The organism is Shewanella sp. UCD-KL21 (assembly GCF_001957135.1).
Classification (GTDB): Bacteria; Pseudomonadota; Gammaproteobacteria; order Enterobacterales; family Shewanellaceae; genus Shewanella.
On record NZ_MPHK01000002.1, the window covers coordinates 288,356 to 346,026 of the forward strand.

General features: G+C 42.9%; 38 protein-coding genes (2 of these 38 running past the window's edge). 22 read left to right on the plus strand and 16 right to left on the minus strand.

Annotated features, from left to right (window positions below; translation table 11 throughout):
* From BM739_RS03165 to BM739_RS03210, 10 genes are all read left to right on the plus strand, one after another.
* Window positions 1-1,446 carry the 3' portion of a VWA domain-containing protein gene (locus BM739_RS03165; RefSeq protein WP_076537175.1) on the plus strand. Its footprint begins 564 nt before the window's first position, so 1,446 of the gene's 2,010 nt are visible here — the last part of the coding sequence; its start codon lies off the left edge, out of view; it ends in the stop codon at window positions 1,444-1,446.
* Complete coding sequence (locus BM739_RS03170; protein WP_076537177.1) at window positions 1,440-3,062, plus strand: BatD family protein; 1,623 nt, start codon at window positions 1,440-1,442, stop codon at window positions 3,060-3,062. The genes BM739_RS03165 and BM739_RS03170 overlap by 7 nt, the downstream gene beginning before the upstream one ends.
* Before the next feature lie 96 nt (window positions 3,063-3,158).
* On the plus strand, window positions 3,159-3,722 hold the full coding sequence (locus tag BM739_RS03175; protein ID WP_076537179.1) for a sigma-70 family RNA polymerase sigma factor: 564 nt from the start codon (window positions 3,159-3,161) through the stop codon (window positions 3,720-3,722).
* Entirely contained in the window at window positions 3,715-4,419 is a 705-nt protein-coding gene (locus BM739_RS03180) for a DUF3379 domain-containing protein (RefSeq protein ID WP_076537181.1), read from the plus strand. The genes BM739_RS03175 and BM739_RS03180 overlap by 8 nt, the downstream gene beginning before the upstream one ends.
* 197 nt (window positions 4,420-4,616) lie before the next feature.
* Window positions 4,617-6,068 carry a sodium/proline symporter PutP gene (gene putP / locus BM739_RS03185; protein ID WP_076537183.1) on the plus strand — a complete coding sequence of 484 codons (1,452 nt, stop codon included), beginning with the start codon at window positions 4,617-4,619 and terminating at the stop codon, window positions 6,066-6,068.
* A gap of 404 nt (window positions 6,069-6,472) precedes the next feature.
* The gene (locus BM739_RS03190) at window positions 6,473-7,744 is read left to right on the plus strand and encodes an OmpP1/FadL family transporter (protein WP_076537185.1); all 1,272 of its coding nucleotides are present in this window, start codon (window positions 6,473-6,475) and stop codon (window positions 7,742-7,744) included.
* Between the two features lie 215 nt (window positions 7,745-7,959).
* Entirely contained in the window at window positions 7,960-9,033 is a 1,074-nt protein-coding gene (locus BM739_RS03195; RefSeq protein WP_076537187.1) for an efflux RND transporter periplasmic adaptor subunit, read from the plus strand.
* A 3-nt stretch (window positions 9,034-9,036) separates the two neighbouring features.
* Window positions 9,037-12,300, plus strand: a complete 3,264-nt coding sequence (locus tag BM739_RS03200; protein WP_076537189.1) for an efflux RND transporter permease subunit — start codon at window positions 9,037-9,039, stop codon at window positions 12,298-12,300.
* 22 nt (window positions 12,301-12,322) lie between these two features.
* Window positions 12,323-12,532, plus strand: coding sequence for a DUF2892 domain-containing protein (locus tag BM739_RS03205; protein ID WP_076537191.1), 210 nt, complete (start codon window positions 12,323-12,325; stop codon window positions 12,530-12,532).
* 95 nt (window positions 12,533-12,627) lie between these two features.
* Window positions 12,628-12,963 (plus strand): rhodanese-like domain-containing protein, encoded by a 336-nt coding sequence (locus tag BM739_RS03210; protein WP_083698051.1) that lies wholly within the window; start codon window positions 12,628-12,630, stop codon window positions 12,961-12,963.
* Between the two features lie 104 nt (window positions 12,964-13,067).
* Here BM739_RS03210 and purU read toward each other — a convergent pair whose 3' ends face one another.
* From purU to BM739_RS03240, 5 genes are all read right to left on the minus strand, one after another.
* Window positions 13,068-13,940, minus strand: coding sequence for a formyltetrahydrofolate deformylase (gene purU / locus BM739_RS03215; RefSeq protein WP_076537195.1), 873 nt, complete (start codon window positions 13,938-13,940; stop codon window positions 13,068-13,070).
* 200 nt (window positions 13,941-14,140) lie between these two features.
* The gene (locus tag BM739_RS03220) at window positions 14,141-15,613 is read right to left on the minus strand and encodes a PTS transporter subunit EIIC (protein ID WP_076537197.1); all 1,473 of its coding nucleotides are present in this window, start codon (window positions 15,611-15,613) and stop codon (window positions 14,141-14,143) included.
* Complete coding sequence (locus BM739_RS03225) at window positions 15,565-16,029, minus strand: flavodoxin (RefSeq protein ID WP_076537199.1); 465 nt, start codon at window positions 16,027-16,029, stop codon at window positions 15,565-15,567. The genes BM739_RS03220 and BM739_RS03225 overlap by 49 nt, the downstream gene beginning before the upstream one ends.
* Before the next feature lie 439 nt (window positions 16,030-16,468).
* Window positions 16,469-17,314 (minus strand): tRNA pseudouridine(65) synthase TruC, encoded by an 846-nt coding sequence (gene truC, locus BM739_RS03235; RefSeq protein WP_076537203.1) that lies wholly within the window; start codon window positions 17,312-17,314, stop codon window positions 16,469-16,471.
* 1 nt (window position 17,315) lies between these two features.
* Window positions 17,316-17,633: a YqcC family protein gene (locus BM739_RS03240; protein WP_076537205.1), complete on the minus strand. Its 318-nt coding sequence runs from the start codon at window positions 17,631-17,633 to the stop codon at window positions 17,316-17,318.
* Window positions 17,634-17,752: 119 nt separating this feature from the next.
* Here BM739_RS03240 and BM739_RS03245 point away from each other — a divergent pair, with 119 nt between their 5' ends.
* Entirely contained in the window at window positions 17,753-18,781 is a 1,029-nt protein-coding gene (locus BM739_RS03245) for a DUF3549 family protein (protein WP_076537207.1), read from the plus strand.
* Window positions 18,778-19,164 carry a DUF3301 domain-containing protein gene (locus BM739_RS03250; protein ID WP_076537209.1) on the plus strand — a complete coding sequence of 129 codons (387 nt, stop codon included), beginning with the start codon at window positions 18,778-18,780 and terminating at the stop codon, window positions 19,162-19,164. The genes BM739_RS03245 and BM739_RS03250 overlap by 4 nt, the downstream gene beginning before the upstream one ends.
* Window positions 19,165-20,761: 1,597 nt before the next feature.
* Here the strand turns inward: BM739_RS03250 and BM739_RS03255 are convergent.
* Both BM739_RS03255 and BM739_RS03260 read right to left on the minus strand, forming a co-directional pair.
* On the minus strand, window positions 20,762-21,076 hold the full coding sequence (locus BM739_RS03255) for a DUF962 domain-containing protein (protein WP_076537211.1): 315 nt from the start codon (window positions 21,074-21,076) through the stop codon (window positions 20,762-20,764).
* Window positions 21,077-21,079: 3 nt separating this feature from the next.
* Window positions 21,080-21,715: a GNAT family N-acetyltransferase gene (locus tag BM739_RS03260; RefSeq protein ID WP_076537345.1), complete on the minus strand. Its 636-nt coding sequence runs from the start codon at window positions 21,713-21,715 to the stop codon at window positions 21,080-21,082.
* A gap of 165 nt (window positions 21,716-21,880) precedes the next feature.
* Between BM739_RS03260 and BM739_RS03265 the strand changes: the two genes are divergently transcribed.
* The gene (locus BM739_RS03265) at window positions 21,881-22,111 is read left to right on the plus strand and encodes a DUF2789 domain-containing protein (protein ID WP_076537213.1); all 231 of its coding nucleotides are present in this window, start codon (window positions 21,881-21,883) and stop codon (window positions 22,109-22,111) included.
* On the opposite strand, the gene BM739_RS03270 is transcribed toward BM739_RS03265, so the two are convergent.
* Window positions 22,108-22,494 carry a DUF3192 domain-containing protein gene (locus tag BM739_RS03270; protein WP_139326807.1) on the minus strand — a complete coding sequence of 129 codons (387 nt, stop codon included), beginning with the start codon at window positions 22,492-22,494 and terminating at the stop codon, window positions 22,108-22,110. The genes BM739_RS03265 and BM739_RS03270 overlap by 4 nt on opposite strands.
* 191 nt (window positions 22,495-22,685) lie before the next feature.
* On the opposite strand from BM739_RS03270, the gene BM739_RS03275 reads away from it, so the two are divergent.
* Both BM739_RS03275 and BM739_RS03280 read left to right on the plus strand, forming a co-directional pair.
* Complete coding sequence (locus BM739_RS03275) at window positions 22,686-23,018, plus strand: hypothetical protein (protein ID WP_076537217.1); 333 nt, start codon at window positions 22,686-22,688, stop codon at window positions 23,016-23,018.
* Between the two features lie 44 nt (window positions 23,019-23,062).
* Window positions 23,063-23,836, plus strand: a complete 774-nt coding sequence (locus tag BM739_RS03280) for a Zn-ribbon-containing protein (RefSeq protein WP_076537219.1) — start codon at window positions 23,063-23,065, stop codon at window positions 23,834-23,836.
* Window positions 23,837-23,976: 140 nt separating this feature from the next.
* On the opposite strand, the gene BM739_RS03285 is transcribed toward BM739_RS03280, so the two are convergent.
* The 4 genes from BM739_RS03285 to syd form a co-directional block, all read right to left on the minus strand.
* Window positions 23,977-25,485, minus strand: a complete 1,509-nt coding sequence (locus tag BM739_RS03285; protein WP_076537221.1) for an efflux transporter outer membrane subunit — start codon at window positions 25,483-25,485, stop codon at window positions 23,977-23,979.
* Entirely contained in the window at window positions 25,478-28,612 is a 3,135-nt protein-coding gene (locus tag BM739_RS03290) for an efflux RND transporter permease subunit (protein ID WP_076537224.1), read from the minus strand. Before BM739_RS03290 ends, BM739_RS03285 begins: the two co-directional genes overlap by 8 nt.
* Entirely contained in the window at window positions 28,613-29,839 is a 1,227-nt protein-coding gene (locus BM739_RS03295; RefSeq protein ID WP_076537226.1) for an efflux RND transporter periplasmic adaptor subunit, read from the minus strand.
* A 668-nt stretch (window positions 29,840-30,507) separates the two neighbouring features.
* Window positions 30,508-31,158, minus strand: a complete 651-nt coding sequence (gene syd / locus BM739_RS03300) for a SecY-interacting protein (RefSeq protein WP_076537227.1) — start codon at window positions 31,156-31,158, stop codon at window positions 30,508-30,510.
* 121 nt (window positions 31,159-31,279) lie between these two features.
* Here syd and queF point away from each other — a divergent pair, with 121 nt between their 5' ends.
* The gene (gene queF, locus BM739_RS03305) at window positions 31,280-32,134 is read left to right on the plus strand and encodes an NADPH-dependent 7-cyano-7-deazaguanine reductase QueF (RefSeq protein WP_076537229.1); all 855 of its coding nucleotides are present in this window, start codon (window positions 31,280-31,282) and stop codon (window positions 32,132-32,134) included.
* 106 nt (window positions 32,135-32,240) lie between these two features.
* Here queF and BM739_RS20420 read toward each other — a convergent pair whose 3' ends face one another.
* Window positions 32,241-32,912 (minus strand): 4'-phosphopantetheinyl transferase superfamily protein, encoded by a 672-nt coding sequence (locus BM739_RS20420; protein WP_139326811.1) that lies wholly within the window; start codon window positions 32,910-32,912, stop codon window positions 32,241-32,243.
* A gap of 288 nt (window positions 32,913-33,200) precedes the next feature.
* Window positions 33,201-35,231 (minus strand): elongation factor G, encoded by a 2,031-nt coding sequence (gene fusA, locus BM739_RS03315; RefSeq protein ID WP_076537232.1) that lies wholly within the window; start codon window positions 35,229-35,231, stop codon window positions 33,201-33,203.
* 519 nt (window positions 35,232-35,750) lie between these two features.
* Between fusA and BM739_RS03320 the strand changes: the two genes are divergently transcribed.
* From BM739_RS03320 to BM739_RS03345, 6 genes are read left to right on the plus strand one after another with little or no spacing between them, the layout of a single operon-like run.
* On the plus strand, window positions 35,751-36,608 hold the full coding sequence (locus BM739_RS03320) for a helix-turn-helix domain-containing protein (protein WP_076537234.1): 858 nt from the start codon (window positions 35,751-35,753) through the stop codon (window positions 36,606-36,608).
* Window positions 36,605-44,884, plus strand: a complete 8,280-nt coding sequence (locus BM739_RS03325) for a type I polyketide synthase (protein ID WP_076537236.1) — start codon at window positions 36,605-36,607, stop codon at window positions 44,882-44,884. Before BM739_RS03320 ends, BM739_RS03325 begins: the two co-directional genes overlap by 4 nt.
* On the plus strand, window positions 44,881-47,193 hold the full coding sequence (locus BM739_RS03330; protein WP_076537238.1) for a PfaB family protein: 2,313 nt from the start codon (window positions 44,881-44,883) through the stop codon (window positions 47,191-47,193). Before BM739_RS03325 ends, BM739_RS03330 begins: the two co-directional genes overlap by 4 nt.
* A complete protein-coding gene (locus BM739_RS03335; protein ID WP_303046084.1) occupies window positions 47,190-53,309 on the plus strand; it encodes a beta-ketoacyl synthase N-terminal-like domain-containing protein in 6,120 nt (2,039 codons plus the stop codon). The genes BM739_RS03330 and BM739_RS03335 overlap by 4 nt, the downstream gene beginning before the upstream one ends.
* A 9-nt stretch (window positions 53,310-53,318) precedes the next feature.
* Window positions 53,319-54,947 carry an eicosapentaenoate synthase subunit PfaD gene (gene pfaD, locus BM739_RS03340; protein WP_076537242.1) on the plus strand — a complete coding sequence of 543 codons (1,629 nt, stop codon included), beginning with the start codon at window positions 53,319-53,321 and terminating at the stop codon, window positions 54,945-54,947.
* Between the two features lie 47 nt (window positions 54,948-54,994).
* Window positions 54,995-55,252 (plus strand): hypothetical protein, encoded by a 258-nt coding sequence (locus BM739_RS03345; RefSeq protein ID WP_076537243.1) that lies wholly within the window; start codon window positions 54,995-54,997, stop codon window positions 55,250-55,252.
* Between the two features lie 184 nt (window positions 55,253-55,436).
* On the opposite strand, the gene BM739_RS03350 is transcribed toward BM739_RS03345, so the two are convergent.
* Window positions 55,437-56,324 (minus strand): hypothetical protein, encoded by an 888-nt coding sequence (locus BM739_RS03350; RefSeq protein WP_076537245.1) that lies wholly within the window; start codon window positions 56,322-56,324, stop codon window positions 55,437-55,439.
* A gap of 1,223 nt (window positions 56,325-57,547) precedes the next feature.
* Window positions 57,548-57,671, minus strand: the 3' portion of a protein-coding gene (locus BM739_RS03355; RefSeq protein ID WP_076537247.1) for an FAD-dependent oxidoreductase. The gene runs 1,580 nt beyond the window's last position; only the last 124 of its 1,704 coding nucleotides appear in the window; its start codon lies off the right edge, out of view; the stop codon is at window positions 57,548-57,550.

Here is a 57,671-nt window from a genome sequence, read left to right on the forward strand (position 1 = left end):
AGCGGTGATATTATTGTGATGACCGATGGAGTTAATGCAGCCCAATATGCGCAGGCAGCAAAAGCGCTGGATGGCAGTCGATACCGAGTATCGGTAATGGCATTTGGTAGCCAACAAGGCGCAGCAATACAGCTGCCAGATGGTCAGCTCATGCGCGATAATGCCGGTGAGATCGTGGTTGATAAAACTGACTTTTCATTGCTTGATAAATTGGTTACGCCCACTGGCGGCTTAATGTTACCAGCACGGGCAGACGGCGCTGCGCTGGGCCAACTCGAAGCATGGCTTGCCAATGATGGCAATGCAAAAGCCACCGAACTAGAAGGTGAAGCGTGGCAAGATTTAGGCCCTTATATTGCCCTCCTGTTGATTATTCCAGTGCTATTGAGTTTTAGGTTTACTGTATTGCCTATGGTGGGCGTTATGAGCCTAGGTTTATTATTGCAGCCTGCTCCAGCGTCAGCTAATAGCTGGGATGACTTATGGCAAACGGCCGATCAACAAGCGTCAGAGCAATTTAATCAGGCTCAATCAGCAGAAGACTTTTCTAAAGCTGCCGAGCAATTTGACCAACCTCAATGGCAAGCTAGCGCCCAGTATAAGGCTGGTGACTATGAAAATGCCTTAAGCGGTTTTGAGCAAGATGACTCTGCCCATGGTTTATATAATCAAGCCAATAGTTTACTGCAGCTCAATAAAATTGATGAGGCGATTGAGCGTTATAAGCAAGCATTAACTCAACAAGCAGATTTTCCTCAGGCAGAGAAAAACCTCGCTTTGGCTGAGCAAATGAAGCAGCAACAAGAGCAACAGTCGGATCAGGATCAGGATCAGCAAAGTGATGACAACCAATCATCTGACAACCAATCATCCGACAAGAAGTCAAATGATGAGCAGTCATCAAATGATCAATCTCAAGGAGAGCAATCTCAAAGTGATGATTCTAGCGCTGAGCAATCTCAACAGCAGCAGTCTCAAAATGACCCGTCACAAGAAAACCAGTCAGCAGAAGACCAATCTGCCAATGACTCTCAACAACAGCAGCAATCTAGTGACTCTCAACAAGATGACAGCCCCAATGAGACTGACGAGAGTTCATCAGGTTCATCTCAACAAAATGAGCAACAAGCCGCTGATAATGAAGCTGAAATGCAAGCCAACAGTCAAGATAACCAAGCTCAATCTGAGCCTGAAACTGTTGAGCAACAAGGCAAGACTGAGCAACAAGCTCAAGCTGCTGAAACATCAGAACAACAGCCAGAATCTGAGTCTGGCACACCAGTGGCGTCATCGGCTTTATCAGAAGAGCCGCTGCCAGCAGATTTAGAAAGAGCACTTCGCGCAGTCAGTGAAGATCCACAAGTATTAATTAGAAACAAAATGCTATTGGAATATCAAAAGCGTCGTCAAAACGGCCAACTTCCTAAGGATAAACAACAGTGGTAAACAGAATCATTTTAGCCCTAGTCGCTATTCTTTTTACAGGGCAAGCACTCGCGGTCACTAACATTCAAGCAACGGTGGACCGTAACCCCGTCATGCAAGGTGAGTATTTTGTATTAAACGTCACCGCAGATGATGATGTTAATGCAGGCTCATTAGACACCTCAATATTGCTAAAAGACTTTGTTGTCGGCCGCACTAGCGTGGGACGAAGCACGCAAATCGTTAACTTTAACTCCAGTAAAGAAACCCGCTGGCAAGTGTTATTATCGGCTAAAAATGCCGGTACTGTGACTATTCCAGCCTTTACTATGGAAGGGATTCAGTCTAATCCCATCCAGTTAACGGTTTTAGATGCTGGCTCCCAGCCTCAGCAAATGCGCAATTTGTTTGTGGAAGGCGAAGTTAGCACTCAAGAAGCTTATGTCGGCCAATTGATTACCTATAAAGTTAAGCTATTTTTAGCTGCTGAATTACAACGTGGTGTCATTAGCGCCCCTGAAATATCAGGTGCAGAGATCAAGCAGCTAGGCGAGGATCAAGACAGTGTTGAAGTGGTTGATGGCCGCCGTTTTCGCGTAATTGAACGTACCTATGCCATGATTGCCGATACCCCGGGCAAACTCGCCATCAAAGGCGCCAGTTTTTCAGGCGATATTTTAGTTGAAGCCCCACGACGTGGCGGCATGTTTGGCTTTAATGAAAGCCGTCCGATGCAAGCTGCTGCTGAAGACACCGACATCGTAATTAAACCCATACCTGACAGCTATCAAGGTGATTGGCTCGTCAGTGATTTATTAATCGCTAAAGAAGTGTGGCCTGAAGACAGCAGTGAATTTGAAGTGGGTAGCCCAATCACCCGCACCATTAATATCATCGCATCTAATGCTGACAGTAATAGCCTGCCTGACATTGAATTAGCTATGCCAAGCGCGCTGAAATCATACCCAGAAAAGCCCGTTAGACAAACTGTACTTAGAGACAACCATGTAGTGGCGCAGTACAGCCTTACTACGGCAATAGTACCCACAAAAGCCGGAACATTTACCCTACCTGAAATCACTATCCCGTGGTGGAACTCGCAGCTACGTCAGCAGCAATTTGCCACCATTCCAGCAAGAACAGTGACCATTGCAGCTAATCCAGAACAAGCGCCAACGCCAATAACACCAGAGGTGACACAGCCCAGCAACAATCCAGGATTTTGGCCATGGTTAACCCTGCTATTTGCCGCATTATGGCTTATTACTGTCGCCCTGTGGTTAAACGCCCGCAAGCAAAAGTCGCTAGCAGTTCCCTCAGAAAATGTTGATGTTCAGTCATCTCCGACTCAAGTGAGCATCAAAGACATTAGCAGCGCCTGTGATAAAAATGATGTATCTCAAGTCATTGCATTACTGCAGCAGCATTTTTCTACATTACTAAACAAACCAATGAACTTGTCTGATATCAGCAAATTATCAAGCCCGTTAGCTAAAGCAATGGATCAATTACAGCAAGCTAAATACAGCCAATCTTCAACATCTGTTGATAAAGCGGCTTTATTAACAGCCATTGAAAGCTACAGTCATAACTCAACAGCAAACGCCCCATCAGCGCTGAGTTCTTTAAATCCTTAACGGATAAACTGATGCAATAGCAAGCATAATTATACTTGCTATTCATCTGTAACCTTTTAAGCTATCGAGCATAATATTTTTAACAAAAAGATAAAAATGTTCGATAGCTTGCGAAATAAAAAGTCCGAACCCACGGTCATATCTGACATGTTAACTAAACAGCGACGATACGACAGCCTCGTCCGGGCACTTCACGCAGATATCTTCCGATATGCCTATTGGCTCATCGGCGATAAACATGTTGCTGAAGACGTCACCCAAGAAACTTTTTTACGTGCATGGCGTGCTCTTGACTCGCTAAAAGATGATAAAGCCGCAAAAGCATGGCTGATCACTATCTTACGTCGTGAGAATGCCCGCCGTTTCGAACGCAAACAATTTGACTACAGTGATGTAGAGCAAGAGTTGCTCGAAGATGACAAGTCATCCACCACAGAAGAACAAACTGAGCAATACTGGCTACGTAAACAAATCGGCTTATTAGAGATTGAATATCGAGAGCCATTACTATTGCAGCTCATTGGTGGTTTTAGTGGTGAAGAAATTGCTGATTTACTTGAGCTGAACAGAAACACCGTCATGACGCGATTATTTCGTGCCCGTAATCAATTAAAAGACGCTTTAGAGTCTCCTGAAGTTAGAGGTCAATCAAATGGATGATCTACAATTTCGTCGCCATGCCTATGACGACCCCAACAGCCAAGATGAAGATTTCTTAGCACAAATAGCTGCGTCTGAGTCTGATGCGAAATTAGTCAGTGAACTCAAAACATTAGACAGTAAGCTCTCCCATGCGCTGAATATTGATGTGCCCAATGATTTAGCTGATAAGTTATTATTGCGCCAACAACTGATTAAGCATCAGGAGCAAAAAAAGCATAGCCGTTATTTAATGGCCATGGCAGCCTCAGTGGCACTCGTCATCGGTCTAAGTTTCAGCATGTTAAAGTTTGCCCCGGTTGACCTAGCTGAACATGCGCTCGCTCATGTTTACCATGAACCCAAATCCTTGCTGGTTGATCAAAATGTTGGCTTTAAAGATGTTAACTTTAAACTGGCAGGTATTGGCGGGTTAGAAAACGCCAAATTCATTCAACAGCCCGGAAAAGTGTTTTATACCTCCTATTGTGATTTCCAAGGAGTTAAAAGTTTACACTTAGTAATGGAAGGCCAAAACGGTAAAGTCACCCTGTTTATTGTCCCAGCTGAAAATAGAATGGTCACCGAAGAAACTTTTGCAGATCAACACTATCAGGGCTTGGGCTTTCAAACAGCTGGGGCATTCATCATGTTAGTGGCAGAGCAAGCTAAGGATCTGCAGTTTGTTAAATCTGAAATAGAGCAAACCTTCATCTAGCTATAGTCACAAACTGTAACCGACACCTATCAATTAACCTGCACGTATCAATTAACCTGCATATATCAATTAACCAACAAACAGTCAATGTAAACTCATTGACTGTTTGTTATCACATCAAATTTACTTCCTAAATTGTGCACTAGCTCATACATCTGCTAGCATATGCGCCACAATAATAAAAATACGGAAGTATCATGACCATAGAAACCCCCATTCTAATCACTTTTATAGGCTACCTCGCGTTAATGATGGGGATTGGCTACTGGGCTTATCGTAAAACAGATACCGTTGACGACTATATTTTGGGTGGCCGAAAAATGGGCCCTGCTGTCACCGCCTTAAGTGTGGGTGCATCTGATATGTCAGGTTGGTTATTGCTTGGCTTACCCGGTGCAGTGTATTTAGGCGGCTTAGGTGAAGCTTGGATTGGTTTTGGACTGATATTCGGTGCTTGGCTTAACTGGCTTTTTGTCGCCAAACGTTTACGCATTTATACTGAACTGGCTGACAACTCGCTGACATTGCCTGACTTTTTTGAAAATCGCTTTCATGATAACCAAGGCGTATTAAAAATGGTTGCTGCGGTCACCATCTTAGTCTTTTTCACCTTTTATACCTCATCAGGTATGGTTGGCGGCGCCATATTATTTGAAAAAGTATTTGGCCTAGATTACACCTTAGCACTGATTATTGGCTCGGTGATCATCGTATCCTACACCTTTGTTGGCGGCTTCTTTGCCGTCAGTTGGACTGACTTTTTCCAAGGCTGTTTAATGTTAGTGGCATTACTGATTGTCCCAATTGCCATCTTCAGCCAACCTGAAACCCAAGAGAACCTACAACAACTCGACCCAGCCATGCTGTCATTTTTCAGTGAGAACACCACTGTTATCGGCTTAGTCTCATTACTGGCTTGGGGCTTAGGTTATTTTGGTCAACCGCATATTTTATCGCGTTTTATGGCCATTGGCAGCGCTAAAGACATTCAGGTATCACGTCGCATTGCTATGAGTTGGATGGTTATTTCTCTGATTGGCGCACTAGCAACGGGGATCGCTGGTACCTTGTATTTTGCCGACACTCCCCTAGATAACCCCGAAACTGTATTTATTCACCTTGCCCATGCTGCGTTTAATCCATGGATTGGCGGCTTATTAATCGCCGCAATTTTATCTGCAATCATGAGCACCATTGATTCACAACTTTTAGTTTGTTCAAGCGTGATAACTGAAGACTTTTATCGCAAATGGATTAAACCCGATGCGAGCAATAAAGAGTTAATGCTAGTGGGCCGTTTTGGGGTTATCGCCATTGCTATTGTGGCCGCAGTCATTGCACTTAATCCTGAAAGCAGTGTCCTAGGGTTAGTGAGCTACGCTTGGGCAGGCTTTGGCGCCGCATTTGGACCTGTGGTATTGCTATCACTATTTTGGCAGCAATATAGCCGTAACGGCGCTGTAGCAACAATTGTTGTCGGTGCTGTGACCGTGGTTGTCTGGAAGCAACTCACTGGTGGTATTTTTGACTTGTACGAAATTGTCCCAGGATTTTTGCTCGCCTCATTGTCAGGTATCTTATTCAGTAAGCTATTTCCTGCAAGCACAGAGTCTGTGGCCTCATTCAAGGCCTTTCGCCAGTCTCTTTAGTGCTTTACAAGGTTAACCCACGGTAAATACCTGTCGACTTAATTGTTAATAACGATAAGTCGACAGGCTCATTTCTAGAGTAAAGATTCTAAATTCAGCGTACGGGTGTTAGCTAAAAAGCAACCCTGACCACAAATCGCAATTACAGTAACCCAACAAAATTATCATTATGAAACTGAACTCAAACTACTGAAATTACGACATTAACCTCCATAAAAGTTTGCAAGATCTTCTCACAACCATATTTAACCACTCAAAGCATTAACAAAAATACAACACTAAAAACCACTGGTCGGAGTTGTACAGCTTACCCGTGTTACCTAAGATGCGCTCAAATATAAGTGGCAGTGATATGAACACATGCAGTATTCATGCATATGCGACAATAAAGATGAGCAATAAATATGACTAAATTCAACAAGACACTCCTTGCTGCAGCTGTAGCTTTAGCAAGTACTCAAACATTCGCAGCGGGTTTTCAACTCAACAGCCAGTCTGCAACCGGTTTAGGCCGCGCAATGGCGGGTGATGCCATCATTGCTGATAATGCATCTGTATTAGCACGTAACCCAGCGGCAATGGCATTATTTGATAAGACAGCAATTTCGGTTGTTGGTACTTATGCTGATGTGAATGTTGAAGTGACTGATGCCATAATTGGTGATGGTTCTAGTGATGGTCAATATTTAGGCGCTATGGATAATGCTGCTGAAGGTAAGCCTATCCCAAGCTTTTATTACATCAACCCGATTAATGATAAATGGGCTTTTGGTATTGCAGCATTCAGTAACTACGGTACTGGTACTGATTTAGCCCCACTCAATTCAGGTCACGAATTCAATACCCCAATTGACTTATTAGGTAATACAGAAGTTACTACCATCAACTTTAATGCCAGTGTCTCGTACCGTATTAATGACTCTCTAAGCCTTGGTCTAGGTATTGATGCCATAAAAGGCATGGGCACATTAACTCGACAAGGTGATTTCACTGTTCCTGTTTTTGGTGAAATACCATTAAACCTTGTTGATATTGATGCTGATGGCTGGGGTTTTGGCGCAATTGTGGGTCTAGCCTACGAAATCAACGAAAATAACAGAATTGGTTTAAGCTACCGTAAGAGCCCTAATATGAAGGCGTCAGGTGATATTGCTTATAACCCTCCATTTGCAGCTGAAAACTTTGGTGAAATTGATATTCCTTTAGCTGATATTGCCCAACTTGCAGGTTTCCATCAGTTAACTGACAAGTTTGCTATCCATTACACTGCCCAGTGGACTAACTGGAGTAATTTCGACAACATCGAGCTTACTGACGGTGAAAATGGTACAGACAGCCATATCCTCAAGCATTATAACTGGGAAAACTCTTGGTTCTTAAGCTTGGGGGCAACATACGACATCAATGATAAATGGACCGTTAGAGCGGGTATTGCTAAAGACCAAGGTGTAGTCGGTGAAGTATCATCACTTTCTATTCCTGATTCAGACCGTACTTGGTATTCAGCAGGTTTTAGCTACCATATCAATGAAAAATCAAGCATTGATTTCGGTTACACCCTAGTGGCTGGCGAGAAAGTACATGTAATTGAAACCAGTGAGCTAGTCGGCCCTGTAAGCGCTTATACTGAGTCTGGTGCTAACTACTACTCTTTGCAGTATAACTACACTTTTTAAGCAGACAGTGACTTAAACAGACTGCCTGAAACAGATTGAGTAATTTAAACTTATTCTGTATCACTAAAACAGTTGATAATTAAAAAAACCATCGATGCTCCATCGATGGTTTTTTTATATCTGCTATACTTTCATTAGATTTTTCTCATAAATGAATTGCGCTTAATACTAAAGTCCATTAGAATTTTCTCATGAATAAATTTTTGAGGTGGAACATGGCAACCTTTCACAAACGCTTATCTTTATTTAGTGCAGTAATACCTACTTTGCTGGCTATTGTTAGCTATAGCGCTATAGCTGATACAGACAAACTAAAAACCGATAAAGCTTTTGATACCCTAACCGTTACTGAAACAGAGTCTGTTTCATCGATAATCATTGATGGACAAGTGGAAGCGATTAAAGCCGCTACCGTGTCAGCACAAACCTCAGGGCGCATTATTCAGGTTAATTATGATGTCAATGATGTGGTTGCCGCGGGCGCATCTTTACTTGAGATTACCAGTGATGAGCAAACCGCAGAATTTAACGCGGCAGAAGCTCAGCTTGCCAGTTCAGAAGCCATGAACTTTGAAGCCCAAGCAACACTGACTCGTTATGCGGCCTTGTTTCCTCAAGGAGCCATATCTCAAGGGCAAATGGATGAGGCAACCGCCAATGCTAAATCCAGTAAGCAAGCAGTATCTGCGGCTAAAGCTCAGCTTAATAAAGCAAAACAAAGTTTAAATTACACTGTGGTTTCTGCGCCATTTGAAGGCCGAGTAACTGAACGCTTTATTGAACTCGGTGAAACCATTTCATATGGTCAGCCATTATTTTCCGGTTTTGATACCCGAGAGTTACGCGCCACTTTTAATGTCCCCTCTCGTTACTTAGCCAACCTTAAAGCAGCTAAACAGCTTGAATTAACCTTAACCAATGGTGACAAAGTTATCAGCAACGATATCAATGTTTACCAATTTGCCGATGCCAACAGTCACCAGCACCAAGTAAGAGTTAACTTTAGTCATCCTCAAGCACTCACCGGCCAATGGGTTAAAATCGCGGTGCCCGTTAAAACCAGTAACGTGGTGGTTATTCCCTTAAGTGCCCTTTATCAGGTCAATGATCTGGATGGCGTGTACCGAAAAGTGGGTCAGCACACCTTGTTAACGCAAATTCGCCTCGGAAAAATTGACAAGCAACAGCAAACCGTTGAAGTGTTATCAGGTCTTGATAAAGGTGATGAAATTATCCTTAACGCCAGTCGCTACGTGTTACTGCGCGCAGCTAACCAAAGTAAGGAGTAGTTCATGGCTAATTCAGAACCTCGTTTAGGTATTTCTGGCACCATTGCTAAGAACTTTCAAACCAGTGCTATCACCCCTTTACTGGCTATTTTGGCATTACTACTCGGCTTATTTGCCGTGCTCATAACCCCTAAAGAAGAAGAGCCGCAAATTGATGTCACCTTTGCTGATGTGTTTATCCCCTATCCAGGTGCAACTCCTACACAAGTCGCTAATCAGGTTACCTTACCAGCCGAAAAAATCATTTCAGAAATTAAAGGTGTTGATACCCTTTATTCATTCTCACAGCCTGACGGCGCCTTAATCATTGCCATCTTCAAAGTGGGCATTCCTCGAGAGCAAGCTGTTGTCGATTTATACAATAAAATTTATTCCAACCTTGATAAATTCAATCAAGCTGCTGGTATTGGTGAGCCGCTGATAAAACCTCGCGGTATTGATGACGTACCGATTTTTGGCCTCACCTTATGGTCAGATGATCCCACCATGAACCCTGAGCAACTGACTAAAGTCGCTACGGTACTAGAAACTGAACTAAAACGTATCCCAGGCACCCGTGAGATCTATTCTCAAGGCAGGCATGAGCTTATTGCCAATGTTCGCTTAGATCCTAGTAAGCTAAATAGCTTTGGGATCACGATTGAACAAATTGAGCAAGTGCTAAACAGTAATAATTCCGTCTCAACAACAGGTTCATTAACCCAAAATAATCAAGAGATTAAAGTTCAAACTGGGCAGTTTTTAGAGTCCATTGACGATCTAAAAAACTTGGTTATCAAAGTAGTGCCTGCTAATAACTCAATCACTGAGCCAGCCAGCGCCAAGGTAGTTTATTTAGCTGATGTTGCTGATATCACTTTAAAAAGCGATATTCAAAAGCAGCAAGTTTGGCATGCTAATCAGCAAGGTCAATTCCCTGCTGTGACCATTGCCATTGGTAAGCAAGCCGGTGAGAACGCGGTAGATATTGCCAACTTAATTACAGAAAAAGTTGCCAAACTCGATAACTTACTTATTCCTGATAACGTTAATGTCGCCGTATCCCGTAACTATGGCGCGACTGCAGGCGAAAAAGCCAGCACACTGATATTTAAATTAATCTTTGCCACCGCCGCAGTGGTGATATTGGTGCTATTAACCATGGGCGCCCGCGAGTCAGCCATTGTTGGCGTCGCGATTATCATTACCTTAGCGCTGACATTATTTGCCTCATGGGCATGGGGCTTTACCCTTAACCGTATTTCATTGTTTGCACTGATATTTTCAATTGGGATCTTAGTGGATGACGCCATTGTCGTGGTAGAAAACATTCACCGTCATATGGCGATGAGTAATAAACCGCTCACGGAATTAATCCCACAGGCTGTGGATGAAGTGGGCGGGCCGACAATTTTGGCCACCTTCACCGTTATTGCGGCATTACTGCCAATGGCGTTTGTTTCAGGCTTAATGGGGCCTTACATGAGCCCTATTCCCATCAATGCCAGTATGGGCATGCTTATCTCATTGTTGATTGCTTTTGTGATGACGCCATGGCTGAGTAATAAATGGCTTAATGCCAAAGCTCACCGAGGTAACACCAGCAGTGACCTAAGTGAGCAACCCCATACAGAAACCGCCTCAACTAAATTACTGAGCTTTTTCACTTTCATCATGAAACCATTTCTTGACGGTGAACATGCCAGTAAGGCGCGTAAAGCCATGGCGTTAGGCATTGTGCTGTTAATCGCACTCGCGGTGTCATTACCCTTCATGCAAGCCGTTGTGCTTAAGATGCTGCCTTTTGATAATAAATCAGAGTTTCAGGTCATCATTGATCTACCTGAAGGCACGCCATTTGAGAAAAATCAAAAGCTACTACAAGAGCTTGGACTTTATCTGACGACTGTTGTAGAAGTTGAACACTTGCAGTTGTATGCAGGCACCCACTCGCCAATGAACTTTAACGGCCTAGTGAGACATTACTTTTTACGTGAAAGCCAAGAGGTGGCTGATATTCAAGTCAATCTGGTTGAAAAGTCAGAACGTGATAGAAACAGCCATGATATTGCTATGTCAGTGAGAGAGCCTTTGCAAGCCATTGGCGTCGCCTACAATGCCAATATAAAAATTGTTGAAGTGCCTCCAGGGCCACCAGTATGGTCACCGATTGTGGCTGAAGTTTACGCACCAACCACAGCGCTGCGCGAACACGCTGCTAACGATTTAATGAGCCGTTTTCAGCAAACTGAACACGTTGTAGATGTGGATATTTATTTACCTGCACAGCAAAGCAAATGGCAAGTGAGTATTGATCGTAATCGCGCTGCAATTGCTGGGGTGGCTTACTCAAGTATTGTTAATACCATTCAAGCGGCAATTGATGGTAAAGATGCCAGTTACCTTTATCAGAGTAACTTGCACCTGCCAACGCCTATCAGGCTGCAGCTTGATGAAGCCGCCAAGGTGGATATGCATCAGGTGATGTTATTAAAAATCCCTTCAGCCTCAGGGGCAATGGTCACCCTTGCTGATGTAGCTTCAATTAAACAAACCAGCATTGATACCACGATTATCCATAAAAATATGGTACCCATGATCATGGTGGTTGCCGATATGGCAGGTCCGACAGGCAGCCCTTTGTATGGCATGTTTGATATGGTAGGCCAAATAAACCATGAGCAAGAAAGTGGTGAAGCAGCATACCCAATGAGCCAATACTTTGCCAATCAACCCGACGGCTTAGATGAAGTTGCCGTACTATGGGATGGCGAGTGGAAAATTACTTATGAAACCTTCCGCGATATGGGCATTGCTTATGCGGTGGGTATGATTGCGATTTACTTATTAGTGGTCGCACAATTTAAGTCTTATACCGTGCCGCTGATTATTATGGCGCCCATTCCATTAACCATTATTGGGGTCATGCCAGGACACGCAATACTCGGAGCGCAATTCACCGCCCCATCGATGATAGGCATGATCGCGCTGGCCGGTATTATCGTGCGAAACTCGATTTTGCTGGTTGATTTTATCCATCAACAGGCAACCGAAGGTGTGCCGTTTGAACAAGCCGTGATCAACGCCGCCGCAGTGCGCGCCAAACCGATTATGTTAACGGCCTTTGCCGCCATGATTGGTGCACTATTTATCATCGATGATCCGATTTTTAGTGGGCTAGCAATCAGCCTTATTTTCGGGATATTTATTTCAACTATTTTAACCTTGGTCGTTATCCCAGTGCTGTATTACGCAGTAATGAAAAACCGCCAAGGGATCCACAACTAATCTAACCTTTAAGGAGTTACTTATGTCTATTGAAAGATCAATTATGGCTTTTGCCGGCTTTATGGTGCTGTTATCTTTAGTGCTTACCGCTACCGTCAGTCACCATTTTATTTGGCTGACCGCATTTGTTGGTGCTAATCTATTCCAAAGTGCTTTTACTGGTTTTTGTCCTGCCGCTATGGTGATGAAAAAATTTGGCCTAAAAACCGAAGCAGAAAAAGCAACTCAGTAGCATTGCAACACAAATATCAATAAGGAGCCTAAGTGCAGCCATTAGATTGCAATAAACTTACTATTCAAGCTGTTAAAGCTCTCAGTCTGCTCACCATGTGCTTAATGGCATTAATGATGAGTAAAATCAGCGTTGCCCAAGATATGAATCCTGTTGTGGCATGGGACAAAATAAACAAGGGTGCGATGATATTGGATGTGAGAACTGCTGAAGAGTTTGCCGCAGGCCACCTTGAGGGCGCGATTAATATTCCCTTTAATATCGCCCTTAACGAGCTCAATAAACAAAATATTGCCAAAGACACAGCCATCGTATTGTATTGCCGCAGCGGCCGCAGAAGCGGTATTGCCAACGATGAGTTAGTGGCAGCAGGCTACACTCAAACTTATAACGGTGGCGGCGTTGCTACCTTATCAGCAAATAAGCAATAACGCGTTTTATCGTTTTCACTTAGATAAGCCCTTATTGGATATAAAAAAGGTCTGCCAGATAACTCTGACAGACCTTTTTGTTACTTTGTTAAAAGGCTAAAACTCTAAAAAACGACGGTTTTGTTACCATAGACTACCACTTGTTCATCAAGCACAAGCTGCAGGGCTTTACTCAGCACGCTTTTTTCAACATCGCGGCCATTATGAGCGAGTTCTTCTGCGCTGAAACTATGATCAACATTAATCACGTCTTGTTTGATAATCGGCCCTTCATCTAAGCAATTATTGACAAAATGCGCTGTCGCACCAATGATTTTCACCCCACGTTCCCACGCTTGACGATAAGGTGAGGCGCCAATAAATGCCGGTAAAAATGAGTGATGAATATTGATAATGGTATTGGGAAACTCGGCGACAAACTCAGGGGTTAAAATTCGCATATATTTTGCCAATACAATGTAATCTGCATTATAGGTTTTTATCACCTCAAGCATCGCTTGCTCGTGCTGGGCTCGGTCTAAATCAACATGGCTTACATGATGAAAAGGTATATCAAACTTTTCAGTTAAGCCTTGCAACACATCGTAATTACCTACCACCGCGGCGATTTCAACATCTAAGCCGCCATAATAGGACTTCATTAAAATATCACCTAAACAGTGGGCTTCTTTGGTGACTAAAATGACAATACGTTTTCGGCCTGCATCCACCAGCTTCATGTGATTTTGTAGAGGCAAGACCTCAGTTAAGTCGGCTAATAACTGCTGGTCATTAATTTGCCCTTCAAGCACAGTACGCATAAAAAAGCGCCCTTGCTCATGATCGACAAATTCGGTGTTTTTAATAATATTAAGCTGATGGGCAAAACACACCCCAGTAATTTTAGCGATTAGGCCTTTTGCATCTTCACAATCAGTGATTAGAATTTTTCGTTGTAGGCTTGATGACTGTTCCACAGAATGACTTTTTGACTTCATAAACTATTGGCTCACAAAAGTTAAATCGATGACATTTACATTTAAATAAAAGGCAGCGAGCTAAAAACAATGATTTACTTTTAACACAGCTTTTATATGAGATGTAATTAAAAAGCCAAATATATCAACAATACATGCTTTTATGGCAACTCAATTATTAAATAATCAAATAATCACCGCTATTAATAAGGTTTTAATAATCACTTGCGGGTATCTAAATACTTTTGCAGTAGTTTGCGTAAACTTTCTGCCTTAGTGCCAAATACAACCTGCACTCCACGCCCCACTTTGATCACCCCTTTCGCGCCTAAGCGCATCAATCTGGGTTTATCGACAAGTTTTGGGTTCACGACTGAAATGCGTAAGCGGGTTAAACAAGCATTTAATTCAACAATATTGTCAGCACCTCCAAGGGCGCTGATCATCGCGCGGAGGCTTTCTTTATTGCCGTGACCATCAGCATCTAACCGCCCAGGGGTTTTTAAGTTAAATGCTACAATACTGACTCTAAAAATGAAGTAGTAAATAAAAGCCGTTAACGGCCCTAAAAACCAAATCCACTGAGTATTACTTGATTGAGCAAACAACAAACTGAAATCAATCAGGCCGTGGGAAAACACCACACTGTGTTTTACTTCAAGCAAAACACAAACGCTATAGGCCACACCTGTCAGAATGGCGTGAATTAAAAACAATATCGGCGCCACAAACATAAAGGCAAATTCAATGGGTTCGGTGATCCCAGTTAACCAACTTGCGGTTGCGGCTGACAGCATAATTCCGGCAACGCGATTGCGTTCAGATTTATCCGCGCTACGCCAAATAGCCAATGCAGCTGCAGGGAGCCCCCACATTTTAATTAAATAACCCCCAGCAAAATTACCCGCAGCAGGATCTCCTGCAAGGTATCGAGCAATTTCGCCCTTAACGATTTTACCTTCGTGTAAGTATTGTCCCACTTCCAAGTAAAAGGGCACGTTCCAAATGTGGTGTAGCCCCAATGGGATAAGTAATCGTTCAATGGCGCCATAAACACCAAAGGCGACAGCAGGCTCTTGGTATACAGCCCATAAGGATAAAGAATCGATTTTATAGGCCAGTGTGGGCCAAATAAACGCTAAGATGAACGCCATCAGCATGGAAAATGGAATAATGAGCAAGGCTGCACTGCGATGGCCTTCAAAAAATGAGAACACCGCTGGCAGTTTTACATTTTCACTTAATCGCACCACCAAACAAGTCAGCGCGCCAATGAGCACACCACCAGCAATTCCGGTATCCATTGTCTCAATCCCCCAAATAGGCCTCGAGGGTAAGTGATAAAGGGTTGTCATTGCGCCAAGGCTTGAAATATAAACGCCAAAGCCAAAAACTGCGACAAATGCGGCAATACCTTGGTCTTTACAAAAGCCAATGGCAATAGCAACGGCAAACAGTAAAGGCATCATCGAGAAAATAAGATTGCCAACAGCGGAGAAAATAATGGCAAGTTCACTGGGGATAAAAGGCAGAGGATTGGCAGAAAGCCCAAGCATGACGCCAGCTGCGGGTAAAATGGCGATGGGAATTAACAGCGCCTGACTGAGACGCTGAGCAAATTTAAACCACCGCTGGCTTAATAACCTTAACTGTCTTGCGACTGGGTTACTGCGGTTTGCCAAGTTGTTATCCATTGTGTGGCTTCAGTTTCTGGCTCCATGGTTTCACAGGCATCGATTTCAAGGCGCGGCGTGATACTGGTTGCACCGAGTTCAGTAAGCAGTTCATCAAATTGTTTTCCGGCGCCGCAGAATGTTTCATAGCTTGAATCACCCAGGGCAATAACGCTGTAGTTAAGCTTAGGCAAATATGGCGCTACTGAGCGCAACTCGTTAAACCATGGCGCAATATCTTCAGGTAAGTCACCGTGACCTGTGGTTGAGGTCACTATGATCAGTAACTCATCTTCTGCTGGAACATAGCCCAATAGCTCTGTTGGCTGAAACAATTGGGTATTAAAATTCAATTGTGCAATCTTATCGGTTAATGTTTCAGCAACAAATTGTGCACTTCCATATACTGTTCCGAACACTATATTAACTTTATCCATGATATACTTTTCCCCAAGCTCACTGACTGCATTGATTATTACAGCTTAAATGCTGACTAATTTGAGTTAATAGCTTCACCATACTGCATTCCAGCGCTGGGCTGCAAGTATGAAATACAAACAAAAGTAACAACTTATCTAAACGTTAAGGTTATTGTTATGCGCCAAGCCAACCGGCATAGATTGTTCAAACTCCAGCATAAGGCCGCCCATATTAGGCGAAACTTTTACTTTAGATGTGAACAACAAGATACTAGCGAGCCACTTGCAAAAATTGATGAGTTCGAGAAATTGAAGGCATTATTGTTAAAACACAATAAAACCCCTTTGAAACAAAGTACTTAATAAGCGCACTTACCAAGTACTTGGATTTATCCTTAAGATTCTTACGTAACTTATTATTACGTGATAGTTTTTACGTAAGAATTTTTATAGCCTACTAAGCAATATCCATAGGTGCTGAGCAATCAAGCCCATCATCCCAGCCAAACTGCTCAAATATCGTCAGCCATTCTTGCTCCAATTCTGTTTCTATATGCATTTTCTCTAAGGTCACAGGATGAGTAAAACGAATTGACTTAGCGATAAGCCATAAACGATTTATCTCAAAGTGCGATCTAAAAAACTTATTCTGCTTGCCATCACCATGGGTGGTATCGCCAATAATAGGATGACGTAAATGCGCCATATGTCGTCTTAATTGATGTTTACGGCCCGTTTGCGGCGTAAGATTAATTAAGCAAAAGCGGCTACTGGGGTAACGCCCTGAACTATATGGGATTTCTGCATTCATTAACGGCTTATAATCTGTTACCGCTTCTTGTGCAGGCTTATCTTTATTGGCCTTTTTGTCGGCAACATCATCTAGTTCTACTTTTAAAGCGTAATCTAACCGGCCCGCCTCATGCATATTGCCTCGAACCAAAGCGATATATTCTTTCGTCACTTGATGATGTTCAAACTGCTCACAAAGCGCTCTGGCAACTTCACTGCTTTTGGCAAAAACTAACACACCTGATGTGGGTCTATCTAATCTGTGCACCGGAAACACATGGCAACCGACTAAATCTCGAGTCAGCTGCATCGCAAAAAAGCGTTCCTTTCTAGCAAGGTAACTGCGGTGAACCAACAAACCAGCTGGTTTGTGAATAACCACCAGATGCTCATCTTCAAAAAGAATTTCTAACTCTGGCGGTGTTTCATCTTCAACCCCCTCGGCGAGTAGTGTTTCAGCTTGAAGGCTCGCTGCATCTTCTTTGTCACCGAAATATTCATCATCAGTCATGTTATTGCTCACTTAAAAAGGTATCTAACTCAGCCAATAAACCTATCAAAGGATTAAGTTCATCACGCTGACTCCACACATGTGCCGCCATAGGGGCTAAGGCTATTTGAGTCGGTAAAGCCTGCTTCATACTCATAAGCTGTTGCATCTTAGGGATAAAAATAAACTGCAACCATTGTTCAAACCCCATGGTATCGCAGGCAAAAGGAGAACGGCTAGCAAGTGCTTCAGCAGAAGGTTTAGTCGAAGACCAAAGGTTTGCATCTTTAAGTTTTTGTTCTATCTGAATTAAGTATTGCTCTGTTTTAATATACGGCATAACTGTGATTTATCGCTCACACAAGTTTGAAATAACACGATTGTTTATGCGACTAATTATATCATCAGGAGGCAGTTAACCCTATAATACGCGCAAGTTAATCGCTATATAAAAACACCATGACACAACTCGAAACCCTAAGTGAATTTTTAGACACCGCTAATACTCAATTTCAGGTTTATGATTTAGGCCGCAGAGTCGAAAACATCGATATGATGTTGTTTAATCAAATTGAAGCATTAAAAACCCCTTATCCTTTTCCAATCCAAGGACATGCACAATTTGCTATCGTATTTTGGCGCGAGGCGCAGCCGCCTTTCATTTGGTTTTTAAAACTGCCACTGGATGAGCAAGGCTTGTTATCACCAGCCCAGCGTAGCCAGTTCATCAAAATGATCTTAGAAGCACTAGGGCAAGATCCAACCAAAGCATTAAGTGATGAAGAACAAGAGCGCTATGCTAATCACCCTTTTAGCTTCAAGCCTAGCCAAGAAAAGCTAGCGCTATTTAATGCCTTAGTGAAACGTCAATTAAGCCAGCAACCATCAGCGCAATATCAATTTGCCGCCAACTACTTTGCCGCGCTACTCGCAAGCCCAAAGAAAGTCGACGACTCTTGGCAGCAACTTGGCCTTCAGGGCATTGCCGACATCTGTGTCCGCCTAGATCAACATAACCATGCCGCAGAAATTAATGCCGCTTTTGAATTTGCGCCAGTTGAAGTTCAAGCAGCTATTTGCCAATGCTTAGAGCATGTCACTATTGATGCAGAGCTTGCACAAACCTTGTTTGATAAGTTATCTCAAGCGCCAGTGGAGCATAAGCATATCTATCTTAGAGCCCTTGCTTCACAAGCTGAGTTAACTCAAAAGGCCATTAAGCAATTGGTTAATTACCAACAACTTGATGAAAACCTGTTGATCACCATTGCAGCCAGAAACTGGATAGCCTTAAAAGATGACCAAACTCGCAAACTTTATCTAGAAGTCTTGGCAAATCAGCCACAAATCTTCTTTAACCAAGTATTTGCTGATATCGTGTCTATACCGAGTTTACGCCAGCCGCTGCTGCTTGAACTAAGAAATACCGAACGAAGTGAAAAATTATCAGCGGCTATTGGCGGTTTATTTAAGGCACTAAGCCAATGATGTCAGATTTTATTTTAATCGTAGCAGTCGTGGTTGTGGCCGCATTCTTTTGGCAATTACGACAAATGGCAGAAATTAGCCGCAAGTATGCTGAAAGCGCCTGCGGTAAGCAAAAAGTACAACTACTTGCTATCGCGATGGAGTCAGCAAGGCCTAGCCTGGGTGGGACTACTGGCCTTTGTTGGCGTGCTAAATTTTTGTTTGAATTTAGCACCGATGGCATGAATCAATATCGCGCACATATCCAAATGCATGGTAAAAAAATAGAAAAAATAAATTGGCCTATTTTCCCAGAGCCAGAGTGGATGGATGCGCCGATGGCAAAAGGTAAGTTTGGTGGTTGTGGCGGCGCATCTAGCTGCAACTCCGGAAAGTGTAAGTAATTTATTGGCTTATCGACTCAATAGCTAAGCCATACTGCATAAATCATTTCTTACTAGAAAATCGTTATTTATTAAACGTTAGCCAAAAGAAAGACCGCGACAAATCATTGCCGCGGTCTCTTGTACTTTTGTTAAGCCATCCAGCTATTGTTGTGCTCCCTGCACCATCCATGCGTCTTACTTGCTCCGAGCGCTATCCTTATTCAATCCTTGATATTCCTTGTACACTTAAGTACTTTCCATGTTACTCGATTATCCATTGACCGAGCCTGCTCATATCCTTAAGCGTGTCCTTAATTCATCCTTGGTGTTCTTCCATGACATCCTTTAATCAAGTTATTGCATCCAATGCATTCACCATAAATCCCTTATGGCGTAAATCCCTTAATTGATGTCCTTCAATCTAAATAAAGTCGCTTATATCCATAAACTGCAGTGATGGGGTATTAGTGAACTCCGTTTTCACTAACCTTTTAACCATGCCACTATCCATAGCGTACATTTTGCGTTGAGTTAAAAGTCACTGTAGAGCAGAAAACACTTTACTTATAATCCTGTTAATACAACTTAAGCACTTCCTGTGCATATTTGCTTTCTTGGTATCTATTATAGTTCAACAGGTAAGTCATAAGTATTCACATTACAGTGCAATTACAAAGTGGCAACACTACCAAACCAGCAAGCTTTAAATTAAAACCAATAAAAACAACAACTTTAAAATAAACCTGATTTAAGGCGCGTTTCAAATGCGACAAGGCTTACAGCTCTTGTGAGATATATCGCACAAACACCCTAGCAGTTAGGGAAGTTAATGGTTGCAGACAATTCACATATTTAACATTTGTATTTCTGGAATGTAAAAAGCGCAACCCTAATGAATTAGGATTGCGCCTATTTTACGCTCTGTTAGCTTATCCGGCTAAATTGTGCTTCCCTGCTCCATCCATGCGATTATTTGCTCCCTGCTCCCTTTATTCCCTGTTACTCAATATCCTTGTATTCTTGCCAGTTGCTGAATACTTGAGCTTTCAATCCTTTGAACAGTCGATCCCTTTGACTGACAGTTTTACTCCTAGATTACCATCCTGGTATGCTGCGTCCTGCAATCCGTCATCATCCTGATGAAGGTTCATCCTAGTTTCAGTTATCCATAACTGAGCTTATGCCCTTTCCTTGAGCGTGTCCTGACTTCGTCCTGAATTCATATTTTGAGGTAAGTATTGAGAGTGACTCGCTTAAATACCTCAATGAACAATCAGCCCCATCCCTTTAATTGCTATCTCATCCTGAAATTAACGCCCAAAGGTTTATGGGATAACTACATGACTATTCATCATAAGTGCAATTTTAAACAAAACATCCTGTTCTATTTATGTTGCGACTTGATGAAATTATTTTAGCTAAATTCGTTAACGAGAAAATAACCCATTTACGAACAAACCAATAAGTTACGGTCACAAAAACAAACCCAAAAACTTAAGGCAATGTTTTTATGAATAAAAATCAAATTCAGCTAGAGAATACATACAGACAAAAGTTAGATAACTTACAGGCTATGTGAGATAAGTCTTACACGCCAAAGTGAAACTTGCCTTGTTTATGACTTTGAGAGGAATAGCTTTTTTAACATTTGTGCAAACATCACCCAGTCGGCGAGCAAACTGTATAACGGGTATTCAAAAGTAGCGGGTTTGTTTTTTTCAAATACAAAGTGACCAATCCATGCAAACCCATAACCAATGACGGGGAGCAATAATAGTTGCCACCATTGCTGGCTAACTAGAGTCACCAACAGCAATAGCACTATCAGTCCAGAACCAAGGTAATGTAAGCGCCGACATGTGGCGTTTTGATGTTGTGATAAGTAGAAAGGATAAAACGACTTAAAGTCTTGATACTGTTTATCAGCCATTTATTACTCCGATTTACTTTGATAAATTAAGATCTCACCATCAACAGAGCCAATGGTTTGATCAGACAAATGGCTAAAACCTTCACCAATAAAAAGCACTGCATGTTTATCATTGTTAACGAATACCCCCACACCATCGAGCTCTAACTGCTCATCGCACCAACTCAAAACTGCTTGAATTAGTTTTGCCCCATTGCCTTTTCTCTGCTCATTAGGGGTCAAAGCGATAAATTGTAAAATACCGTATTGCTTACTCGGTAAACTTTCTAAGATGGTATGTTCTTTTTTGATAAATGCTTGAGTTGAGCTCCAGCCAGTGCCGAGTACCATTTTTAAACGCCAGTGCCAGTAACGACTTTCACCAAGCGGTACTTGATGGGTGATAACACAGGCAACACCGATGAGACGTTTGCCTTCAAACCAACCAATTAATGGTTGCTCCTGTTGCCATAACTCGGTGAGCTCTTCTCTGATTGCTGCCCGCAGTTTTTGTTCATAATTGGCTTGATTAGCGGTGGCTAAGGCTTCAATAAAAAATGGATCATCATGATAGGCATTATAAATAATCGATGCCGCAACTCTTAGATCTTCCGCAGTCAAATAAACCGCTTTAGGTTGATCGCTCGTTTGTTCATCCAAAGACGGCGCAGCTTGAGTTTTCGGGGTCAAAGTGTTGTTTTCCATGATGTCACTCTTAACTAATGCAGTTGATAGTCTCAACTTAACAACTTTGAAACATATTGCAATTTAAATAGGGTCACCTAATCTTAGTAAAGATAGATCATTCACACATGGTGAAAGCTCATGGACACAACAACCACTACCTTTGAACACTTATTTCAGCAATTAGGGTTAAGTTCATCTAAGGAAGATATTAACCAGTTTATCGAACAGCATAAACTGGCTAAAAATAGCACCATTGCACAGGCTGAATTTTGGTCAGAATCGCAAAGACACTTTATTGAAGAAGCCTTACATCAAGACGGCCAGTGGTCTGAATTAATAGACCAACTGGACGTTTTATTAAGAAATTAAATGTTTTGGTAAGCAGTTTCACCCCAACCCACTAATTTGTTGTCACTTATTACAACTGGGGTACATTCACTTTTTGTGGTTTTGCCGTCACCTTTACTCCATTGAGTACGGTAGAAAAACACTTGAACTTCTTTCTTCGGACTTTGTGCATCTGCTTGGGTCACATAGGCCTCACTAAAATCAGCCGTTCCCATTAAAATGGTGACTTGATCTTTTGCCATGCCGATTGAAAGTTTCGCTAAGTTGTTACGATTAGTTTCTTGTTGTTTTTGCCAATATGAATCACTACGCTTACCTTCGTGATCGCCCACATTCAATACGCAACCAGTTAGTGAAGTCGCCGCTATAGCCATAATTAATGCTGCACCCAATTTTGCTTTCATAATACATCCCTTTCAAATGGTTCTAATGTAATTTCTACTGAAACTGTTTTTCAGAGTAAGTTATACTGTTCTCAATACCGATTAAGCTAAAAGTGTGCCAAAAGTTAAAGCATTGATTTTATTACCTATTTAAAATTACATCTCACTTTTTGAGTAATCTCACTACCGATATTTAAGGATTTTCACTAATTATGAGTCCAATTGAACAAGTCCTTGCTGCGGCAAAATCCATTGCTGTAGCTGGTCATACGCCAACATTAGCGCTAATAAAAGGTAAATTAGGTACGCGGATAGCCATGCCAACGCTTATTCAGGGTTTGCAGCAATTTAAAGCCATCCCCAAAGAGCAATGGCAAGACTTACCCGATTTAGCAGCGATGATACAGCCAGCTAATACTGAAACGGCTCAAGACCCATTAACGGCGCTAGAACAAAAGTGGCAGGCTAAATTTGACGCTGTCGAAAGTGAATTTGCCCTAAAGATAGCAGCACTTGAAAAACGAATTGCACAATTAGAACGTTAAGCACCACATCATCAATACATTTAACCAGCTAAAAACGGAAAACCATGTTTGTCACTGAACTCAGATTTGAATGTTTCGCCGATACCACTATCACCGCAGCAGAAAAAGCCATTAATAACTTTCTAGAAGCACTCAGAGCCAATGGCCAAGTATTAGGAAGAGAGTTTGCTGTCGCATTTAATGAAGGTGAGTTTAAAGTCAGGCTATTAATACCTGAAAAAAACAGTTTATCAGCCCGTAACAACAGCCCATGGGTCAAACAAGCATTAACTATGCTAACTGAAGCAAAGTTATTGGCGCCACGTGACAAGTTTATCGGCCAAGATATCAATTCAGAGCAAAGTAATGTCGACACTCCCAGCTGGCAGGTGCTTTACACCAGTTATGTACATATGTGCTCACCATTAAGAAGTGGCGACAACCTTCTTCCTATTCCACTATATCAAATTCCAGCAAGCTTTAATGGCGACCATAAGCGAGTTATTCGCTGGCAAACAGAGTGGCAAGCTTGTGATGAACTGCAAATGGCGGCGGCAACCAAAGCCGAATTTGCAGCGTTAGAAGAACTGACTAGCCATAAAAGTGATTTATTTAGACGCGGCTGGGATATTCGCGGCAGAATTGAATTTATCACCAAAATTCCGACTTACTATTATCTCTATCGCGTTGGTGGTGAAAGTTTACAGTCTGAAAAAGACCGCGCCTGTCCACGCTGTGGCTCAAAAGAGTGGTTATTGGATGAGCCATTATTGGATATGTTTCACTTCAGATGTGAACCATGCAGAATTGTGTCGAATATCTCATGGGATCATCAGTAAATAATGCGCTGAATTGAAGTTCTGGATCTCCGAATATATTTCACTCATATTCGGAGGTTTTAAATCGCCGCCCCAAAGCTGTCTTGAGGCAAAAATACGCTACACATCACAATAGGTTAATGAGTAACGTCTCCGATTCGTCAATTATTAGAAGTCGTTATCAGCTCAGTCTTCATTTCATCAGCAGTCAGTACACCACCACCTAGTGCCCGATAAAGTGTGATCATTGATAATAATCGGTCACGCTTCACCTGACTTAAGGTCAGTTCTGCACTAAATAAACTTCGCTGTGCATCCATCAAATCTAAGGAGCTAGAAACACCATTTCGATACCTCAGCATCGCTAAGCGGGTATATTCAGTTGAAGCCACGACTAACTCCTTTTGAGCGTCAATAGCCAGTTCAGAACGTCTGAAACTGTTCATGGCATCATTCACTTCAAAGAAAGCTTCAAGCACGGTACTTCTATAACTTAGCAGCGCTTGTTTGGCATTTTCTTGGGCTATGTCGTATTGCGCCGAAATACTCCCCGCGTTAAAAATAGGCGCTGTTATCCCGCCCAATAATGCCCAAGTCACGCCTTGGCTATCAAAAATGTCAGCTAAATTTTCAGTTTCAGTGCCGTAGGTTCCACTAATGGTAAATTTTGGAAAGAATGCTGTTTTAGCAACACCGACATTGGCGTTTGCAGCAATAAGCGCTTGCTCTGCCGATTTTACATCAGGGCGCTGCGACAGCATCTGTGATGGAATACCAACGGCAAATGAATCAGGAAACAATGCACTATCAGCTTTCAACTGCGCTTCCGTTTTAGGCTGCAATGGATACGTAAACTCGCCAAGTAAAATTCGTAGCTGATTAGCCTTTTCGCTGCGCTCATAATCAAGATCGGGCAATGTGACTCTTGCACTTTGGTATTCAACTTCAGCCTGCCTAACTTGTAAGCCTGATATCACGCCATTTTTTTTACGAAGTCTGGCAAGATCACGCTCTTTTTTACGAAGCTCGACCGTGTTTAATGAGATTTGATAACGTTGCTCAATATCAAGCCACTCGTAATAGCAACTGGCGACATCACTAATTAAACTAACTGTCGCTAAGTTTAATGCTTCTTGTGACGACAGAAAGTTAGCAAATTCAGCTTCACTTCTGCGGCGGTTAGCCCCCCAAAGATCCAATTCCCAAGAAACGGTACCTGCCACATAAAAGGTATCTTCTTTAACAGGATCCGTATTGGTTAACGCACTGTCTAATGCGCGTTCACCTTCTGCTTCAAGCCCGATGGCAGGAAACAAAGCCGCATCGGTTACAGTAACACCAGCCCTTGCTGCTAACAGTCTTGAACGAACACCTTCTAAATCAAGATTTTGATCAAGTGCATGCTCAATTAGTACCTGTAAATCAAGATCCAAATAAAACTCACGCCAATGTCTAAGGCCGACATTTTGGCCGTCAGTTTGCTGCAACTCTTGATGATATTGGGCGGGAATATTCAGGTCAGGTCTTTGGTAATCAGGCCCCATAGCACAACCGGAAAGCAATAAAATACCTGCTGATACCGCCACTGCTAAGGTTTTCAATTTACGAAATTTAAAGGTCATTAATTGAGGACTAGCTGCTGTTATATTCATTAATTTTTGATTAGGCATGAGTAGACACCTCCGCGGTATCGGCTTTGCCGCTGATTTTAGATTTAACCCAGCCTGCTGTTGTCACAAAAAATAGTGGCACCATCACAATGCCAATGGTCGTCGCGAAGATCATGCCGCATAAGATAGGAATAGAAATACTTTGTCGACTCACCGCGCCAGGCCCAACAGACAATACCAATGGCAATACACCTAAAATGAAGGCTAAAGACGTCATTAAAATCGGTCTAAAGCGCATATTAGCCGCTTCAAGTGCAGCATCTAATTGAGTTTTACCTTCTTTATGTAATTGATTAGCAAACTCAACAATTAAAATCGAGTTTTTCGCCGCCATGCCAATCAGTGCGATAAAGGCCACTTGGAAAAACAGATTGCTTTCCATGCCACTGACTAAGGTACCCAGTGATGCACCCAACATTGCAATTGGCGCGATAAGTAACACCGCAATTGGCAAGGTCCAGCTTTCATAAAGCGCTGCAAGGAACAAGAACACAAACACCATAGCTAAGGTCACTGCTATCGCAGTTTGGTTGGCTGACTGCACCTCTTGATAAGTAATCCCAGTCCACTCATAACTAAATTCTTCTGGCAGTAAAGGGGTTGCTACTCGCTCAATGGCGCGAATAACATCGCCAGAAGCGTAACCTGATGCAGGAGATGCATTAATAGAGGCGCTAGTGAACATGTTGTAATGGGTTACCGCTGCAGGGCCAACAGAATAGTCATATTTGGCTAACACGCCAATGGGCACCATCGCCCCCAATGATGAACGAACATAATAGTTTTCAATCTGATCGGGGAATTGACGATATTCCTCGGCAGCTTGTATTTTCACCCGATACACGCGGCCAAATAAGTTGAAATCATTCACCGTTGAAGAGTCAGTAAAGGTTTTAATGGTGCCATAAATATCAGACACTTTAACGCCAATCGCCATCGCTTTAGCCTCATCAACACTGAGGTGTAATTGAGGAATAGCAGTTTGCAGTGATAAACCTGCAGTCGCTATCTCTGGTTGTAGCTTTAGGGCTTCGACCAATTCATCAGCGGTTTCCATCAAGCCTTTAAAATTACTGCCAGAGGTGTCTTGTAGCTCCATTTCGACACCAGAGCCATTACCAAGACCAGGAACTGCTGAAGGTAAATATATTTTGAATTCAGCCTCTAGAATATCACTGAGCTCTTGCTTAATATCATTCATCACCTGCTGCACTGTGGCATCAGTTTCAACCCTTTCTGACCAAGGTTTAAGAATAATCTCAAACTGGCCGTTTGCTTGATTAGAACCTGAACGCCTATTTTCACCCGCAAGAGTAAATGAATAAGCGATTGCAGGGTGAGCCAGCACTGTAGTTTCCGCTTTTTTTAGCACATCTTGGGTACGATTAACCGTCGCCCCATTAGGCAAAGACACATCAATAAAGAAACGCCCTTGATCTTCATCTGGCATAAAGCTTGATGGCAGTGTGCTCATAATTAAATACACCCCACCTACCATTAAAATAAACAGTAAATAACTGCGTTTGGCATACTTGTTTGTCAAACCGACCAAAGCAACATATTTTTCTGTCGCTGTATCTAAACGATCATTCATCCATTTAAAAAAACCTGAGGTGGCTTTATCGCCCGGCTTAAGTAATAACGCACAAAGGGCTGGTGAAAGAGTGAGCGCAACTAAGGTCGAAATTAGCACCGCAACCGTTATCGCCACCGCAAACTCTCGATACATGATTCCGGTGATACCGGATAAAAAAGACACAGGTACAAATACTGCTGCCAGCACTAAACTTGTAGCGATAAGCGCGCCTGACAGCTCCTTCATGGCAACCTTGGTGGCTTGCGATGAACTCAGGCCTTTTTCATCCATTAAGCGTTCAACATTTTCCACCACCACAATGGCATCGTCGACCACAATACCAATGGCCAATACCAGCGCTAACAAACTCACAGTATTAATGGTAAAGCCAAAGGCCAGCATTGCAGCTAATGTACCAATTAATGAAACGGGAACAGCAATGGCGGGGATCAGTGTTGCGCGGATATTTTGTAGAAATAAAAACACCACAAGAATAACTAAGATCAGTGCTTCCACTAGGGTTTTGACCACTTCATCGATGGAGTTTTCGATAAATACAGAGGCATCAAAGAATACTTCCCAATTCATCCCTTGAGGGAATTTCTGGGCAAGTTTTGCCATTTCAGCTTTTACTTTTTTGGTCACTTCTAATGCATTAGCACCTGGCAACAAGTAGACCTGTAAAATAGTGGCATTATTACCATTTAGCTGAGACTGCAGCGTATAAGATGATGAACCAAGCTCAATATTAGCAATATCACGTAAGCGTATAATCGAGCCATCTGCACTGGCACGTACAATAATCTCGTTAAATTGCGGTACACTGCTCATGCGACCGGCTGCTGTGATAGGCAGCGTCATACTTAAGGTGTCAGCATTAGGTTGTGAGCCAATACTGCCCGCTGGTGATTCTTTATTTTGCGCTTTAATCGCATCAATCACATCAGAGGTAGTCAGTCCATAACCCGCCATGGTGTCGGGGTTTAACCATACCCTCATAGAATAACTGCGAGAACCTGTGTTTCTGACTCGTCCCACACCCGGAATACGTTTTAATGCTGACTGAATATTAATGGTGGCATAGTTACTCAGATAAATTTCATCAAAACGTTCATCTTCAGAGGTTAATGCTAACTTAAGCAGCTCAACCGAGGCCTCTTTAGAAACAGACACCCCTTCTGTTTGTACATCAATGGGTAAACTGCCTGTTGCTTGCTGGGTTGAGTTTTGCGCATCAACCGCAGCCAGATCAGGGTTGGTACCCACATCAAAGGTAATAGTGACATTGGAGCTACCAGAATTGGTGCTTTTAGAGCTCATGTAAATCATGTTTGGCAAGCCGTTCAGCTCTTGTTCTAACGGCGTGGCCACTGATTCAGCAGCCGTAGTTGACGTCGCACCGGGGTAAGATGCTGATATTTTTACCTGAGGCGGTGTAATGTAAGGATATTGATCAATGGGTAATTGAAACATCGCAATTAAACCCAGCAGCACAATAACAATCGAAATTACACTAGCAAAAACAGGCCGGTTAACGAAATATTGTGCCATTTAGTTACCCTCCTGTTCCTGCTCAAGTTCTTGCTGCTTCAACGCTTGCTCTTTTTCCTTATCGTCCTCTTTTTTATAATATTCTTCAGCGGTTAATGGTTCGGCAAGTTGTCCGTGGCGTACACGATGCATACCTTCAACAATCACCAGCTCACCTGCTTTAAGGCCACTTTGAACCACCACGCCCATTTCACCTTGATGCTTAATCACAATAAACCGACGTTCAACTTTGTTATCGGGTAATACCACCATCACATACACACCACCTTGGTCTACTTGGGTGGCTTTTTGGGGGATAACAATCGCATCATTGGCTTCGCTGAGTTTAATTCGCACATTGGTATATTGGCCTGGGAGTAATTCTTTATCAGGATTAGGGAGTTCAGCACGAACCTGAAAAGTACCGGTTTCTGGGTTTACTGAAGGATCAGTAAAGCCGACATCCCCCAAGTAACCATACTTACTATTATCAGGCAGGGTTATGGTCACAAAGCCTTCTACCGCTTTACCTTCTGATTCTGCAGTTTGCTGCTCTTTGTAACTGGTCATTCGGCGACGGGCATTTAGATAATCTAACGCTGACATATTAAACGTCACATAAATAGGGTCGACCTGCTTAACCCGCGTTAATAACGACTGACCGCTACTCCCCACTAACGCACCAATATCCACTTCAGAGCGGCTCACAAGACCAGAAATTGGCGATTTAATTTCTGTATAACTGAGCTCAAGCTTGGCCTCTTCAAGCTCGGCTTTACTGGCCGCAACACTGGATTTTGCTTGAGACTGTACCGACAGGGCATTATCAAAATCCAACTGGCTTGCTGCATCTTGCTCATATAGCGGCTTTAAACGTTCGACATCGCGCTGGGCTTTTTCAAGTGCAGATTGCTGTGATGCAACATTAGCACTCAAGCGATTAACCACTGCTACATAAGGGCGATTATCTATTTGATAAAGTATTGCGCCCTCTTTAACTGCACTTCCTTCAATAAAACTTTTGTTTTCAACAAATCCGTCAACCCGAGCCCTTACTTCAACGTCTAAAGAAGCTTGTGTCACGCCAACATAATTGCCATACAGCGGCACAGTTGCAGTGGACACTTGCTCAACAACCACTAATTTAGGGGTGATTTTTATTGGTTCTTTTTCGCAGCCACAGATAATCGTCACAGATGAAAAAAGCACTGCTAATTTAAACGCTGTGTTATTGAGGTAATTTGGCATACTTTCGTCCCGGAAATGTGCTGATAACCGATGTCAAAACGGTGCTTTTAAAATCAATTCGATGTAATTGAATACACACCACTTATTATTGTAATAAACATGTAAACCCAGTGTAGGACTTATGTATGAACAACGGCAAGGGTTAATAGCATTAAAATGTCGTTGCTGCTTTAAATAGTTTGATATGCAATCACTTTTTGTTGTGACTGAGCTGTTGCGGTGATTCTAATGGTTAGCTCGCAGTAACTGAGCTTGCTTGTTTGACTCAGGCTTTATCAGACTATGCCTTAAACTGATTGCTCAAGCCTTATTTGAGCTACTGACACTGAAGCTGATTAATTAAATTGAGTAAGTCGAAAGTAAGCTCTGTAACAAGGCTGTTATGAACTATAAATAGCGCTTCAACCAGCAATAGCCACTGAATCAAGAGGTCTGCCTGCCAAAATTTAGACGTTATCTAGCTTATTTCTATACACAAATTAGCTCGAAAAACTTTTACTTAATGTTTAGAAAACGTTTATCTATCCAACAAGATAAATAAGCTGATGATGAGAGTAAATTCAGATTTAGTGAGACTATCAATAAACTTGTACCAAACAAAAAGCCTGACTTTATTACTCAATAAGTCAGGCTTTCTATTATGAAATCATTTTAATGACGTCGTTTTATTATTTACGTTTCAATAAATCATTCCACATCATTTTCATCCGCTGCCAAATACCCGGATGTGGCACATGGCCATGATCTTCTTCTACTGGTTCTATCGCAGGTGTGACTCTTGGCGTTAGGCTATCGATAAACTCAGCGAGGCTGTCAGCGAGTTTTTCATGGGGCTTATTACCTGGCACTTCAATCCACACACTGCCATCTTCATTATCTACGGTTAGCATATTATCGCCATCACCCAATACACCGATAAACCAGGTTGGTGCTTGTTTAAGCTTTTTCTTCATCATCAAGTGGCCGATGATATTTTGCTGCAAAGATTCAAAATCTTGCTGATTCCAAACTTGCAGTAATTCGCCTTCGCCCCAGTTTGAATCAAAATACAGTGATGCTGAAAAGAAGTGGCCGTAAAAATCATTGATATCATCATGCAGCTTAAGCTCTAAAGCATGCTCGACATTGCTAAAGTCTGCGGTGCTTTTACGCTTAACCGTCTGCCAAAATACCGCTTCATCAGATTCAAGATCATACTGGCCCTCAATACAACTAGACCCTTGACCCAATGGGTAAAATCGCGGTAATTCCCCTAAGGTATCTTGGTAAGCTTGAATATAACGGTTAGAAAATTGATCCAATGAAGTTGAACAAGACACTTAAGATGCTCCAATATTGTGTGTGACCAAATAGATTCGTGTATTAGTCACGTGCAGTGATTACCTAATTGTATAAATTGGTATTATAATAAAGGCCTATTTTGACACGGAAACACACTAGATGACACACAATCACGATCCCTATAGCGATGCCGAAGCCCTTAAAGAGTTAACTTTAGGTCAAGCGACGCAATATCAAGCAGAATATGATGCTTCATTACTGCAAGGGGTTCCTCGTAAGCTTAATCGAGATGCCATTGCATTAACGGCTGAGTTACCTTTTCAAGGTGCTGATATTTGGACTGGTTACGAACTGTCTTGGCTTAATGCCAAAGGCAAGCCTATGGTCGCCATTATTGAAGTTTACCTTGCCATCGAAAGTGATAACTTAATTGAATCAAAGTCATTTAAGCTTTACTTAAATAGCTTTAATCAAACCCGCTTTGACAGTGTTGAACTAGTACAACAAACCTTACAGCAAGATCTTAGCCGCTGCGCCAATGGCGAGGTCACGGTAAAAATCATCGAACCAAAACATTTTAATACCCAGCGCATTGTCGAGTTACCGGGTAACTGTATTGATGAACTTGATATTGAAGTTGATGATTATCAATTTAAACCTGAGTATCTTGAAGACAGTACCGAAGAGAAGCATGTTGCTGAGACGCTTACATCCAACTTGCTCAAGTCTAATTGTTTAATTACCTCTCAGCCTGATTGGGGTAGCGTGATGATCCGCTATCAAGGCCCTAAAATCGATCGTGAGAAGTTACTGCGTTATTTGATTTCATTCCGTCAACACAATGAGTTTCACGAGCAATGTGTTGAGCGTATTTTTACTGACTTAAAGCGCTATTGTCAGTGCACTAAGTTAACGGTTTATGCCCGTTATACTCGTCGTGGTGGTTTAGATATTAATCCATTTAGAAGTGATTTTGAGCAGCCGCCTGAGACACATCGTTTAGCGAGACAGTAATATCAACATGATATTACAACTTAAAAGGCACTTTTTAGTGCCTTTTTTGATCTACAGGTTAAACCCACTTATCTAACGATTAATTTAGGTATGCCTTTAAGGCAACTTAATGAAAATCAATAATAAGTTCAGCCCAATCTATTACTTCAGCGTTATATTCGGGCACGTTCGCAACACATCCACTAGAAAAGCTAATGGCAAACCGATATGTCTCATTAAGCTTACCTAAACTACAATGCCATTGACTAGCGAGCTCAAAGCGATCTTTGTCATCATTTATCAGCCGCAAAGAGACGTTGGATTGCAAAGCAATTACATCGCCTTTATTTAGCTTAAGCTCGCTTTTTTCAGCCATTTCAAAATCAAACCCAAAGGATTTCAGCGATAATGCCAAGCCCAAACCTTTGGCCTTAATGTAGGACTCTTTTAATGTCCATAAATCAAAGAAACGTTCCCGATGTTCCGCTTCTGGTAAAGCTAACAAATCTGCCGCTTCAGGTTCAGAAAAGTAATGATTTAATATCGAATGAATATTGGTACTGTCACGGCGACGCTCAATATCCGCACCCAGCTCAAACGCTTGTATTGGCGGGTTAGTTTGATAAATAGCCACCAACAACCAGTCACCACTGTGACTTATGTTGAAACCTAAACCTGTTTGCTGAAATTGCTGCTCAGTTAAACGCGGTTTACCTTTTTCGCCATACTCAAACACCCATTCGTTGGGCTTTATATCGGCAAAACGCGACAGCAAAGCCCGCAAGTAACCTCTGACCATTAAGCCTTGTTCACGGGCAGATTGTTGAATATAGCGATTCACTTTTTGGGTTTCATCTTCAGGTAACCAAGATGACACCAATGAAGTGGTTTCTTGATCCAATACTGCCGTGATAAGCGGACAGAAAAATAGATTTATCTTGATGTCAGACTTCAAAATCAACTCAATAGTAAAACAAAAAGCCATTGTCGCTTGTTTCTAACCGAATTTATAGTCTGAGTAACGCCAAATAAATAAAAACGGCAGGAGCATTACAGCCCCTGCCGTGTTAACCCAGCTAACTGGCGATTAAGCCATAGCGGCGGTCTTTGCCGCTTGCTTTGGTTGTACGTCATAGCGACTAAAGTTCATCGAGAACTGACCGTCACCGCCTGTCATCGATTTAAGTCTGGTTGAATAGTTACTGACATTAGCCAAGGGCACTTCGACTTCAACTGTGACCATGCCAGAGCTATCAGCTTGGGTGCCGCACACCATACCTCGCTCGCTACTGATATCAGCGGTGATATCGCCCACATGTTGCTGAGCAACACAAATATTCATTTCAACGATAGGCTCTAGAATCACAGGTTGAGCAAGTTTAACCGCTTCCATAAAGGCTTTTTTACCTGCCATCACAAAGGCAATTTCTTTAGAGTCCACGCTGTGATGTTTGCCATCCACTACCGTGACTTTGATGTCCTGCATCGGAAACCCACCAAGCTCACCTGCTGTCATGGCTTCTTTAATGCCCTTTTCAACCGCGGGAATATATTGAGTGGGTACCGAGCCGCCAACCACTTTGCTAACAAACTCAAAACCTTGGCCACGCTCAAGGGGTTCAACTTTAAGTTCTACTTCGCCAAATTGGCCGGAGCCACCGGATTGCTTCTTATGACGATATCTAAAGCTCGCCTCACCCAATACCGTTTCACGATAAGCAATGGCTGGGGTATCTGTGTCCATATCAACATTAAATAGCGTTTGCGCTTTTTCTAATGCTATTTGCAGATGTAAATCACCTTGGCCTTGCAGCACAGTTTGTCCTTCAGCTTCATTGCGGGCAATCTGCAGGCTGGGATCTTCAGCCACTAACTTATGTAGCACTTCCGATATTTTTTGTTCATCACCGCGGCGCTTTGCTGACACAGCTAAACCAAAAATAGGTTGTGGCAATACTAGTTCAGGTAAATGAAATTCATCTTCATCGTGACTGTCATGTAGCACAGCGCCAACTTCTAATTCATCAATTTTAGCAATGGCGCAAATATCACCTGGGATAGCCTGAGTCACATTACTATGCTGATCCCCTTGTAACTTAAGAATGTTCGTCACTTTAAAGGGTTTACGACTATGACCAATAAACAGTTTCATGCCCACTTCTATGGTGCCTTGGTATAAACGAAAAACGCCCATGCGGCCTAAAAATGGATCGATTGAAACTCTAAAGATATGGGCTAATACATGGTCATCAGCTTTTTGGCTAACATCAATGGGGGTGGCATTTTCAGTAAAGCCTTTGATAAATTGCGGCGGATTAGCTTCAAGTGGGCTTGGCATTAACTTAGTCAGCATTTCCAGTAACGAGCCAATACCAATGTCTTGTTCTGCACTGGTAAAACATACTGGTACTAAATGCCCCATGCGCAATGCGGCTTCTAGCGGCGCATGTAATTGCGCTGGTGTTAATGAATCACCCTGTTCTAAATACAACTCCATTAACCGATCATCTTCTTCAAGCACAGTATCAATGAGTTCATCACGGGCCGTTTCAACATCGCTGAATAGGGTTTTCGCATTTAGATCGCAATGCAGATAACAATCAACTACATCATTAGCCATTTCATTGGGGAGATTAACGGGTAAGCAGCGATGACCAAATTGCAGCTGGATATCAGCCAGCACTTCAGCAACTAAAGCTTCATTACCATCTAAGTGATTAATGGCAATGATCACCGCTTTGCCCTGCGCTCGGGCAGCTTCAAAGGCTCTTTTGGTTACCGATTCAATTCCAGTGCTGGCATTGACCACCAGTAATACCGATTCAACGGCAGAAAGAGGCAATAATGCTCTGCCAATAAAATCAGGTAAACCTGGGGTATCAATAAAATTTAAATGGTGGTTTTGGACGTCAAAATTAAGAAAGGATGGTTCTAGGCTGTGGTGATGGGCTTTTTCTTGGGCAGTGAAATCAGCATGATTTGTGCCCTTGTCGACCCTGCCTTTTAAGATTATTGCATTGGCGCTAAACAGTAATGCTTCGAGTAAAGAGGATTTGCCTGCGTTGGTGTGACCCATTACAGCCAAATTACGGATTTGCTCAGTGGTGAAATCAGCCATTGTGGCCTCCCTTTATCACATAGTTAATCAATCCATTTCGCTTTAAGCACTATTAGCTTCAAATGTTTAGCTGTAAAAACTCAATCTCAGTAAATGTATGACGACAAGATTAACTGATTAGTCAATGAAACCTTGCAGCTCACCTTTTAGAGCCTGTCCGCCTTGCAAATCAAGTGAGATAAATCATGTCATTTAAAGCAAGTGCCTAGCGCTATTTAAATTCAGTATAGGACTGTAACAATGATTAAAAGTTGACCTAGATCAGGCTTTAACTCACCAATTAAATTTCATAACAAATACTCATTTGAGCTTACAAGTGTTCGCTAGTTATGGTCTGATCTGTGAATAATCAGTCTCGGGTGATTGTATCGACCCGAAACCTCAGGTACTCTGCTTGCTCGATTGTGCTAAAACGATGATTATGAAGATTAACTATTGTTCATCTTTACTAGTCCCAACAGATTGTATTGCAAAAAATACAGACAAAGGTTAAGCCTTAATGAAAGTAGCATTATATAAATGACAGCAGAGCCAAGCGCAAAAGCTGCGATAAAAAAATCAGTGACCACAGACACTAGCACGCCAGTGGTGCGTCACCGTAATGCCACCACCACCCCTGAAATGCGTCAGTTCATTCAAACGTCTGACTTTAGCGTGAGCCAATTAGCTAAAATTCTCAATATTTCAGAGGCCACCGTGAGAAAGTGGCGTAAGCGTGATTCTGTCAGCGATACCCCCACCACGCCACATCACCTCAAAACCACATTGTCGCCAATGGAAGAGTATGTGGTGGTCGGTTTGCGCTACCAATTAAAAATGCCGCTGGACAGGCTGCTTAAGGTGACCCAGCAGTTTATTAATAAGGATGTCTCTCGCTCAGGGCTTGCCCGCTGCTTAAAACGCTACGGGGTATCAAAGCTTGATGACTTCGAAAGCCCCTATGTGCCCGAGCGCTATTTCAACCAGTTACCCATTGTTCAAGGCACCGATGTCGCCACTTATACCTTGAACCCAGAAACCTTAGCCAAAACCTTATCCTTACCTGAAGCCACTCAAGAAAATGTGGTGCAAGTGGTATCACTGACGATTCCGCCGCAATTAACGGATAAAGAAAGTTACTCGGTTTTACTGGGGGTTGATTTCGCAACTGACTGGGTTTATCTCGACATCTATCAAGACAGCCATACCCAAGCGACTAATCGCTATATTGCTTATGTGTTAAAGCACGGCCCGTTTCACTTAAGAAAATTACTCGTAAAAAATTACCACACCTTTTTAGCTCGCTTCCCGGGCGCTAAAACCATACATGCTTCGGAAGCAGCACACTCTACAAATAATTCAGCTATGGATAGACTGAACAACGGAGACTCAAAATGAGCCAAGAACCGACCCAACAAAAGTTAGTTGAAGACAAACGACTCAATAAGCGTCTTAAAGATATGCCAATCGCCATTGTCGGCATGGCAAGTATCTTTGCTAATTCGCGTTACTTGAATAAGTTTTGGGACTTAATCAGTGAAAAAATTGATGCCATTACTGAAGTACCTAAGTCGCACTGGCGTCCTGAAGATTACTTTGACGCTGACAAAACAACCCCTGATAAAAGCTACTGTAAGCGCGGTGGTTTTATCCCTGACGTTGACTTTAACCCTATGGAATTTGGCCTACCGCCAAATATCCTAGAGCTCACTGACACCTCACAATTACTGTCATTGGTTATCGCCAAAGAAGTGCTTGCCGACGCGGGTGTAACACCTGAATATGACACCGATAAAATCGGTATTACGCTCGGAGTGGGCGGCGGTCAAAAAATCAATGCGAGCCTAACCGCACGCCTGCAATATCCTGTACTTAAAAAGGTATTTAAAAGTAGCGGCTTAAGTGATGCTGACAGCGATATGCTGATCAAGAAATTCCAAGACCAATATGTTCACTGGGAAGAAAACTCATTCCCGGGCTCTTTAGGTAATGTTATCGCCGGTCGTATTGCTAACCGCTTTGATTTAGGTGGCATGAACTGTGTGGTTGATGCAGCATGTGCAGGCTCACTTGCCGCGATGCGTATGGCATTAACTGAGCTGGTTGAAGGCCGCAGTGAAATGATGATCACCGGTGGTGTGTGTACTGATAACTCACCTTCTATGTATATGAGTTTTTCTAAAACGCCTGCATTTACCACTAACGAAACCATTCAACCATTTGATATCGACTCAAAAGGCATGATGATTGGTGAAGGTATCGGCATGGTTGCACTTAAGCGCCTTGAAGATGCTGAGCGTGACGGCGACCGTATTTACTCGGTAATTAAAGGGGTTGGCGCCTCATCAGATGGTAAATTTAAATCGATTTATGCGCCGCGCCCAGAAGGCCAAGCAAAAGCATTAAAACGTGCTTATGATGATGCTGGTTTTGAGCCTCACACCGTTGGCTTAATTGAAGCTCATGGTACAGGTACTGCTGCAGGTGACGTCGCTGAATTTAACGGTCTTAAGTCTGTTTTTGGTGAGTTTAATGACACCAAACAACACATTGCTTTAGGTTCTGTTAAGTCTCAAGTGGGTCACACAAAATCGACTGCAGGAACGGCTGGGGTCATTAAAGCCGCCCTTGCACTGCATCATAAAGTGCTGCCACCAACCATAAACGTGTCTAAGCCAAATCCGAAACTGAATGTTGAAGATTCGCCGTTTTTCTTAAATACCGAAACCCGTCCTTGGATGCCGCGCCCTGATGGCACCCCACGTCGTGCTGGTATTAGCTCATTTGGTTTTGGTGGTACTAACTTCCATATGGTGCTTGAAGAATACACTGCAGAACATGCTCGTGATGCGAAATACCGTCAACGCCAAGTACCTCAAAGTGTGTTAATTAGCGCAGAGAGTAAAGCTGCACTTCAAACTGAAGTTAGCGCGTTAATCGCAAGCATCGCTAAGCTAACTGATACTGACAACGCCAGTATTGCTCAAGCTGAACTTACCCGCATTGCTAAGCAATATGCCGTTAGAACATTAGATACAAACGCTGCTCGTTTAGGCTTAGTTGCTGCGAATTTAGCTGAGCTAACGGCGCAATTACAATTGGCATTAAAACAGCTTGAAAGTCAAAACAGTGATGCGTGGCAATTGCCGTCTGGCACTAGCTACCGCTCAGCAGCATTGATAACAGCTGCTAAAGCTAGCAAGTCTGCTAATAGTCCAAAAGTCGCGGCGTTATTTGCAGGTCAAGGTTCTCAATACTTAAATATGGGTATTGAAGTCGCTTGTCATTTCCCTGAGATGCGCCAGCAGCTTAACAAGGCTGATAAAGTCTTTGCTAGCTTTAACAAAACTCCGCTGTCACAAGTCTTATTCCCAATTCCTGCATTTGAAAAAGCAGATAAAGAAGCTCAAGCAGCGTTACTGACAAGCACTGATAACGCCCAAAGCGCCATTGGTGTTGTCAGCATGAGTCAATACCAGTTATTCACTCAAGCAGGTTTCAGCGCTGACATGTTTGCAGGTCACAGCTTTGGTGAGCTTTCGGCATTATGCGCCGCAGGCGTTATCTCTAATGATGACTACTACCAATTATCATTTGCACGCGGCGAGTCAATGGCAGCATCTGCGGTTGATAAAGACGGTAATGCACTTGATAAAGGCACCATGTACGCCATTATCTTGCCAGCCAATGATACTGACGCGGCCAATGCTGAGAATATCGCCAAATTAGAAAGCTGTATCAGTGATTTTGATGGCGTAAAAGTGGCTAACTACAACTCAGCGACTCAGCTTGTTATCGCCGGTCCTACTGAAAGCTGCGCTGCTGCGGCTAAAGCCATTAGCGCATTAGGCTTTAAAGCGATTGCGCTGCCAGTCTCTGGCGCCTTCCATACTCCGCTTGTGGGTCATGCACAAAAGCCATTTGCTAAAGCCATTGATAAAGCTAAATTTAGCGCCAGTAAAGTGGCCTTGTTCTCAAATGCTAGCGGTGAGCAACATCCAACGGATGCTAAATCAATTAAAGCGGCATTCAAGCAGCATATGCTGCAATCAGTGCGCTTTACTGATCAGTTAAATAATATGTATGACGCCGGTGCACGTGTATTTGTTGAGTTCGGTCCTAAGAACATACTTCAAAAACTGGTACAAGCTACCTTGGGTGATAAAGCTGAGTCAGTATCTGTTGTCAGCATAAACCCGAATCCTAAAGGTAATAGTGATACCCAGCTTCGCATTGCTGCTATGCAACTTTGTGTATTGGGCGCACCGCTGACTGAGATTGATCCATACCAAGCTGACATTGCAGCGCCTGTTAAGCCTAAAGGCATGAACGTCAAACTGAATGCATCGAACCATATTAGCGCGCCAACCCTTGCCAAAATGGAAAAATCATTAGCAACGGGCCAAGTAACATCACAAGTGGTTGAAACCATCGTTGAGAAGGTTGTTGAAAAGCCAGTTGAGAAAATCGTAGAAAAGATTGTGGAAAAAGAAGTGATAAAAACTGAATATATTGAAGTTGCCTCAGCCAATGCCAACGCACCAGCTGCTCGCAATACAGTAACGACTGCACCAGTAGCTGACAATGCACTAGCGCAACCTGCAGTCGCTGGAACTGCTAGCTTAGAAGCATTTTTCAATGCCCAGCAACAAGCTGCAAACTTACATCAGCAGTTCTTGGCTATTCCTAAACAATACGGTGATACCTTTACTCACCTGATGACAGAGCAAAGCAAAATGGCTGCCGCTGGACTCGCTATTCCTGAGAGCTTACAGCGCTCAATGGAGCTATTCCACCAGCATCAAGCACAAACCTTGCAAAGCCATACCTTGTTCCTTGAGCAGCAAGCACAATCAAGCCAGTCTGCTCTTGCTATGCTAACAGGCACTTCGCTGCCAGTTCAGCCGCAAACCGCTGCAACAACAATAGCAGCGCCAGCAATGACTCAGACTGTTGCAGCAACAGCAGTTCAAACACCAACTCAAGTAGCTGCGCCAGTTGCAGTGCCAGTTGCACAAGCTCCAGTAGCACAAGTGCCTACTACAAAAGTAACAGCCCCATTAGCACCAGCAAAAACCGTTATTGCAGAACCTATCTCGGCGCCAGCGCCAGCTGCTCCTGCTGCAACAGTTCAAGCTTCGCCTGCTGGTTTATCAGCAGAAACTGTCTTGAACACTATGCTCGAAGTGGTTGCTGAAAAAACCGGTTACCCCACTGAAATGCTAGAACTTGGCATGGATATGGAAGCGGATTTAGGTATCGATTCAATCAAGCGCGTTGAGATTTTAGGTACGGTACAAGATGAGCTACCAAGCTTACCTGAGCTTAGCCCTGATGATTTAGCTGAGTGTCGTACCCTTGGCGAAATCGTAGCTTACATGAACAGTAAACTGCCCGCCGCGGGCGCTATGAACTCTGCATCACCTGCAGTTTGTGCTGCACCAGTAGCGTCAGGTTTATCTGCTGAAACAGTATTGCATACCATGCTCGAAGTGGTTGCTGACAAAACAGGTTACCCTACTGAAATGCTAGAACTTAGCATGGATATGGAAGCGGATTTAGGCATCGATTCAATCAAGCGTGTTGAGATTTTAGGCACAGTACAAGATGAGCTGCCAAGCTTACCTGAGCTTAACCCTGAAGATTTAGCTGAGTGTCGTACCCTTGGTGAAATCGTTGACTATATGAACAGCAAGCTACCCGCTGCAACTGCTGCGCCTATGGTTGCTTCAGCGCCGATAGCTCAAGCGGCACCTGTCGCTTCTGGTTTATCAGCTGAAACAGTCTTGAATACCATGATGTCGGTGGTTGCAGACAAAACAGGTTACCCAACTGAAATGCTAGAACTTAGCATGGATATGGAAGCAGACTTAGGCATCGACTCTATAAAACGTGTTGAGATTTTAGGCACAGTACAAGATGAGCTACCAAGCTTACCTGAGCTTAGCCCTGAAGATTTAGCAGAGTGTTGTACCCTTGGCGAAATCGTAGCTTATATGAACAGCAAGCTACCAGCCGCGGGCGCTCATACGCAAGCCGCTGAAGGCTCTACATCTGCTTCAACTGTAGCGTCTGGTTTATCTGCTGAAACAGTATTGAATACCATGATGTCTGTGGTTGCTGAAAAGACTGGTTACCCTACTGAAATGCTAGAACTTAGCATGGATATGGAAGCAGACCTTGGTATCGATTCAATCAAGCGTGTTGAGATTTTAGGCACAGTACAAGATGAGCTGCCAAGCTTACCTGAGCTTAACCCTGAAGATTTAGCTGAGTGTCGTACCCTTGGCGAAATCGTTGACTATATGGGCAGTAAACTGCCAGCCGCAGGCGCTATGAACTCTACGTTGCCAGCAGCAGGAGCTCATACACAAGCCGCTGAAGGCTCTGCCTCTGCTTCAACTGTAGCATCTGGTTTATCTGCTGAAACAGTATTGAATACCATGATGTCTGTGGTTGCAGATAAAACCGGTTACCCAACAGAAATGCTAGAACTTAGCATGGACATGGAAGCAGACCTTGGTATTGATTCAATCAAACGTGTAGAAATTCTTGGTACGGTACAAGATGAACTACCAGGCTTACCTGAGCTTAACCCAGAAGATTTAGCAGAGTGTCGTACTCTTGGTGAAATCGTTAGCTACATGAACTCTAAGCTACCCGCTGAAGGCTCTACCTCTGCTTCACCTGTCACTTCAGGTCTAACAGCCGAACAAGTTCATAGCACCATGATGTCAGTGGTTGCTGAAAAAACCGGTTACCCAACTGAAATGCTAGAACTTAGCATGGACATGGAAGCAGACCTTGGTATCGATTCTATCAAGCGCGTAGAGATCCTTGGTACGGTACAAGACGAGCTACCTGGTTTACCAGAGCTTAACCCAGAAGATTTAGCTGAGTGTCGCACGCTTGGTGAAATCGTATCTTATATGAACTCTAAACTCGCCACAGGCGCTATAAACAGCAAGCTATCAGCTGATGTAGTTTCCGACACAACAACGACAACAGTATCTGATTTAGCAACAGACTTACCTCCCCATCAGGAAGTCGCACTAAAAAAGCTACCAGCGGCGGATAAGTTAGTTGATTGTTTTTCTAAAGAAGCGTGTATCGTCATCAATGATGATGGTCATAACGCTGGCGTTCTAGCAGAAAAACTTACCGCAACAGGCCTAACCGTCGCCGTTATTCGTAGCCCAGAATCAGTCACTAGCGCACAATCACCGCTAAGCAGTGATATCAAAAGTTACAACCTAACGGCTGTAAATGATGAAGCGATTAGTGATGTCATTGCCCAAATCAGTAAAGATCATAAAGTGGCTGGCTTTGTTCATCTACAACCACAACTTGCCACTGCGAACAAAGCTTTGCCGCTAAGTGATGCAGCTTTTGTGGCTGTTGAACAAGCTTTCTTAATGGCTAAGCACCTACAGAAAAGCTTTAGTGAATTAGCAAAAACTGAACGTGTAAGCTTTATGACGGTAAGTCGTATTGATGGTGGTTTTGGTTACTTAAACACTAATGAACTTGCCACTGCTGAGTTAAATCAAGCAGCACTTTCAGGTCTAAGCAAAACCCTTAGCCATGAATGGCCAACAGTGTTTTGTCGTGCATTAGATATCGCGCCAAGCTTTGAAGCTGTGGACCTTGCTGATGCCGTTATTGCTGAGTTATTTGATGTTAATGCTGTCAATGAGATTGTTGAGGTAGGTATAAGCAGCGAAGGTCGTCATACATTAACAGCGACCACAACTGCGAAAACGCGCTATCAAACCACGACCCTTGATAGCAATGATACTGTGTTAGTCACAGGCGGTGCTAAGGGCGTCACATTTGAATGTGCTCTTACACTTGCTAAACAGACAAAGTCTCACTTTATCCTTGCAGGTCGTAGTCAACACCTTGCAACTGACCTGCCGACATGGGCTCAAGGCAAGCAAGCTAAAGAGTTAAAAGCAGCTGCAATTGGCTTTATTCAATCTCAAGGTAACAAGCCAACGCCAAAACAAATTGACGCGTTAGTATGGCCAATTACCAGTAGCTTAGAGATTGACCGCGCCTTAGCAGCATTCACTGAAGTGGGCGCAAGTGCTGAATATATCAGTATGGATGTCAGCTCAGATGATGCCATTAAGCAATCGCTTTCAGCTTTCAAATCAATTACCGGCATCATTCATGGCGCAGGTGTATTGGCTGATAAGCATATTCAAGACAAAACCTTAGCTGAATTAGGTCGTGTATACGGCACTAAAGTCACCGGCTTTGCAGGTATCATTAATGCCATTGATGCGAGTAAATTAAAGCTGGTTGCTATGTTCTCATCTGCTGCAGGTTTCTACGGCAACACGGGACAAAGTGACTATTCAATGTCAAATGAGATCCTCAATAAAACCGCATTACAACTTGCCAATAACTATCCGCAAGCCAAAGTAATGAGCTTTAACTGGGGGCCTTGGGATGGCGGAATGGTCAGCTCAGCATTAAAGAAGATGTTTGTTGAACGTGGCGTTTACGTTATTCCGTTAGATAAAGGCGCAAACTTATTTGCCCACAGTCTGTTATCTGAAACCGGTGTTCAAATACTGATTGGTTCGAGCATGCAAGGTTCCGATTCTTCAGAACAAGCAACAGGTTCAGCTGTAAAAAAGCTTAATGCGGACTCTGCGCTAAATGCTGAGAGTTCGCTGACATTATCTTTTTTAAATACTGTATCTAACAGTGCAACTGCAGCAGATAAGCCTCGCAGCTTATCTGTTGTAAGAGTACTTAATCCGGTTGCAATGCCCTTCATTGAAGATCATTGCATCGCGGGTAATCCAGTACTGCCGACAGTGTGCGCCATACAATGGATGCGTGAAACAGCGCAAAAGCTATGTGGTTTACCTGTAAGCACCAAAGATTATAAGTTACTTAAAGGCATTATTTTTGAGTCGGCCCAGCCACAAGAGTTAACCCTGCAGTTAACTGAAACCGCTGAAGGCTTAAAAGCATTGATTTCTAGCCGAGTACTTGACGGTAACAGTGATGCAAATAGCGAAGTAAAAACGGCAGCGTTATTAAGACCGCAATACCAAGCGAACTTAATCGTCAACAGTGCATTACTTAATGACGTTGCCACTACAGCAACCGATAAAATGGCTCACTTAGCGTCAATCATTGATAACGTTAAAAACAACAAGGCCATTAGTACTGACAGTGAACTTTATTCAAACGGCAGCTTATTTCATGGCCCTCGTTTACAAGGGATCAAGCAAGTATTGGTTGCTAATGATAGCCAGCTTATTTGTAAAGTGACCTTACCAGAAATTGAACAAACTGATTGTTTAGGTTTTGAAGCGCAAGTTGAACTCGGTGGTAGTCAGGCATTTGCAGAAGATCTACTGCTACAAGCAATGCTAGTGTGGGCGCGAATAAAGCATGATGCAGCTAGTTTGCCATCAACCATTGGTGAGCTCACCACTTACGCGCCATTTGCATCAAATGACCAAGGTTATTTAGTGCTTAATGTCGTTAAGAGTACTAGTCGCTCTTTGACTGCAAACATTGCGCTTTACCATGAAGATGGTCGCTTAAGTTGCACCATGACAGCGGCAAAAACAACCATTAGCAAAAGCTTGAATGAGGCTTTTTTAGCCCCAGCTAAAGCACTTGCTGATTTGCAGGAGTCGGTGTGAGCAATCAATCAACTTCTGTGATGTCAAAGCCTGAGCCAACAAACGTTGCATCAGTAAAAAGCATGCGCATCGCCTTAAAACTGATTGCCAATGATGCTGCATCATTGGCGCAAGCTGCTAATGGAGCTAATGGTTCCTTGCATGTAAATAACAATGCATTTGCTGCTATCAAACCTTGTTCATTGGCTGAAACATTAGGCGCTACAGCCATCCCGCTTGAAATTGATGTATCGTCATTAGATGGCACATCAAATACCGCCACAAACTTAAACATGAGTTTTCGCGACTATTTAGCTCAAGCGATTGAACGTATTGAGCAACAACAAACGGTATTGCTAAGCCATCCAGCTTTGCCATACCGCTTGTTAATGATGCCTGTAATTGTTGCAGCAAAACATCGGTGTCATCCCCATGCCTATTTAACCGGTATGGGTGAAGGCCACGAGTTATCAGACGCAGTGCAACAAGCACTAACTCAAGCCAAACGGGCTCATGTTAGTCCAACTCAAATCGATGCGACTCATTGCACTAGCTATAAAGATAAGTTTTTTGAACTGATTCAGTTGATTGGCCACCTTGCGACTCGTAGCTTGCCAACAACGAATGACAGTGAGAATAACAGTACGAATAAACAGTATTGGTTTAGTGAGATGCACCAAAGCCGTGTGGCCAGTTTCAATTTTATTGAAGCTGAGCTGCAACACGCGGTGGTATTCGTTCAGGGAACTGAACTTGGTGAGGCAAGCTCATTACTGGATAACACTAGATTGTTTTTCCCAATATCTGCCAGCACAGTCTCAGGTATACAGCTGCAATTGACGCAGTTAAAAAGCCAGCTAAACGCTATTGTTGCTGTTATGACGAACCCAGCTGCCAATACCAGTGCAGCAACCAATGTGAACCACAGTGCGCTGTTAGCACTGATGTTGAACAATCTAAACGAATTTGATCACCAAGCAGGTAAAGCTGCGGTGATCATGGCCAATTCAATTGACACTGCATGCAGCGAGATTGAAGCCATGTTGGCGATGCTTAGCTCATCGACAATTAGCTCATCAACAAATAGCTCTACAACCTCAGAAAGTTATTCATCGGAAGTTGAATACAAGACCCCATCAGGTAGTTGTTTGGTGCTTACGGCCAATGAGCCGTTGGGTGCGAATGGTCTTTGTTTCGTCTACCCTGGTGTTGGCACAGTTTACCCACAGATGTTCAGCCAACTGCCCCGCTTCTTCCCTGATTTATATGCTCAGCTAGAACGTGATGGTGATGTAAAAGCCATGCTTCAAGCTGATAGCATTTATGCTGACAACGCTAAAGTCACTGATATGAGTTTGGGTGAACTGGCAATTGCGGGTGTCGGTGCAAGTTATATCTTAACCAAAGTGCTGACCGAATATTTTAACGTTAAGCCTGACTTTGCCATGGGTTACTCCATGGGCGAAGCGTCTATGTGGGCAAGCCTTGGCGTGTGGAAGCAACCCCATAGTATGATTGAGGCAACTCAAACCAGTTCTATTTTTACGACTGATATTTCAGGTCGTTTAGATTGTGTGCGCAAGGCATGGCAACTTAATCAAACCGAAGATATTGTGTGGAATAGTTTTGTGGTTAGAGCAACACCAGTCGATATTGCAGCGGTATTATCACAATACCCTCGTTGTTACCTCGCTATCATTCAGGGTGATACTTGCGTGCTGGCAGGATGTGAAGCCAGCTGTAAAGCGCTGCTAAAACAAATAGGCAAACGCGGCATCGCAGCAAACCGCGTTACCGCAATGCATACTGCGCCAGCCATGCTAATTCATCGCGAAGTGGCCCAGTTTTATCAACAAGCACTTCATGAAAGTCAGCAGCTTGAACAAACTGCACAGATAAAATTTATCAGCGCAGCAAGTTCACAACCGATTAAACTCAGCAGCCTTGATATTGCAACCTCAATCGCTGACACCTTTTGTCAGCCGCTTAACTTTACTGAGTTGGTTAACAACGCACGTAAATTAGGCGCGAGACTTTTTGTTGAAATCGGTGCAGACAGACAAACAACCACCTTGATTGATAAAATTGCTCGCACAAGTCCAACAGTTTCAGAGCCTTGCCAAGCCATTGCTGTCAATGCCAAAGGTGGAGACGATCAAACTGCGCTGCTTAAATGTATTGCCCAGCTTATCAGTCACAAAGCACCAGTTTCATTTACCTGCCTAACACAAGGGTTAGCGAATTTGTTGGCTAGCACACTTAAGTTTGAAGCTAACAATCATCAAGCGGATGCTACTTTAGCCCCACAATTAGAAGGAGAACAATCTTGAGTTCTCAATCGAAAACAAGCAATAACAGCGTACCAAAAATCGCAGTTGTCGGTTTAGCCACCCAATACCCTGACGCAGACACGCCCGTTAAATTTTGGCAAAACCTGCTGGATAAAAAAGATTCTCGCAGCACCATTAGCAGTCAAAAGCTGAATGCTAACCCGGCCGATTATCAGGGTGTACAAGGTGAATCAGACCGCTTTTATTGCGACAAAGGTGGCTACATTCAAAACTTCAGCTTTAATGCTGAAGGTTACCGCATTCCAGCGCAACAATTTAACGGTTTAGACGACAGCTTTTTATGGGCGACCGATACTGCCCGTAAAGCCCTTGTTGATGCGGGTGTGGATATTAATAACGCTGAGCACAATCCAACCCTTAATCGCACTGGTATTGTCATGGGGACTTTGTCGTTCCCTACAGCAAAATCAAATGAATTATTTGTACCGCTATATCACAGCGCAGTTGAAAAAGCCTTGCAGCATAAATTGCAGCAACCCAACTTCAACTTACAATCATTTGATAATGATGGATTTAACCAACAATCAGTCCCAGCATCACTGTCAAACGGGGCCATTGCTCATAACGCTTCAAAACTGGTTGCTGATGCACTGGGTTTAGGCGCCGCGCAATTAAGCCTTGATGCAGCCTGTGCGAGTTCAGTTTACTCATTAAAACTTGCCTGTGATTACTTACATACTGGCAAAGCTGACATGATGTTAGCTGGCGCGGTATCAGGTGCTGACCCATTCTTTATTAATATGGGTTTTTCAATATTCCACGCTTACCCAGATCATGGTATTTCAGCGCCTTTTGATAGTAATTCTAAAGGCCTGTTCGCTGGTGAAGGTGCTGGCGTATTAGTACTAAAACGTCTTGAAGATGCTGAACGTGATGGTGACCATATATACGCATTAGTGAGCGGTATTGGACTATCTAATGACGGTAAAGGCCAATTTGTATTAAGCCCAAATAGCGACGGCCAAGTAAAAGCCTTTGAACGTGCTTATGCCGATGCGGCGATGCATGATGAAAGCTTTGGCCCTGCCAACATTGAAGTGATTGAGTGCCATGCAACGGGAACGCCACTAGGTGATAAAGTTGAACTGACCTCAATGGAACGCTTCTTTGAAGATAAGCTTAACGGTACTAATACGCCGTTAATTGGCTCAGCTAAATCGAATCTAGGTCACTTATTAACGGCTGCCGGTATGCCTGGGATCATGAAAATGATTTTTGCCATGCGCCAAGGCGTGTTACCACCGAGTATCAATGTCAGCGCACCAATCAACTCACCAAACAGTACTTTTGGTAAAACTAACTTGCCAAGTGATGTATTGCCTTGGCCAGACAAAGCGGGAAATAATGCCCGTCATGCGGGAGTCTCGGTATTTGGCTTTGGTGGTTGTAATGCACATTTGTTAATTGAGTCTTATCAAGGTAAAACTCAATCCGCTAGTACGACAACTAATACTGCAAAGGCTCATGCTTCTACAGCTCAGTCTTCTGCAACTCACCCATCTACAATCAACGCCCAAGCGCCAATGCATATTACCGGTATGGCGGCTCACTTTGGGCCACTATCAAGCATTAATGCCTTTGCTAAAGCGATTGACGCTAAACAATCGGCATTTACAGCCCTGCCTGAAAAACGCTGGAAAGGCTTAGATAAACACCCAGAATTATTATCACAGTTTGGTATTAACCTTGAAGGTTCAGCCGCCCCAAAAGGTGCCTACATCAATCAGTTTGATTTTGACTTCTTACGCTTCAAAGTACCGCCAAATGAAGATGACCGCTTAATCTCGCAACAACTGCTATTAATGAAAGTCGCAGATGAAGCCATTCATGACGCCAAGCTTGAATCTGGCAGTAAGGTTGCTGTGCTAGTCGCCATGGAAACGGAGCTTGAATTACATCAATTCCGTGGCCGCGTTAACTTGCATACCCAAATTGCAGCCAGTCTTAAAGCGCATGGCGTTAACTTGTCAGAGTCTGAATACCAAGCACTTGAAACTATTGCGATGGATAGCGTGTTAGATGCGGCGAAGTTAAATCAATATACCAGTTTCATTGGTAATATTATGGCATCGCGCATCTCATCACTATGGGACTTCAATGGCCCTGCTTTCACTATTTCAGCAGGTGAGCAGTCAGTTAACCGCTGTATTGATGTGGCGCAAAATCTACTGGCTATGGAGTCTCGCCAAGAGCCTTTGGATGCAGTGATTATTGCTGCAGTAGACTTATCAGGTAGCATTGAGAATATCGTCCTTAAAACAGCCTCGCTTGCTCAAGCTGGTGCCAGTGCTCACTTAAGTTCAAGTGCTCAGTCAAGTCAGTCGTTATCAATTGGTGAAGGTGCTGGCGCAATCGTATTGCAAGCCGCTACAGCAAACGCTTCCAATGTAGATTTGATTCATCAAGCCCTTGGCGCGCTTTCTGATCAAGATATGGCTGATGAAGGTACAAGTGAATCTGGCTTTGCTGGCAGTTACGGCACCATTGAAAGCCTTGAATTTGGTTACAGCGAACAAGTCGGCTCAATCGCTGATACCTTGCTGACTCAAACAGGGTTAACTAGTGCTGATATTCAATTGCTTGAATTAAACCAAGCGCCTGATTTTTTAAACGCTTCAAGCATCAAGGCTTCGCAAGCCTTATCGCAGTTGTTTAGCCAGTCGCAAAACACTACTGCTCAGTCTTGTATTGGCCATACCTTTGCTGCATCAGGGATCGCCAGTTTATTACATGGTTTATTAGCACTACCTAAGCCTTTTGCTCTAAATAATGCAGCTGCGCCTCAACATGCCATCATAGCCACATTGAGTGAAAACCAATGTTCACAGCTTTTGCTAAGTCAATCATCAGAGCAACAATGTGCTAGTCAGCAACGATTAGATATTGATATTCAGCAGCAAACCGCCAAGAAGCTCAGCTTAGTTAAGCAAGTTAGCCTTGGTGGCCGCGATATCTACCAACATATTGTCGATGCGCCACTCGCTGAGATTAATAGCATCCGCGCTAAAACAGCCCAAATAACACCCGTAGCGTCAACTGCTATCACAGCAATGGCGAGCCGAGGACATTTTGAAGCACCTCAAATGAGTGAGCGTCAAAATGCTTCAACGACTAAACAAGCGATGGTGAATTCACCATCAACAATAATAGAGTCCCCTATGCCGTTTTCAGATCGTTCTACCCAGTTCAGTCCAGCTAAACAGGGATCTGCGTCTCCAGTGCAAACACCTTCGCTTGCACAAGCTCAGACTCAAGCACAAGTTCCGCCTGCACATCTCACTGCTTTTGAACAAAACCAGTGGTTAGCACATCAAGCGCAACTGGCATTCTTAAAAAGCCGTAATGAAGGTTTAAAAGTGGCTGATGAACTGCTAAAACAGCAACTTGCGCAGGCCAATGGTCAGTCGTACGCTTTACCAGTACAAAGCGCCCCGACTCAAGCAGTAAACGTGCTAGCTCAGCCAGTTGCAGCGATACTGCGTCCAAATCACGCCAGTGTGCCACCATACACAGCGCCAGTTCCAGCTGATAAGCCCTGCATCTGGAATTATGCTGATTTAGTTGAATACGCTGAAGGTGATATCGCCAACGTATTTGGCCCTGATTACGCTGTGATTGATAACTACTCTCGCCGCGTACGCCTGCCAACCACTGATTACTTATTGGTATCACGGGTGACTAAATTAGATGCCACCATGAATCAATATAAGCCATGCTCTATGACCACTGAATATGACATCCCAGTTGATGCGCCATATTTAGTTGATGGCCAAATACCTTGGGCTGTGGCGGTTGAATCAGGTCAATGTGACTTAATGCTGATTAGTTACTTGGGCATTGATTTTGAAAACAAAGGTGAGCGCGTTTATCGATTACTTGATTGTACGCTGACCTTTTTAGACGACTTACCACGTGGTGGCGACACCCTGCGTTATGACATCAAGATTAATAACTTCGCTAAAAATGGCGACACCTTATTATTCTTCTTCTCTTACGAGTGTTTTGTTGGCGATAAGATGATCCTGAAAATGGACGGCGGCTGTGCAGGCTTCTTTACTGATCAAGAATTGGATGATGGTAAAGGCGTTATTCGCACCGAAGATGAGATAAAACTGCGTGAAGATGCGTTTAACAATCCAAATAAGCCACGTTTTGAGCCATTGTTGCATTGCGCTCAAACCCAGTTTGATTATGGTCAAATCCATCACTTACTGCACGCCGATATCGGCGCTTGTTTTGCTGGTGAGCATCAAAATCATCAACTGGCTTCAGGTAAGCAAGATTCATTATGCTTCGCCTCTGAAAAATTCTTAATGATTGAGCAAGTTGGCAATCTAGATGTTCATGGCGGCGCATGGGGCTTAGGCTTCATCGAAGGTCATAAAACATTAGCGCCTGATCACTGGTACTTCCCTTGTCATTTTAAGGGCGACCAAGTGATGGCAGGATCCTTAATGGCGGAAGGTTGTGGCCAGTTACTGCAGTTCTTCATGCTGCATATTGGTATGCACACCTTGGTTGAAAATGGTCGTTTCCAACCACTTGAAAATGCGTCGCAAAAAGTGCGTTGTCGTGGTCAAGTTCTGCCACAACACGGTGAGTTAACTTACCGCATGGAAGTGACTGAGATTGGTATTCACCCTCGCCCATATGCTAAAGCCAACATTGATATTTTGCTTAACGGCAAAGCGGTGGTTGATTTCCAAAATCTGGGGGTGATGATCAAAGAAGAAAGCGAATGTACTCGCTTTATTGCAGATACTGACGCCGCAATGCTAAGCACCAATACCGCAGGTGCAAACAAGAGCCCTGCAGCGAATAAACCAACCGGCCAAGCCAGCATTAATGCACCGCTAATGGCACAAATTCCAGATTTAACGGCCCCAACCAATAAAGGCGTTATTCCGCTACAACATGTTGAAGCGCCGCTTATTCCTGATTACCCAAATCGTACTCCTGATACGCTACCGTTTACGGCGTACCACATGTTCGAATTTGCCACCGGCAACATTGAAAACTGTTTCGGCCCAGACTTCAGTATTTACCGTGGCTTTATCCCACCGCGTACTCCCTGTGGTGATTTACAGCTAACAACCCGTATTGTTGAAATTGAAGGCAAACGTGGCGAATTGAAAAAACCGTCATCGTGTATCGCTGAATACGAAGTGCCAGCAGATGCATGGTACTTTACTAAAAACAGCCATGCTTCAGTGATGCCTTACTCGGTATTAATGGAAATTTCTCTGCAACCTAACGGCTTTATCTCTGGCTACATGGGCACCACATTAGGTTTCCCAGGTGAAGAATTATTTTTCCGTAACCTAGATGGTAGCGGCGAGCTATTACGTGATGTCGATTTGCGCGGTAAAACTATCGTCAATGACTCACGCTTACTGTCAACGGTCATCGCAGGTAGCAATATTATTCAAAGTTTTACCTTTGAACTAAGTGTTGATAACGAGCCGTTTTATAAAGGCAGCGCGGTATTTGGTTACTTTAAAGGCGACGCCCTTAAAAACCAATTAGGTATTGATAACGGCCGTATTACCCATCCTTGGCATATTGATAATAATGTCGCCGCTGATATTACTGTAGACTTGCTCGATAAGCAGTCTCGCGTATTCCACGCGCCAGCTAACCAGCCACATTATTGCCTTGCAGGCGGTCAACTTAACTTTATCGACAAAGCTGAAATCGTTGATAAAGGCGGTAAGAATGGTCTAGGTTACCTATCGGGTTCTCGCACCATTGACCCAAGTGATTGGTTCTTCCAGTTCCATTTCCATCAAGATCCGGTCATGCCAGGCTCATTAGGCGTTGAAGCCATTATCGAGTTAATGCAAACTTACGCCATCAGTAAAGACTTAGGCAAAGGTTTCACTAACCCTAAGTTTGGCCAGATTTTATCTGACATAAAGTGGAAGTACCGCGGTCAAATAAACCCGCTGAACAAGCAAATGTCATTAGACGTACACATCAGCGCCGTGAAAGATGAAAACGGCAAGCGCATCATTATTGGTGACGCAAACTTAAGCAAAGATGGCTTAAGAATTTACGAAGTAAAAGATATCGCAATCTGTATCGAAGAGGCGTAAGGATTAATAATGACAATTAGCACTCAAAACGAAAAGCTATCTCCATGGCCTTGGCAAGTTGCCCCAAGTGATGCCAGCTTTGACCCTGCCGCTATCGGTAATAAATTAAAAGAGCTTTCTCAAGCCTGTTACTTGGTGAGCCATGCAGAAAAAGGCTTAGGGGTTTCTCAAAACGCACAAGTCGTCACCGAAAGCATTAGCAGTAGCCAAGACTTACCCGTGAGTGCATTTGCACCAGCACTTGGCACTCAGAGCTTAGGAGATAGTAATTTCCGCCGTGTACATGGCGTAAAATACGCTTACTACGCTGGCGCAATGGCTAACGGTATTTCATCTGAAGAATTAGTTATCGCACTCGGTCAAGCAGGCATCTTATGCTCGTTTGGCGCTGCGGGCCTAATTCCTTCACGGGTAGAGCAAGCCATTAATCGTATTCAAGCGGCGCTGCCAAACGGCCCATACATGTTTAACTTAATTCACAGCCCAAGCGAGCCAGCACTGGAACGTGGTAGCGTTGAGTTATTCTTAAAGCATAAAGTGCGCACCGTTGAAGCATCAGCTTTCCTAGGTTTAACACCGCAAATTGTTTACTACCGCGCGGCAGGTTTAAGCCGTGATGCTAGCGGCGATGTAGTTGTTGCTAACAAAGTTATCGCCAAAGTGAGCCGCACCGAAGTGGCGATTAAGTTCATGCAACCTGCGCCAGTTAAAATACTGCAAAAATTGGTTGATGAAGACTTAATCACTGCAGAGCAAATGGAGCTAGCTCAGCTTGTTCCTATGGCTGATGATATTACTGCAGAAGCTGACTCAGGCGGTCATACCGATAACCGACCTTTAGTGACTTTACTGCCGACTATCTTGGCCTTAAAAGACAAGGTACAAGCTGAATATAACTACAACCCACCTATTCGTGTTGGTTGTGGTGGCGGTGTGGGCACACCCGATGCCGCACTGGCGACATTTAATATGGGCGCAGCTTATATTGTTACCGGCTCTATCAACCAAGCGTGTGTTGAAGCTGGCGCCAGTGAACATACTCGTAAACTGCTTGCCACCACAGAAATGGCTGACGTGACCATGGCACCTGCTGCTGACATGTTCGAAATGGGCGTGAAACTGCAAGTGGTTAAACGTGGCACCCTATTCCCGATGCGCGCCAATAAGCTATACGAGATTTATACCCGTTATGAATCAATCGAAGCGATTCCAGCTGAAGAACGTGAAAAACTTGAAAAACAAGTGTTCCGTTCAAGCCTTGATGAGATTTGGGCAGGGACAGTGGCGCACTTTAACGAACGTGATCCTAAGCAAATCGAGCGTGCACAAGGTAATCCTAAGCGTAAAATGGCGCTTATTTTCCGTTGGTATCTTGGCCTTTCAAGTCGCTGGTCGAATTCAGGTGAAGTTGGCCGTGAAATGGATTACCAAATTTGGGCAGGTCCTGCACTTGGCGCGTTCAACGAATGGGCAAAAGGCAGCTATTTAGATGATTATACCCAGCGAAATGCGGTAGACTTAGCAAAACACTTGATGCACGGCGCAGCTTATCAAGCACGTATTAATCTACTGACCGCCCAAGGCGTAGCAATACCAGTAGCATTACAACGTTGGAGCCCGCTTGATCAGGTTAAGTGATTAAGTGCTGTAATCAAGCTAAGACAATTTTCATATAGGTAGCGGTAATGAGCGAAACACAAAAACTGGATTTTTCAGCGGTAAATGGCACGACACAAGAGTCATTTAACCAACAAAAGAACTTGATAAAGCGCATGCTGAAAGGCAACAGCGCAGAATGCAGTGAATGTAAAAAACCGCTCACGCTGCAATTGCCGCCTAATACTAAAAAGGCGAAGCCGACAGACAAAGCACCAGGAATATATTGTGCTAAAGGTTGCACTGATATTGAACTGGATATGGAAGCTGTGGCGTTGTTGAAATAACCTTTAGTTATTTCGAGTTTAAAGCTAAAAAGAAAAGGCATCGAAAGATGCCTTTTTTGTTGCTTGATATTCATAATTTATTTCAATTTTAGTACGACGAAGTAACCTACTGCCACTGTCATGCTGATACAATTAGGTTGCTTCGTAAGCAAAATAATTTTAAACACCTTAGCTATTTTTATGCTTATGGCTGAAGTCTAAAAATCTTCAATAGTCTAATCACTTTTTTAGACACGCTTACTTTTAGCTTAGTTGAAATCTTTTTAGGATTAATATCTATGTTTTTCAAGTGGTAAACTAACTTGTGACGGTAAATAACCATTAAGCGTTTATTGGTCATCTTGCCAGTATTTACAATACGAATATGCTTAAAGTAATAAGATAAATTGCGCCTCTTACGAGTACGTTGATAGAAATCATCGCTGTTGATATCACCTTGTCGATATTCCAATACCACAGAAGACAGCATCCCTAAATTCAGTAAAGCCCTTGGAATACGATGACCAACACCTGTAATAGTTAATACCTTTACACAACTACCAAAACGCTCTTTATGCAGTTTATCTGGAACAGATAATGGGTCATAGATAATCGTTAACGGGATTTTACATCCACTTGCATCTAGCCCAATCCCCCTTGAATGAGGAAAAGTTTTAGGTTCCCACGGAGCTATGCTCTGATTAAAGGTGCTAACAGGCATCAATAAGAGCGCTCTATCGAGTCTTAATACTTCTGCATAGAGTGCTAGAGCAAAACCGCCCAAGCTTGCACCATAACCAATTCGACTAGGAAACAGGGTTAATTGTTTTCCAAAATCAACTAAAAACACCTCAAAGATTTGGGATTCAAATATGTTGTTTTTACCAATTTGATTAAATGCGACTACATTCAATTGTCGTTTAGCAAAAAAATTGAATCCCCAAGCAGACTTGCCCGAAGTAATCTGTTCATCTGTTATTGGTTCTGAGTACGGTGAAAAGGTCACCATGATAGGTTGGTTAACATCAAATATATGATATTGAATAAATACATCATCAACTTGAATTCTGACTTGCTGATTCAATTTAAGCATTAGCTCACTCTATCAATACACAAACACCTTCAATCAGTGCTGACTAAGATACATTGATGATGATTTTTGCAAAATTACAAACTGGATAATATCTAATTTCAGCTTATGTTAACTCTCCAAAAGTGATAAGCGCCATTACTTAACACACCCTAAAAAGTAAAATAACAAAGATAAACAAACATAACAAGAGTGTATCACTGATAACTATGTTTACTTTTCACATGGTAAATAACTCAAAGAAAAGCGTATTGCAGCCTTTAAAGGAGTTGCTTAAACAAAATTTACTCAAGCTTTTTATAAAAGCAATAAAAACTATGATAAAAGCACACGAAATCAAAATATTAATTAAACACATAGCTAATTGAGGACTAATTATCTCAGATATTTAAAACAGAAAATGAAAGAAGTGTTGTTAGTTATATTCAATATGAGGTAAAACACGTTTTAACTGCCTATACGCTTAAGCATCACTACTGGCTTTATCCGTTAGTATTAAAGCAATTGAAATAAAAGTTAATTAGCAGGGTCCTATTGACATATAAACTGAAACACTTTTCAAAGCAGTTATTATCTGAATTCTTAAATTAACTTTTAAAATCATGAGTTAAAGCAACCGAGACTTGTCAAACTGCACAATTATACTTGTTGTTTAAATTAATGTTTTAAAAATTCAATGTGATTTAAGTACAGTATTCAACACTATTTTATGTTGCTGTTGGTGTACTTTATTAATAAAGAAAATAGATTCGCAAGCGTGACAACATAGCTTATCCCACTCTTTATACTTAAAGTTTCTTTCCCAAAAAGTACGATGAATCTTATAAAAAACGGTTTCTTCTTTACAGCATGGACATAACTTTGAGTAATTCATCATGTTTACCTAAGGTTTAAAAGTATGTAGCCACCTCCTTGCTCTCAAAGTACTTTCACCATGGGGGGTCGCAGTTATTATCTTCTAGGCTCACATACATTATTTAGCTTGCTACAGCTATAAGCCGTAACCTACAGACTTAAAAATAAGCTAATTTCAGCTTACAAGTGGTAAATTTAAATGATTAAGTTGAATTTCAATACTAAAGTTTTAGCCATTGAATTACTGAGCACAATAACTAATTAGAAATAAAAGCATATTCAACTTATCTCAGGACGGGACAGTTAACTTAAAAAAAAGCCTGCAAATTACTGCAGGCTTTTTTAATAACAACTAAAAATTAAAAAAACTTCTATGCTTTAGCAAACTTATAGGTGCGGTAACCACCGAGAAGGTTTCGGGCTTTAAAGCCGTTATTCACCAGCTGGCGATAAGCTACGTTGCCACGGAGACCCACTTGACAGTAAATGACAATT

Coding starts and splice junctions, on each gene's coding strand:
- BM739_RS03175 (WP_076537179.1), top strand. CDS start 3,159: ATGTTCGATAGCTTGCGAAATAAAAAGTCCGAACCCACGGTCATATCT.
- BM739_RS03180 (WP_076537181.1), top strand. CDS start 3,715: ATGGATGATCTACAATTTCGTCGCCATGCCTATGACGACCCCAACAGC.
- putP (WP_076537183.1), top strand. CDS start 4,617: ATGACCATAGAAACCCCCATTCTAATCACTTTTATAGGCTACCTCGCG.
- BM739_RS03190 (WP_076537185.1), top strand. CDS start 6,473: ATGACTAAATTCAACAAGACACTCCTTGCTGCAGCTGTAGCTTTAGCA.
- BM739_RS03195 (WP_076537187.1), top strand. CDS start 7,960: ATGGCAACCTTTCACAAACGCTTATCTTTATTTAGTGCAGTAATACCT.
- BM739_RS03200 (WP_076537189.1), top strand. CDS start 9,037: ATGGCTAATTCAGAACCTCGTTTAGGTATTTCTGGCACCATTGCTAAG.
- BM739_RS03205 (WP_076537191.1), top strand. CDS start 12,323: ATGTCTATTGAAAGATCAATTATGGCTTTTGCCGGCTTTATGGTGCTG.
- BM739_RS03210 (WP_083698051.1), top strand. CDS start 12,628: ATGTGCTTAATGGCATTAATGATGAGTAAAATCAGCGTTGCCCAAGAT.
- purU (WP_076537195.1), bottom strand. CDS start 13,940: ATGAAGTCAAAAAGTCATTCTGTGGAACAGTCATCAAGCCTACAACGA.
- BM739_RS03220 (WP_076537197.1), bottom strand. CDS start 15,613: ATGGATAACAACTTGGCAAACCGCAGTAACCCAGTCGCAAGACAGTTA.
- BM739_RS03225 (WP_076537199.1), bottom strand. CDS start 16,029: ATGGATAAAGTTAATATAGTGTTCGGAACAGTATATGGAAGTGCACAA.
- truC (WP_076537203.1), bottom strand. CDS start 17,314: ATGACTGATGATGAATATTTCGGTGACAAAGAAGATGCAGCGAGCCTT.
- BM739_RS03240 (WP_076537205.1), bottom strand. CDS start 17,633: ATGCCGTATATTAAAACAGAGCAATACTTAATTCAGATAGAACAAAAA.
- BM739_RS03245 (WP_076537207.1), top strand. CDS start 17,753: ATGACACAACTCGAAACCCTAAGTGAATTTTTAGACACCGCTAATACT.
- BM739_RS03250 (WP_076537209.1), top strand. CDS start 18,778: ATGATGTCAGATTTTATTTTAATCGTAGCAGTCGTGGTTGTGGCCGCA.
- BM739_RS03255 (WP_076537211.1), bottom strand. CDS start 21,076: ATGGCTGATAAACAGTATCAAGACTTTAAGTCGTTTTATCCTTTCTAC.
- BM739_RS03265 (WP_076537213.1), top strand. CDS start 21,881: ATGGACACAACAACCACTACCTTTGAACACTTATTTCAGCAATTAGGG.
- BM739_RS03270 (WP_139326807.1), bottom strand. CDS start 22,494: ATGAAAGCAAAATTGGGTGCAGCATTAATTATGGCTATAGCGGCGACT.
- BM739_RS03275 (WP_076537217.1), top strand. CDS start 22,686: ATGAGTCCAATTGAACAAGTCCTTGCTGCGGCAAAATCCATTGCTGTA.
- BM739_RS03280 (WP_076537219.1), top strand. CDS start 23,063: ATGTTTGTCACTGAACTCAGATTTGAATGTTTCGCCGATACCACTATC.
- BM739_RS03285 (WP_076537221.1), bottom strand. CDS start 25,485: ATGCCTAATCAAAAATTAATGAATATAACAGCAGCTAGTCCTCAATTA.
- BM739_RS03290 (WP_076537224.1), bottom strand. CDS start 28,612: ATGGCACAATATTTCGTTAACCGGCCTGTTTTTGCTAGTGTAATTTCG.
- BM739_RS03295 (WP_076537226.1), bottom strand. CDS start 29,839: ATGCCAAATTACCTCAATAACACAGCGTTTAAATTAGCAGTGCTTTTT.
- queF (WP_076537229.1), top strand. CDS start 31,280: ATGACACACAATCACGATCCCTATAGCGATGCCGAAGCCCTTAAAGAG.
- BM739_RS20420 (WP_139326811.1), bottom strand. CDS start 32,912: ATGGTCAGAGGTTACTTGCGGGCTTTGCTGTCGCGTTTTGCCGATATA.
- fusA (WP_076537232.1), bottom strand. CDS start 35,231: ATGGCTGATTTCACCACTGAGCAAATCCGTAATTTGGCTGTAATGGGT.
- BM739_RS03320 (WP_076537234.1), top strand. CDS start 35,751: ATGACAGCAGAGCCAAGCGCAAAAGCTGCGATAAAAAAATCAGTGACC.
- BM739_RS03325 (WP_076537236.1), top strand. CDS start 36,605: ATGAGCCAAGAACCGACCCAACAAAAGTTAGTTGAAGACAAACGACTC.
- pfaD (WP_076537242.1), top strand. CDS start 53,319: ATGACAATTAGCACTCAAAACGAAAAGCTATCTCCATGGCCTTGGCAA.
- BM739_RS03345 (WP_076537243.1), top strand. CDS start 54,995: ATGAGCGAAACACAAAAACTGGATTTTTCAGCGGTAAATGGCACGACA.
- BM739_RS03350 (WP_076537245.1), bottom strand. CDS start 56,324: ATGCTTAAATTGAATCAGCAAGTCAGAATTCAAGTTGATGATGTATTT.